Raw genomic sequence first — 56,012 nt, 5'->3', positions numbered from 1 at the left:
ACCAGCGAGGCGGTGTCGGAGGCGTCGCTGTGCCACGCGGTGCAGGCCTGGTCGATCAGCTGGCGTACCTGGCGGCAGGCGTCCGGCACCGGCCGCAGCCGGACCCTGATGCGGTGCGGCTCGGGCTCGGCACCCGCGTCGGCCAGCGCCTCCTCGCAGCTCGCCGCGGTGGTGACCGAGGCGCAGCCGGGCCACGCCGCGATGGTCTCGGTGGTCTCCGGGCCCGCGCCGCAGAGCACGATGGGCACGGCGGGCCACTCGGCCGTGCGGCACACGACGGAGGTGAGCACGGCCAGCGCGCCCGGTTCGGAGACCTCCAGCCCGGAGACGTCGATCAGCAGCGCCTCCGGCTGAGCGGACAGGCAGCGCCCGACCGCGTTCTCCAGCGCGTCGCCGGTCACCAGGTCCAGTACGCCGCTGGCGCGCAGGATCCCCACTGGAAGATCCTGCTCCGGCCGGCAGACCAGCTGGCTCGTCATCAGCGTCCCTTCACGGCTCGACGCCGGTTCGTGTGCCCACCGAACGGCCAGGCCAAACGTGCCGGAGGGTGGCGAGCGACACGGGTACCGGCGTGCGTGGCGCGGCTAGGCTCACCGCATGGCCGCGCGGAGGGTGGGTTTGCCGGCTCTGCTGCCGTATCTGCGCGAGCATCGCGGCACCCTGGTCGTGGTCGGCGGCCTGTCCCTGGTGGCCGCGGTCGCGGCGCTGGCGCAGCCGGTCCTGGTCCGCACGGTCCTCGACGGCATCACGGCGGGCAGCCCGATCGGCGGCCCGGTCGCGCTGCTGGTCGTCCTCCTGCTGACCGGCGCGGCGCTCGGCGGCGTGCGCGACTATCTGCTGCAGCGCACGGCGGAGGGGCTGGTACTCGCCACCCGCCGGCGCCTGGCCCGGCACCTGCTGCGCCTGCCGATCAGCGAGTACGACACCCGCCGCACCGGTGACCTGCTGTCGCGGGTCGGCGCCGACACCACGCTGTTGCGCGCCGTCGTCACCTCCGGGCTGTTCGAGGTCGTGACGGGCGCCGTGATGGTCATCGGCGCGACGATCGCCATGGCCGTGCTCGACCCGCTGCTGCTCGGGGTCACCGTGGCCGGCCTCGGCGTCGGCCTGACCGTCGCCATCACCGTCTCCCGGCGCGTGCGCGGCCTCTCCGAGCAGGCGCAGGCCCGGCTCGGCGAGATGACCTCGGCGGTCGAGCGTTCCATCTCGGCCGCCCGGACCATCCGGGCCGGCGGCGCCGAGGAGCGCGAGGCCGAGACGGTGGGGCTCAGCGCCGAGCAGGCGTACGAGGCGGGCATGCGGGTGGCCCGCCTGCGCGCGCTCATCGGCCCCGCCGCCTCGGCGGCCACCCAGGGCGCCTTCCTGCTGGTGCTCGGCGTCGGTGGGGCCCGGGTGGCGGCCGGCTCGATCAGCGTCGGCGACCTGGTCGCGTTCATCCTGTTCCTGTTCTTCCTGGTCATGCCGCTGGGCCAGGCGCTGAACGCGTACGCGCAGCTGCAGACCGGCCTGGGCGCGCTGCAGCGCATCGAGGAGGTGCTCGACCTGCCGTCGGAGACGGCGGCGGACCGCCCGGCCCAGGCGACCGCGGTGATCTCGGAGTCCGCTGTCGTCTTCGAGAACGTGACCTTCGGGTATCCCGGCGGCCAGGAGGTGCTGCGGGACGTGTCGTTCAGCGTGCCGGCCGGCAGCCGCGTCGCGCTGGTCGGTCCGTCCGGCGCCGGCAAGTCGACGGTGCTGGCGCTGATCGAGCGCTTCTACGAGGTCGGCTCGGGCGTGATCCGGGTCGGCGGCGCCGACGTGCGGGACCTGCCCCGCGACGCGCTGCGCCGCATGCTCGGCTACGTGGAGCAGGAGGCGCCGGTGCTGGCCGGCACGCTGCGGGACAACCTACTGCTCGCCGCGCCCGGCACGGACTCCGCGCGGCTGCTGGCCGCGCTCGACGAGGTCAACCTCGGCGCGCTCGCCACCCGCACGCCGGCGGGCCTGGACGTGCAGGTGGGTGAGGGTGGCGTGCTGCTCTCGGGCGGCGAACGGCAGCGGCTGGCGATCGCCCGGACCCTGCTGGCGGACTCGCCGATCCTGCTGCTGGACGAGCCGACGAGCAACCTCGACGCCCGCAACGAGGCGGCCCTGCGCGCGGCGATCGCGGCGGCGTCGTTCCAGCGCACGCTGATCGTCGTCGCGCACCGCCTGAGCACCGTCGTCGACAGCGACCGGATCGTGGTCGTCGAGGCCGGACGCGTCGTCGCCACCGGCACGCACCGGGAGTTGCTGGACACCAGCCCGCTCTACCGCGAGCTCGCGGCGCACCAACTTCTGGTCTCCTGAGCCGCAAGGATCGCGCTCTGGGCGAAACGACCGGGAGTCGGCACCATGCTTCAAGGTAAGTGAAGTACCGTAACCGCCCATGGGTGTGTCGCAGCGGTTCAAAAACCGGTTCCGTAAGTTTCTGCAGCGTCCGGGCACCACGGTCGATCTTGCGCCGCTGGAGAAGCGGCTGCCGGGCATCGAAGCCCGTGAGGAGGCGTTGCGCGAGCTCGACGACGCCGCGCTGACCGAGGCCGCCGGCGCCGCCGACAATTACACCGAGATCTGCGCCGTCGGCCGGGAGGCCGCCTGGCGTGCCCTCGAGCAGCGGCCGTACGACGTGCAGCTGGTCGGCGCGATGGCGCTGCTCGCCGGCCGGGTCGCCGAGATGGCCACCGGTGAGGGCAAGACGCTCACCGCGACGATCGCCGCGTACGGCCACGTCCGGATGGGCCACGGGCCGGTGCACGTGCTGACCGTCAACGACTATCTGGCCCGTCGCGACGCCACCTGGATGGAGCCCGTCTACACCCTGCTCGGGCTCACGGTCGGCTGGGTCACCGAGGCCTCGACCCCGCAGGAGCGGCGCGAGGCGTACGCCGCCGACGTCACCTACGTCTCCGTCAGCGAGGCCGGCTTCGACTACCTGCGCGACCAGCTCGTCACCGACGTCGAGGACCGGGTGCAGCGCAAGCTCGCCACCTGCATCGTCGACGAGGCCGACTCGATCCTGATCGACGAGGCCCGGGTACCGATGGTGCTGGCCGGCAGCATCGCCACCGAGAGCGACCCGGTGCACCACGCCGCCGAGCTGGTCCGCGACCTGCGCCCGGGCAAGGACTTCGAGGTCGCCGAGGACGGCCGCAGCGTCGCCTTCACCAACGACGGCCTGCACGCCCTCGAGGCGAAGATGGGCATCGACCTGTACGCGGACGACCAGGTCGAGCAGCTCTCCGCGGTGAACGTCGCGCTGCACGCCCGCGCCCTGCTGCGCCGCGACGTCGACTACATCGTGCGCGACGGCACGGTCGAGCTGATCGACGAGATGCGCGGCCGGGTCGCGCAGCGGCGGCGCTGGCCCGACGGGCTGCAGGCGGCCGTCGAGGCCAAGGAGGGCCTGAACGCGACCGCCGAGGGCGAGGTGCTCGACACGATCACCGTGCAGGCGTACATCGCGCTCTACGCGACCGTGTGCGGCATGACCGCCACCGCGGTGCACGTCGGCGAGCAGCTGCGCGAGTACTTCAAGCTCGAGGTCGCGGTCATCCCGTCGAACACCCCGAACATCCGTGAGGACGAGCCCGACCGGATCTACTCCGCGCACGACATGCGCGACGAGGCCCTGGTCGAGGAGATCAAGATCGCCCACGACAAGGGCCGGCCGGTGCTCATCGGCACCCTCGACGTGAAGGCGTCGGAGCTGCTCGCCAAGCAGCTCGCCGCCGCCGGGGTGCCCAGCGTCGTGCTGAACGCCAAGAACGACGACGAGGAGGCCGCGATCATCGCGGAGGCCGGCGCCCTGGGCGCGGTCACCGTCTCCACCCAGATGGCCGGCCGTGGCGTCGACATCCGCCTCGGCGGCAGCGACGGCAAGGACGCCGAGAAGGTGGCCGAGCTCGGCGGCCTGTTCGTCATCGGCAGCGGCCGGCACGACAGCCGCCGGGTCGACGACCAGCTGCGCGGCCGGGCCGGGCGCCAGGGCGACCCCGGCGGCTCGGTCTTCTTCGTCAGCCTCGAGGACGACCTGATCACCCGGCACGCCGGCGACATCCTGCCGTCGTCGCCGCGGATGGACATGGACGGCGTGGTGCACGACGAGCAGGTCGACTACGCCGTCGAGCACGCGCAGCGCGTCGCGGAGGGCGTCAACCACGAGATCCACCGCAACACCTGGCGCTACAGCGTGGTGATCGAGGGGCAGCGGCTGGCCCTGGCCGAGCGCCGGGAGCGGCTGCTCACCTCCGAGATCGCGGCGATCATGCTGATCGAGCGCTCGCCGGAGAAGGCCGGCGAGACCGACGAGGACGTGCTCTCCGACGCCGCCCGGTCGATCGCGCTCTACCACCTGGACCGGCTCTGGGCCGAGCACCTGGCCGAGCTCTCCGAGGTGCGCGAGGGCGTGCACCTGCGGGCGCTGGGCAAGCTCGACCCGCTGGACGAGTTCCACCGCTCCGCGGTGCCCGCGTTCCAGAAGGTCTTCACCGAGATCGAGGCGCGCACGATCGCGACCTTCGAGGAGGTCGACCTCACCGACGGCTACAGCCCGGACCGCGCCGACATCGTCCGGCCGAGCGCGACCTGGACGTACCTGGTGCACGACAACCCGTTCGGCTCCGAGCTGGACCGCCTCATCGCGGCGGTCGGCCGTCGCCTCACCTCGGGCGGCTAAGGCCCGTGTGGGAAGCCCGCGCGGTGGGCGGCGAGGATGTCGCCGCCGAACTCGCCGCGCGGGCGGCGCAGCACGCTGTGCGCGTGGTTGCCGTCCTCGGACGTGTTGTCGAACTCGATGAGCAGGTCGTCGGCCTGGATCCGGTAGTAGTGCCGGGTGCCGGGCCCGGGCGGGCCCTCCCAGGCGAAGTGCACGTCCGGCCCCGGGTCGAGGGCGGCGGCCAGATCGTCGGGGAGCCGGCCCAGGTGCACGGCGATCAGCTGGTCGAGCAGGGCGCGCTCGCCGGGCCGTAGGTCGGCCCTCGGCACGCCCTGCGGCGCCAGCGGGGCGCTGGCCGGGTTCGTGGCCGAGCGGATGTCGTAGGGCGCCTGGTCGGCGATCACGGCCCGGCCGCGCGACGCGGCCGGCATGCTCGCGAGCAGCTCGTGCGCGAGGTCCTCCTCGGCCGCGAGCGGCCGCAGCACGACCCGTCCGCCGGTGTCGACCCGCGCGGGATTGGCGCCGAGGAACACCGGCGCGGGGGAGACCCGGTCGCCGGCCACGGTCATGCTCACCGACAGGTGGTGGCCCTCGAAGCGCCAGCCCCACTCGTCGTCGGACGGCGCGCCGAAGACGATGACGTGGTAGTCCTCGCTGTGCCGGCCGCGGGCCCAGCCCTCCTGCCGGTCGAGCACCTCCTCGAGGGCGAGCACGGTCATGGCCTGCGCGTACGCGGGCGGGCTCAGCGCGGTGGCGAGCAGCCGGTGCGCGGCCTTGCGGGCGGTGCGGCCGAGCTCGGAGATGCTCAGGCCGGGTCGCGGCCGGGGCCGGTACTCGATCCAGCGGCGCGCCGCGTCGTCGGTGAAGTGTGCCGCGGCCCGCGCGCCGTCGGCGGTCGCCAGCAGCGCGGCGGCGGCCTCGCGCATGCCGCCCGCGAGTGTCACGGCGTCACTCGGTGCGGGAACGCGATCGTTTCCGCAGCCAATTCCTCGTGCATGCAGGCCAGCCTACGGTGCTAATGTCTGGCGCACATTCTCCGGGGGTGAGCGGTGACCGACGGGGTCTACGCCGGCCGTGCGGCTGTTGACGGTGCGGTGAACCAGGGCTGGCTGCTCGGCCATTTTATGCCGAAGGGCGGGCTCCTGCACAGCGACGATGTCGAGGTGAAGTGGGGCGTGCACGTTCCCGGCGAGCGTCGCGCGGCTTGGGCCACCGACGAGGTCCGGACGGCGTTGCTTGTGTTGATCAAGGGAGCGTTCGACATCGAGTTGCGCGACCGAACCGTGCTGCTGCGCGAGCCGGGCGATTACGTCGTCTGGGGACCCGGCGAGGACCACTCCTGGCAGGCAGGAGACGTGGAGACCGTGGTCCTCACGGTGCGCTGGCCGTCGCTGCCGGGCTGGCGCCTGCCGCCCCCACCGTCCTGATCGGATCGGGAAACAGCCGTTTATTTAAGCCTCGACAAGGGAGGGCCGGTGGTTAGCGCCGTGACAGTAATCGCATTAACAGTGCGCAGAAACACGATGCATCCAATGGTTATGGAACGACCTTCCCACGATGTGGATGCCGTCTTGACCCGGCGACCACATGGCCGGAAGCATCGACCGCGGTTTAAGCGTGCATTAAATGGCATCCGTTAGGATGTCACGGCGTTTCCATTCTTTGACGCAGGAGGATTCATGGCGGTCACCGCCCTGCCGGCACGCACGGGACGACATGCGAGGGGGTCCGGCCGGGTGGCCACGATCCGTCGCCTAGAGCCAACCGTTGCGCCCCCGCCGAACGCGCTGACCATCACGCTCAACATTCCGTTGACGGGTGAGACCCTGCCGCCGCAGGCGCACCGGCTGATCGACGCCGTCCGCGAACTGGTCGAGGCCGGCCAGGGCTCGGTCGCACTCGAGTCGCCGGCCGCGGTGCCGGTGCCCGGGCTCGCGGGCGAGCCTGCCCTGCGCGAGTGGGCGGACGACACGGTCGAGGTGCGCCTGCTGACGGCATCGCGCCAGGTACTGGTCGACGGTGAGCTGTTGCCGCTCACCCGGCTCGAGTTCGATCTGCTGCTCTACCTCGCCGATCACCCGCGCCGGGTGTTCAGCCGCACCCAGCTGCTCAACGCGGTCTGGGGCTACGAGCACACCGGCGAGCGCACGGTCGACGTGCACGTGCGGCGGCTGCGGGTCAAGCTGGGCGCGCAGGTCTCGCTGATCACGACGGTCTACGGCGTCGGCTACCGCCTGGCCGACGAGGCCCGGATCGTGGTGTTGCCGCACGAATGAGCCTTTTTCAACGTGGCCCGGGCTGCAGCTCCTGGCGGCGGTCGGCGGCCCGGATACCTCTGGCCCGAGGCCAGGTTGAAAACTGCTCATAGGCTCTTACGGGTGCGTGTGCGTCCGGTTTCCCTTGAAGTCCTCGTCGACGAGCTGGCCGATCGGCTGGCCGGGATCGGCGGGCGGGTGCGGGTGGCGATCGACGGCGCTGACGCCGCCGATCCCGACGCGCTCGCCGACGGGCTGGTCGGCCCGCTGCGGCTCCGGGGCCGCCCGGCCGTACGGATCTCTGCCGGAGACTTCCTGCGCCCCGCCTCGGTGCGGCTGGAGCTCGGCCGGACCAACCCGGACTCGTTCTACTTCGGTTGGCTGGACGAGGCCGGCCTGCGCCGTGAGGTCCTCGACCCGGCCGGCCCGGCCGGCAGCGGGCGGATCATCACCCGGCTCTGGGATGTCCGCACCGACCGCGCCGCCCGCGAGCCCTACCGCGACCTGCCGCCGGACGCCGTGGTGATCGTCAGCGGGCCGCTGCTGCTCGGCGGCGGGCTGCCGTTCGACCTCACCGTCCATCTGCAACTGTCGACGGCCGCGCTGGCCCGCCGGACCGGGCCCGACCGGCGCTGGACGCTGCCCGCGTTCGAGCGCTACCGGGCGGAGGTCGATCCGGCGGCGCTCGCCGACGTCGTGGTCCGCCTCGACGACCCGCGGCGGCCCGCCCTGGTCCTCTGATCGTGAGTGAATCCAGGTTCACACCCCTGTTGACCTGCGACGCGAAAGCGTATTTGCGCAGTCCGTGGCGGTAGCGAGCACTGACAGTTATGCTGCGGTTACTTTTTTGCGGGGTTCCCGTTTGGGATCTTCGGCGGTGGGTATCTGCGGGCACTCGGCGTAAGCCGGGGACCGGCGCGGGGGACGTCCCACCGGCAGGGGCACAGGGAGGGCAGGGGGAGCACATGCTCGTCAACAGCGCGGTCATCACGGGTAAAGGTGCCGACACCGCCAAGGGGCGCTCGGTCGAGGAGATCGAGCAGATCCGCGGGATTCTGCGGACCCGGTTCGACGACCTGACGGCCGAGTACGAGGAGGCCGTCGCCGAGAACCAGAAGCTGCGTCTCGTCGAGATAGGCGACGCCGCCGGCGACGACCAGGCCGACAGCGGTTCCAAGACCGCGGAACGCGACGCGGCGTCGTCGCTCATCCGGACTCTGCTCGACCGGCGTACCCAGGCGGAGCACGCCATGCAGCGCCTCGAGGACGGCACGTACGGCAACTGCGAGGGGTGCTCGAAGCCGATCCCGGTGGAGCGGCTCACCGTGTTCCCGTCGGCCACCACGTGCGTGACCTGCAAGGCCAACCGCGAGAGGCGCGCGGGCTGAGGCTCGATACCGCCGGTCCGCCGCCCCTGCTCGGGCGGCGGACCGGTCGTATCAGCGATAGCTTGACCCCATGGGCGAGATCCAGGTCGGCACGGCGTCGTGGACCGACAAGACCCTGCTCGAGTCGGGGTGGTACCCGCAGACGGCGGACAACCCCGAGAAGCGCCTGGCGTACTACGCGCGGCACTTCCCGGTCGTAGAGGTCGACGCGACCTACTACGGGCCGCCGGCCGAGCAGACCACCCGGCTGTGGGCCGAGCGCACGCCGGACGGCTTCACCTTCAACATCAAGGCCTTCAGCATGCTGACCGGCCATCCGACGAAGGTGTCGGCGATCTACAAGGACCTGCGCCCGGAGACCGACAAGAAGAACGTCTACCCGGGCGACCTGCCGCCGCAGGCGTACGAGGAGGTATGGACCCGGTTCCTGAGCGCCCTCGACCCGCTGGTCGAGGCGGGCAAGCTGGGCGCGCTGCTGTTCCAGTTCCCGCCGTGGTGGGGCATCCGCCGCTCCAACAAGGACTACCTGCTCGAGGTCGCCGCCCGGTGCAAGCCGCTGCGACCGGTCTTCGAGTTCCGCAACGCGTCCTGGTTCGACGGCGACAACGCCGCGGAGACCCTGGACTTCCTGCGCCGGCACGAGCTTCCCCTGGTCTGCGTCGACATGCCGCAGGGCCACCGCTCCTCGGTGCCGCCGGTGGTGGAGGCGACCGCGGACCTGGCCGTCGTCCGATTCCACGGCCACAGCGAAAAGTGGACGAGCCGGGACATCCACGAGAAGTTCGGCTACGACTACTCCAAGAAGGAACTCCGCGAGTGGGTGCCGAGGCTGCGCGAGCTCGCCGGCCAGGCACGAACCACCCAGGTCTTCATGAACAACTGCTACACCGACTACGCCCAGCGCAACGCCGGCACCCTGATCGAGTTGCTCGGCGACTAGAGATCGTCCCAGGGCACGGTCGACCAGGCCTCCCGCAGGGTCTCCGCCAGCAGGCCGTCGTCCTTGAGCGGCAGCTCGTCGATGCTGGCGATCGGGCGGGCCGGGCAGTGCGAGTTCACCGCCGCGGCGGCCGCGAAGCCGGTCAGCTCCTCCGCGCCGATCGGCCGCAGCGTCCACGGCGTGCCGTTCATGCTCATCGCGATCTGCAACAGCACCATCGTCACGCCCCGGAGCACCGGCGCGGCGGGCCACACCACCTGGCTGCCGTCCCAGAACGCCACGTTCCAGGTGGTGCCCTCGCGGACCAGGGCGTCGCGGCCGAGGAACAGCGCGTCGTCGAAGCCGGCCAGCCGCGCCTCGCGCAGGTGGTAGCCGAGGCCCATGGTCGCCCGGTGCTTGTGCTCCGGCAGCTCGCGTTCGTAGATCACGGACTGCACCCGCAGCGGCGGCCCGGGCTCGTCCGGCACCGGATCGGAGACCGACACCAGGACGTCCGGCGGGCCCTGCTCGTCGGGGCCCGGCACGAATGTCACCCGTACGGAGGCATCCCGGGCGTCGCCGAGGGCGTGCCGGATCAGGCCGAGCAGCCGGTGCTCCTCCGCGACGCCGATGCGGTGGCCGAACAGCTCCTCGGCGCCGTCGGCGAGCCGGGCGACGTGCAGGGCCAGGCCGCGGACCCGGTTGTCGCGCACCTGCAACGACGTGAAGTGCCCGTAGTTCAGGGTGGCGATCCGGTGCAGCCGCGCCAGGTCCGGCGCCCGCCCGTTCAGCTCGACGTTCAGCACACCACCAAACTACGGCGTGCCGATGACCTTCCGAGCGCGGCGGCGGCGCCCGGGCGCGCCGCGGCCGGTGCGGCGCCGGAGCCGCTCAGCCGGCGCCCGAGGCGGCGGCGCCGCGGGCCAGGGCCAGGACCACCCCGGCCGCGATCAGGCCGGCGATCAGCACCGTGGCCACCGCGGAGAAGTCCAGCTGGGTGGCGCGGCGGTCGGCGACCCGCTTCGCCGTGAAGACGGCCAGGACCGGGCCGAGCACCGCCACCACCAGGGCCACCACGGGCAGCCCGACGGCGAGGTCGCCGCCGGCCTCGCGCCCCGCCCAGCGCAGCAGCGACCACGCCGCGACGCCGACGGCGCCGCCCAGCGCGCCGAGCACCGCGTACAGCACCGTGGCGTTGCCCGAGGCGGGCCGCGGCGCGGGCTTCCAGGCGGCGGTGGCGGCGGCCTCCTGCAGGTAGTCCTCCGCGTCGCGGTCGCGCTGGCGGGGCACGGCCGGCTGCGGCGCCCGCGCGCCGAACCGGTCGGCCGCCCGCCCGACCTGGTGCGCGAACTCCGCCCACAGCACCGCGGCGCGGGCGTCCACCTCGTCGCGTTCGCGCTGCGCCTTCTGTACGGCCGCGCGCGCCTCGCGGATCCGCTGGTCGGCGGCCCGGACGGCGTTGTCGGCCTCGATCGCGCGGCTGTCGTGCCAGTTGCGGGCCTCGGCCCGGTGCGCGCCGGCCTCCTCGTCCAGGTTGGTCAGCTTCCGCAGCACGCTGCGGTAGTCGGGCGCGCGGCGCTCCAGCATCGCGTCGTTGGCAGGCTCTGTCATGACGGTCCGTAAGGGATGATCACCTCGGCGCCGCGATGCACCGAGCGGTCGAAGTGCAGCGCCCGCCACGGGCGCGGGTACCAGCTCGGCGAGCCGTGACCCGGGTAGTACGGCGACAGCTCGCTGCCGTGCACGTCCAGCGCCACCCAGGCGCCGATGGGGTCGGTCCGGGAGGCCTGCCCGCCGAGCGTGTCGCGCAGCAGGGCGGCGCCCCGCCACCAGCCGATGACGTGGATGCGCCGCTCCGGGCCCTGCCGCATGATCCGGCGCAGCGGCTCGTTGCTGCCGCTCGGCGCGGCGTCGACCGCGTACAGGAAGATGAAGTGCGGCTTGTCGGCGGCCGTGCCCAGCTCGGCGCGCTCGGCGGCGATCTCGAGCAGGGAGTCCACGTTGTCGCCGTCGAAGTAGCCCGTCTCCGGCGGCAGGTACCGCTTCAGCGCGTCGACGGCGGCGCCGGCGTCGGTGTCCAGGCAGGCGACCGAGAACTGGGCCGCGCCGGGGGTGAACTGCGCGGCGAGGGACCGGGCCGCGGTGCCCAGCACCGCGCACGCCTCGTCGACCCGGGTGCCCAGCACGGCGATCGTGCGGCCCGGCGCGCGGCGCAGCACGGTCTTGGCGGACCGCGACTCGACGTCGATGGTCTCGCCGAGCAGCACCACCGGGGCGGCGGGCGCGTCGGCCGGCGTGAAGCGGCGGAACTCCGGGCTGTCCTCGAGGCGGGGTATGGCGTCGCCGTCGAAGAGCCGGGGCGCGGCGAGCTCGGGCGGGCGGTGCCGCCACAGCCGGTGCTGCAGCTCGCTCCAGCGTTCCCGGTCGCCGGCGTCCGGCACCCGGACGATCCGGTTCGCCTCGGTGGCGCCCGAGTCGGCGTTGACCACCGCGTGGTAGCGCGGCAGCACGTCGGCGGCCTGGTTGGTCTCCGCCAGCACCCGCCGGGCCCGGGGCAGCGCGATCCGCAGCGAGAACTGCGCGACCAGCGCCGGCCGGCCCCACAGCGCCTCGATGCCGGAGACGTCCTGGCTGGCCAGGACCAGGTGGATGCCCTGCGAGCGGCCGCGCCGGGCCAGGTCCTCCAGCAGGTCGACCGCCTCCGCGGCGACCGCGTCGCGGCCGGAGAGCAACACCTGGAACTCGTCGACCACGGCGACGATCCGGGGCCAGGTGCCGTCCGGGTCGTCGGCCCGCAGCTCGGCCAGGTTGGTCACCTCGTGCCGCTTGGCCGCGTCGGCCCGGCTGCGCAGCTCCGCGCCGAGGAAGCGCAGCAGGGCCAGGCCGAACTCGCGGTCGGTGTTGACGTTGACGCCGACCAGCCGCACGTGCGGCAGCCAGCTGGGGTCGCGGCGCCCCGGTGCGAACCGGGCGAACGACACGCCCTCCTTGAAGTCGAGCAGGTAGAAGGCGAGCTCGGCGGGGGAGTAGCGGGCCGCGAGGGCGCCCATCCAGGCGTAGATCAGGTTGGTCTTGCCGGTGCCGGACGGCCCGGCGATCAGGGCGTGCGGCGGATAGTCGCTGAGCGTCACGTGCACCGGGTAGCCCTGCGGGCTGTCGCCGAGCGGCGCCGTCAGCGCCCGGGCCGAGCTCTGCTGCCACTCGTGCTCGGGCAGCAGGCTGTCGAGCGCGACGGGGGCGGGCCCGGCGGCGACCTCGTCGGCGATCCGCCGGCAGGTCCGGGTGACCACCTCCGCCGGGGGCGCCGCGTCGAGCCGCACCGGCAGGTCGCCGCAGCCGCCCACCCGGGCGGCGTCGCCCGGCGCCGCGTCGATGACCTCGATCCCGGCGCCGGCCGGCACCGGGAGACCCCGGATGATCAGGTGTACGCCGCAGGCGGCGCCCGTGCGCAGCAGCCGGTCGAGCTGTCCGCGCTCGTGCCGCGACAGCTCGTCGGGCCGCCCGGCGCCGAGCAGGATCGCCACCCGCCACGGCTCGGGGCGGCGCCCGGTCGCGGCGGCCAGCTCCCGCAGCGAGTTGTGCTCGCCGGCGAGCACGGTCTCGTTGATCCGGCGCACGTGGTCGACCAGCTCGTCCAGCAGCGCCGCGAGCCCGCCCGGGCCGACGAAGGTCAGCACCCCGGCCGGTGCGAGCGGCGCGAACCCGGCGAGGCCGCCGCCGAGCTGCTCGGGGTCGTAGCCGGTGAGCCGGACCCGGCCGGGCTCGGCGCCGCCGAGCGCGCGCAGCAGCAGCCCGGCCACCGTGTCGTCGCCGATGGACTCGTCGCCGCGGATCACCACGTGCCCGTGGTCGAGCAGCGGCACCAGCGCGGGCACCTCGCCCTCGTACGGCAGCAGGATCCGGCCGGCGCGCAGCTCCGGCGCGGGGGCCTGGGTGCCCGCGGGCGTCGGCCGCCACCGGGACCAGGGCAGGCCGGCGGCGCCCGGCGCGGCGGCCAGGGCCGTCTCGGCGGCGGCGCCGGCCAGCGCGGCCAGGTCGCGCTCGTGCTGCTCGTCGATCTCCTGCAGCCGCTTGTCCCGCTCCCGGACCAGCCGGATCCGGCGCTCGCGGGCCGCGGTCGCCACCCGGGCCCGCCGGGTGACCGCCGCCTCGAACTCGTCGCGGGCGGCGATGAAGGCGTTCTCGGCCGCGCCGAGTGCGTGTGACAGCGCGGTCCGGACCTCGACGACCTGCTGCGCCCTGCTGTCAGGCATCGACACCACGGGGCGGCAGCGGCTCGGGGGCCTTCGGGTCGAGCGTCGCCGGGTCCCGGCCGAGCCGGGCCAGCAGCACCCCGGTCAGCACGCTGGCGGTGACCGCGGAGTCGGCCGGGTGCGCGGGCGCCTGCTTACCGGCGGGCGTCCGGCAGATCCGGGCCAGCAGCGTGTCGAGCACGTCGGGCGGGGTGCCGGGCAGCAGCGACCTCACCCGGCCGCCGGCGGCGCTGCGCAGCCGCGGCAGGTCGTCGGGGCCGGGCTCGTGACCGAGCAGGTCACCGGCCAGGCGGTGCAGCACGGGCGGGGTCACCGCGGAGAGGCCGAGCCCGGTGGCCGCGTTGACGCCGTGCAGGTCGCGGCCGAGCCGGGCGCGGTCGCCGGAGCGCACCCCGGCGGCGACGCGGCGCAGCAGCTCGGCGGTGTCGGCCGGCCGTTCCTGCGGCGTGCCGTCGGCCCGCGGCGGTGGCGGCGCCTCGCCGGTGAGCTGCTGCACCCGCTCGCGCCACCAGGGGCCGAGCCGCTCCGGCGGCGGCTGGTGCTCCTCCTGCCGCGGCGGCGCGGGCCGGTCCTCCTCGCGCAGGCCGGCCTTCCAGTCGGAGCCCGGCGCCGCGCTCGCCTCGGCCGCGAGGCCGAGCTGGGCCAGGTACGCCGCGATGGCGTCCTGTGCCAGCCGCAGCGCGGCCGCGGCGTGCTCGGCGTGCTCGGTGGCGTTGCCGAGCTGCGGCACGCCGATCGGGTCGACCGAGGTCTGGCGCACCCAGTTGAGCAGCTCGGTCGCGCTGCGCAGGCGCTCCATCGCGACCGTGACGACGCCGATGGGCAGCTCGTCGGACGTGGCGCGGAGCTGGGCGCCGAGTTCCTGCAGCAGGGACATCGCGTTACAGCGTCGCCGTGTAGTTCTGCGCCTGCTCGACGGCGAGCAGGGTGGCGCCGAGGCACTCCTCGAGCTGCTGGTCGGCCTGCGACAGGGAGGCGTGCACGGCGCCGACCGCGTCGTTGGCGCTGCCGTCCAGCGCCGAGGCAAGGCTCTGCTGCGCCTCGCCGAGCTTCTCCCGGGCCGCCTGGATCGCCGCCTGGCTCTCCGTGACCTGTTGGAGGGCGGCGTCCACGGCCGCTCTGACCTCGGCGACGCTGGCCACTCGAGCAGCCTCCTGCGGTATAGGCGTGGCGTTACGCGCTCAGAATAGTCGTCCCGGATGGGGTGGTCGTGCCCGCACGCCCCTTTCGTGAATCCGCGCCCGAACGGTTATCTCGGTACGCTGCCGGGGCCGCGCACCTCGGCGCCCAGGGCGGTCACCCGTTCACGCAGGCCGCGGTCGGCGGTCACCACGATCAGCCGGCGGCCGGGGCCCTCGCGGGCCACCAGCTCCACGATCGCGTCGTCGCCGGATCCGGTCGCGCGCTCCAGGCGTACCCCCGGGACTGCCGGGATGTCCCGGGCCCGGCCCTCCACGACCAGGACGACCTCGACGGGCCCGGGCAGGTCCGGCAGGCCGGCGGCGCCGATCGGCAGGAGCGCGTCGCGCAGCCGGGCGTTGGCCCCGGCGCGGTCGCGCCACCAGCCGTCCGGCTTGGAGCCGACGACATTGGCGGCGTCGACGACCAGCAGCGGTACGGCCATGCGCCCGAGCGTCTCACACCCGGGCGGGCGCCGCTACGCCGCCGTGAGCTGGGTGGAGCCGAGCTGCGGGTAGTCCTCGAGCCACTCGATGTAGAGCGGGTTGCGGGCCACGACCTCGGCGTACGCCTCGCCGGCCATGCCCATCAGCCGCGGCGCGACCTTGGCCGCCGGGCTGTCGGGATGCCAGCCGAGCACCTGCCGCCAGCGCAGCGGCGCGCCCATCAGGGGCCGGTGGGTGAGCCCGGCCGGCGGCCGGAACGTCGGCTGGCACAGCGCGAGCGCGAGCCCGGACTCCACCATGTCGACGCAGCCGCGGATGTCGGTCTCCAGCATCCGCCGCGGCGTGAACCCGTTGCGCGCGCAGGCCGCCGCGAAGCAGTCGCCGAAGCAGCCGTCGCCGGTGCCGGCGACCCACATCTCCTCGGACATCTCGGAGAGGTCGACCTCGACGCCCTTGGCGGCCGGATGGTTGTCGGGCATCAGCACGCAGACGCCGTCGACGGCGATGGTCTGCCACACCAGGCCGTAGTCCGCCGAGGGTATGGCGTCGCCGCAGACCCCGACCTGCGCGTAGTCCAGCTTGCCGGCCAGCACCATGGTGGCCAGCTCTTCGACGTAGTAGGACGCGTGGGTGGAGATCTGTGCCTCGGGCTGTGCCTCGGAGAGCCGGTGCACCATGCCGCCGATGACCGGGCCGCCGATCGCGCCGATCCGGTAGCGGGTCATGACGTTCTCGTCCGCGCCGGACCCGGCGAGCCGGGCCGCCTCGTCCTGCAGGCCCTTCATCGCGGGCAGCAGCACCCGGGCGCGGGAGAGCACCAGCTCGCCGAGCGCCGTCGGCCGGGCGCCGCGACGGTCACGTTCGAAGAGCGGGCCGCCCAGAGTCCGCTCGATCCGTTGCAGCTGTGCGGTCAGCGCCGGTTGGGCGAGGCCCAGCAGCGATGCCGCCTTCGTCACGCTGCCCGTCTCTGCGATGGCACAGACCACCTTGAGATGCCGCAGCTCCAGGTTCATAGCGTGACGGTAGGACGTTCGCAGGATTACGGCTAGACCTTCGGCCATCCAAAGATCCTCCACTTGTGACAAATGGGTTAACCAAAAGGACAGATCCAGCTAAGCCGTACGCAGGTCCGGGCACATATCGTTGTTCTTCTATCACTATGAGTGAAAACACCGTCCACTTTGTGCTTTGTTCACAGATCCCGGCGGTAGGTGGTCCGCCCGGACACGACGTCGCGGATCTTGTCCGTCAGCGCGACTGCCGGGTCGACGATCTTGTTCCACGGCGGGGCCGCCGGGGTGCCGGGGTGCGGGCGGGTCGGCGCCGCCTCCTCCGCCAGCTCCACCCGGTTGCCCAGCCGGACCAGATCCTCGTCCGAGGCCATCCGCCGCAGCAGCGGCAGCAGCTCGCCGTCCGCCGCGTCCGCGTGCCGCGCCAGCCGTCGGCGGACGTCGTCGGCCCGGGCCGCCCGGTCGTCGCCGTCCTCCGCCGCCTCGAGCAGCCGCAGCGCCTCCAGCAGCGCCCGGTCCTCGTCGATCTCCCGGTCGATCAGCGCGTACCCGTCCGGCACCGCCGCGCGCACGGCGGGATAGAGGTACTGCTCCTCGGCGGAGAGATGCCGCGACAGCTCGGCGCTGACCACCTGGGCCAACGTGCGGCGCCGGGCGGCGTCCGTACCGTCGCCGGTCAGCTCGTCACAGAGGGCGATCAGCTCGCGGTGCTCCCGGGACACGACGTCGACGACGCTCGGCCCGGCCGGCTCGCCGGCGACCGGCGGCAGCGGGGGAAGGTTGAGGGACATCGCCTGCTCCTACCCGAACCTGATCTCCCCTCAAACGTCGCCCGGGGCAAGCTGGTAAGAAGAGCGGATGGAACCTGTCTCCGCCGCCGACGAGGTCGTCGAGCTCTGCCGCGACCTGTTGAGGATCGACACCACGAACACCGGAGACCCGCGTACGACCGTCGGCGAGCGCGTCGCCGCGGAGTACGTCGCCGGCAAGCTCACCGAGGTCGGCATCGAGGTCGAGCTGCATGAGTCCGCGCCGAGGCGGGCCAACCTGGTCGCCCGGATACCCGGCGCCGACCGCTCCCGCGGCGCGCTGCTGGTGCACGGGCACCTCGACGTGGTGCCCGCCGACGCGAGCGAGTGGTCGGTGCCGCCGTTCTCCGGGGAGGAGAAGGACGGCTACCTCTGGGGCCGCGGCGCCATCGACATGAAGGACTTCGACGCGATGGCGCTCGCCGTCGTCCGCGACTGGCAGCGCACCGGCTACGTGCCGCCCCGCGACATCGTCCTGGCGTACACCGCGGACGAGGAGGCGGGCATGGAGTACGGCTCGCAGTTCCTGGTCCGCGAGCACGCCGGGCTCTTCGAGGGCTGCACCGAGGCGATCGGCGAGGTCGGCGGCTTCTCCTACACGATCAACGACGACCTGCGGCTCTACCTGGTCGAGACGGCCGAGAAGGGCATCGACTGGCTGCGCCTGCACGCCAAGGGCCGGCCCGGGCACGGCTCGTTCGTGCACGACGACAACGCGGTCACCGCGCTCGCCGAGGCCGTCGCCGCGGTCGGCCGGCACCGGTTCCCGATGGTCGTCACGCCGACCGTGCGCTCGTTCCTCGAGCAGGTCTCCGAGGCGCTCGGCATCGACCTCGACCCCGACGATCCCGAGCTGGCGATCGCCAAGCTCGGCCCGATCGCCAACCTGATCGGCGCGACCGTGCGCAACACGGCCAACCCGACCCGGCTCGAGGCGGGATACAAGGACAACGTCATCCCGGGCAAGGCGTCGGCGACCGTCGACTGCCGCACCCTGCCCGGGCAGGCCGAGATCTTCCTCGAGCAGCTGCGCGGCGTCATCGGCCCCGACATCGAGATCGAGCACATCTCCCGGCAGGGCGCCCTGGAGACCTCCTTCGACGGCGCGCTCGTCGAGGCGATGGGCGCCGCCCTGCGCGCCGAGGACCCGGGCGCCCGGACCGTGCCGTACATGCTCTCCGGCGGCACCGACGCCAAGGCCTTCAGCACGCTGGGCATCCGCTGCTTCGGCTTCGCGCCGCTGAAGCTGCCCGCCGACCTGAACTTCTCGGCGTTGTTCCACGGCATAGACGAGCGGGTGCCGGTCGAAGGACTACAGTTCGGCGTGCGTGTGCTCGACCGACTGCTGCGCGCGAGCTGATGAGAGGACTTTTCACACCATGACCGACCAGTACGCGGAGCTCGACGCCGCCCTAGAGCGGGTAGTCGAGGCCGCGAAAGCCCACCTGGCGGCGGTCAAGGCCGCCCAGGGCCGGGTGGACGACGACGATGTGTGGCAGGCGTACGTCAACCTCAACAACACCTCCTTCGCGTACGACGAGCAGCTGCTCGAGGCGTTCGGCGAGGTCACGCCCTGGGACGTCGAGTCGATCGACCCGGACGAGGCCGACCAGCGCTTCGGCGGCCTCGTCGGCGGGCTGGAGGAGGGCGACGCCGACCCGCACCCGCGGGTGATCTCGGTGCGCCAGCGCCGCGACTACCGGGTGCCCAGCGTCGCGGCCCTGCTGCGGGTCGCGGACGCCGCCCGGCGCAACCTGGTGCCGGCCGACGACGACGAGGCCGAACCGGTCGACTCGGTCGGCGAGGCGGTGCTCGAGCTGCTGCAGGCCGGCGACGGCTCGCTCTCCTCGCTGGACGTGCCGGAGCTGGAGCCGCTCGACGGCCTGCTCACCGTCAGCGAGGTGGCCGCCCCGCTCGACCTCGAGTCGTTCGCGGACGAGGACGGCGCGGGCCCCTTCGCCCCGGGCCCCGACGACCTCCTCGTCGGCCGCCTCGACGAACACCCCTACCTGGCCGACGAGGAAGACGACCACGCCGGCCACCAGCATTAATCAGCGCGCCACATGCCCGGTGTACCAGCGTGTGCACCGGGCATGAAGGGGCGCCCGCCCTGGTTGGGGGCGGGCGCGGGGTTTTTACTTATATAGAGAGGCCGGGCTGCAGGGAGCCCTGGACCTTGCGGCGGAGCATCACCTGCCTGGTTCCGTCCCGGAAGAGCTGGACGCGGGCCAGCTCCCATCCCGAGAATTCCGCCTGGATCGCCAGCTGCGCCGCAGCGGTCAAGCGATCGACATTCGATGGCAACCGGAGCGGCGCGTACTCGTAGTCCATGCGTCCTAATATGCGCCAGCGCCCGGCATGTCACCAGTCCCCGGGCCGGTCAGGCCCTCCCTTTCGGGGTAGCCGACCGGCACCGCCGACACGTCGTTGAGGGCGCCGGCGATCTCCGCGGGCAGGGTCAGCTCGTCGCTCAGTAGCGCGCCCTGCAGCTGGCCCGCCGTGCGCGCGCCCAGGATCGGCGCGACCACGCCCGGGCGGTCCCGGATCCAGGCGAGGGCCACCTCGACCGGGGAGACGCCCAGGCCGCTCGCCGCGATCAGCACCGCCTCGACGATGCTCGAGCTGCGCGGCTCCAGGTAGGTCTGCACGAACGGCGCCAGGTGATCGGTCGCGGCCCGCGAGTCCAGGGGCCGGCCGTTGCGGTACTTGCCGGTCAGCACGCCGCGGCCCAGCGGTGACCACGGCAGCACGCCGATGCCCAGCGCGGCCGCGGCCGGCAGCACCTCGCGCTCGATGCCGCGCTCCAGCAGCGAATACTCCATCTGGGTCGCGACGATCGGCGCGCGGCCGGGGAACGCCTGCTGCCACGCGGCGGCCCGGGCGGTCTGCCAGCCGGCGAAGTTGGACACCCCGACGTAGCGGACCCGGCCGCTGTCGACCGCGTGGTCCAGCGCGGACAGGGTCTCCTCCAGCGGCGTCTGCGGGTCGTAGCCGTGCACCTGCCACAGGTCGACGTAGTCGGTGCCCAGCCGGCGCAGCGACGCGTCCAGGCTGCGCAGCAGGTGGCCCCGGGAGCTGTCGCGGCGGCGCGGGCCGTACCGGCCGAGGCCGGCCTTCGTGGCGATCAGCACCTCGTCGCGGGGCACCAGGTGGTCGATCAGCGAGCCGATGACCGCCTCCGCGTCGCCCTCGCCGTACACGTCGGCGGTGTCGAGCAGGGTGCCGCCGGCCTCGAGGTAGAGCTTGAGCTGTGCGGCCGCGTCGTCGGGATCGGTGTCCCGGCCCCAGGTCATGGTGCCGAGCGCGAGCCGGGAGACCGCCAGCCCGCTTCGGCCGAGCGGTCGCTGTTGCATGGGTGAACCCTATTCAGCCCGGGGCGAGCGCGAAATGCTCGCGACAGCTCAATAGGGCCGCGATGCGTCGGGTTGGCGACCCAAGTCCTCCGAAGATCACGCACCGTGTTCGCCTAGGCTTCTTAGCGCGGAGCATTCCCGCGTCCGCGCAGAACCGGGAGGACCCGTGCGGCTCGGACTCAACCTCGGATATCAGACCTCGTGGACCACACCCGCGGACCATCTCGCGATGGCGCAGGAGGCCGACCGGCTCGGCTACTCGGTGGTGTGGGCCGCGGAGGCGTACGGCTCGGACTCGCCGACCATGCTCGCCTGGATCGCCGGGCAGACCCGGTCGATCGACGTGGGCGCGGCCGTGATGCAGATCCCGGCGCGCAGCCCCGCGATGACCGCGATGACCGCGGCCACGATCGACACCCTCTCCGGCGGCCGGTTCCGGCTCGGCCTGGGCGTCTCCGGCCCGCAGGTCTCCGAGGGCTGGCACGGCGTGCGGTTCGCCAAGCCGCTGGCCCGCACCCGCGAGTACGTCGACATCGTCAAGCTGGCGATCGCCCGTAAGCCCGTCGCCTACGACGGCGAGCACTACACGCTGCCGCTGCCCGGCGGCGCCGGCAAGGCGCTGCGGCTGGGCTTCCACCCGCCCCGTGCGGCCGTACCCGTGTATCTCGCGGCGGTGGGGCCGAAGAACCTGGAGCTGGCCGGCGAGATCGCCGACGGCTGGCTGGCGATCTTCTTCGCGCCGGACGCGGCGGGTGACTCCCTGCGGCACATCGAGCACGGCCGGGCGAAGGTCGGCGCCGGCCTGGCCGGCTTCGACGTGGCACCCACGGTGCCGGTGGTGATCGGCGACGACGTCGCGGCCGCTTGCGACGCGGTCCGGCCGTACGCGGCCCTGTACGTCGGCGGGATGGGCAGCCGCGAGCAGAACTTCTACAACCAGCTCGCCGTCCGGATGGGCTACGCGGACGAGGCCCGGGAGATCCAGGATCTCTACCTGGACCGCAAGATCCGCGACGCGGCCGCGGCGGTGCCGCAGGACTTCATCACGCGTACGTCGATGATCGGCAACCGCGCGCAGATCACCGAGCGGATCCGCGAGTACGCCGCCGCCGGTGTCGGCACGCTCTCCATCAGCCCGTACGTGGGTGATCTCGAGAGCGGCATCGCCACCCTGCGTACCGTCGCGGAGGCGTTCGAGGCCGCGGGGGTGGCCGGGTAGCCGTGGCGACGGTTCTGCTGCTCCGCCACGGGCGGACCACCGCGAACGCCTCCGGCGCCCTGGCCGGGCGGCTGCCGGTCGAGCTCGACGACACCGGCCGGGGTCAGGCACTGAGGGTCGGCGAGCGGCTGCGCAAGCTGCCGCTGGCGGCGGTCGTGACCAGCCCGCTGATCCGTTGCCGGCAGACGCTGGAGCTGGCCCTGCCGGAGATCGTCCCGGAGGCCGACGAGGGCCTGACCGAGTGCGGCTACGGCGACTGGGAGGGCCGCCCACTCAAGGAGCTGGCCAAGGACCCGCTCTGGCCGGTCGTCCAGCAGCACCCCAGCGCCGCGGTCTTCCCGAACGGCGAGGCGATGGCGGCGATGTCGGCCCGCGCGGTGGCGACGGTCCGGCGCTGGGACGCGCGGGTGACCGCCCGGCACGGCCCGGACGCGCTCTGGCTGGCGTGCAGCCACGGCGACGTGATCAAGGCCGTGGTGGCGGACGCGCTCGGGCTGCACCTGGACGAGTTCCAGCGCCTCGTCGCCGATCCGGCCTCGGTCGCCGCCATCCGCTACACGCCGATGCGGCCGTTCGTCGTGCGCCTCAACGACACCGCCGACCTGTCGGCCTTGGTGCCGTCCAAGCCCGCCGAGGACGCCCTGCCGGCGTCCGACGCGGCCGTCGGCGGTGGCGCGGGCGGGTGCGCATGAATACGTCAGGTGACCGGCGTGTTACCACAGCGTGCGGGCGCTTTGCGCCCTCGGCGAACCGCGGCGGCAGGCTGCGCAACCGCGCGCGCGGGCGGATAGGGTCGAACTCATGACCGACTGCACCGAGCGACGCGTGGGCCGGGAGGGCTTGGCAGAGGTGGTCCAGCCATGACCCACCAGGTGCATGCCTTCGAGCCGCCCGAGCGGTTCGTCGCCGGGACGGTGGGCGAGCCGGGCGACCGGACGTTCTTCCTGCAGGCCCGCGGCGGCGGCCGGGTGGTCAGCGTGGCCCTGGAGAAGGTGCAGGTGTCGCTGCTCGCCGAGAAGCTCGAGGAGCTGCTCACCGAGGCCAGCCGGCGCTTCGGCGTCGAGCTGCCCGAGGTGCCGGTGCTCGCGATCAACGACAACGAGCCGCTGGACACCCCCGTCGACGAGGAGTTCCGGGTCGGCACGCTCGGCCTGGCCTTCGACGTCGACACGGCGACGGTGGTGATCGAGGCGATCGAGGCCGGTGAGAGCGACGCCGAGGTCGAGCTGGGCGAGGAGGACGATGACGACGCGCCGGTCGACGGCGACGAGGATGACGACGACGAGCCCGACGACGACCTCGACCGGCTCCGGGTGCGGCTGACCCCGGAGGCGACCAGGGCGTTCATCGACCGGGCCCGCCGGGTCGTCGCCGCCGGCCGGCCGCCCTGCCCGCTCTGCGGCCAGCCACTCGACCCGGCCGGCCACCTCTGTCCCCGGCACAACGGCTACCACCGGTGACGACGGAGCCCGCATCCGTGCTCGCGGACGAGGACGCGCTCGAACTGCTCAGCCGCGGCGAGATGGAGCTCGAGGGCCGCCTGGTCGGCGCCTCCAACACCACGCTGCGGGCCGAGATCACCCTGGACGGGCTGACCCGGCGCTGCGTGTACAAGCCGGTGCAGGGCGAGCGCCCGCTCTGGGACTTCCCGGACGGCACCCTGGCCGGGCGCGAGGTCTCCGCGTTCCTGGTGTCGCAGGCGACCGGCTGGGGGCTGGTGCCGCCGACGATCCTGCGCGACGGCCCGCTCGGGCCCGGCGCGTGCCAGCTCTGGATCGACGAGCCCGACGACGCGGAGGCGCTGATCGGCTTCATCCCGGCATACGACGTGCCGCCCGGGTGGTTCGCGATCGCCTCGGCCCGCGACTCCGACGGCGACGCGTTCGCGCTGGCACACGCCGACGACCCGCGGCTGTCCCGGCTGGCGGTGCTGGACGCGGTGATCAACAACGCGGACCGCAAGGGCGGGCACGTGCTGTACGCGCCCGGCGGCCGGATCCGCGCGGTCGACCACGGCGTCTGCTTCCACGTGGAGAACAAGCTCCGCACCGTGCTGTGGGGCTGGACCGGCAAGGTCATCCCGGCCGACTCGGTCGAGACCCTGGCGGTGCTGGCGGAGCGGCTGGACGGCGATCTCGGCGCGGCGCTCGAGGAGCACCTGACCGTCTCCGAGGTGCAGCACGCCCGGCTGCGGGTGCGGCGCCTGCTGCGCGCGGCCCGCTTCCCGAAGCCGTCGCAGGACTGGCCGGCCGTGCCCTGGCCGCCGGTCTGAGGCTTTACTCACGCGGCGCGCTTTCTGTCAGCGGGCATCGCTAGTCTTTTGACCATGGACGCATGGACGGGGCACGAGGTGCCGACCCTGCCGGGGACCGCGACGCCGCCGGCGCTGTACGACTCGGCCCGCCGGTCGGTGCTGCCCACCACGCCGGGCGCGACCGCGACGATGTACGTGTGCGGCATCACGCCCTACGACGCCACCCACCTCGGCCATGCCGCCACGATGATCACCTTCGACCTGGTGCAGCGGGCCTGGCGCGACGCCGGCCTCGACGTGACCTACGTGCAGAACGTCACCGACATCGACGACCCGCTGCTCGAGCGCGCGGCCCGCGACGGCGAGGACTGGGTGGTCCTGGCGATGCGCGAGACGGCCCTGTTCCGCGAGGACATGGAGGCGCTGCGGATGATCCCGCCGGCGCACTACGTCGGCGCCGTCGAGTCCATCCCGGCGATCGCCGAGCACGTGCGCGAGCTCCTCGACGACGGCGCGGCCTACCGGCTCACCGACGGCACCGGTGACATCTACTTCGCGATCTCGTCCGTGCCGTCGTTCGGCTACGAGTCCGGCCTGCCCCGCGAGGAGATGCTGGTCCTGTCCGCGGAGCGCGGCGGCGACCCCGAGCGGCCCGGCAAGCGCGACCCGCTCGACCCGCTGCTGTGGCGCGGCGCCCGCGACGGCGAGCCGGCCTGGGACGGCGGCGACCTCGGCCCGGGCCGCCCCGGCTGGCACATCGAGTGCGCGACCATCGCGATCGGCCTGCTCGGCGACACCATCGACGTGCAGGGCGGCGGCAACGACCTGATCTACCCGCACCACGAGTGCTCGGCGGCGCACGCCGAGCTGCTCACCGGCGCGGCGCCGTTCGCCCGCCACTACGTGCACGCCGGCATGATCGGCCTGGACGGCGCGAAGATGTCGAAGTCCAAGGGCAACCTGGTCTTCGTCTCCCGCCTGCGCGCCGACGGCATCGACCCGATGGCGGTCCGGCTGGGCCTGCTCGCCGACCACTACCGCGCCGACCGCGACTGGACCGACGACGTGCTCAAGGCCGGCCAGCAGCGCCTGGCCCGCTGGCGCGAGGCGGCGGCGGTGCCGGCCGGCCCGTCGGGCGCGGAGCTGCTCGCCGCGGTCCGCGGCGCCCTGCACGACGACCTCGACACCCCGGCCGCGCTGGCCCTGGTCGACGCCTGGTCGGAGGCGGCGCTGTCCGGACACGGCGACGACGCCGGCGCGCCGGCGCTGATGGCCAGGACCGTCGACGCGCTGCTGGGCATCCGCCTCTGAGCAACTGACGCTGACCTATCAGCCGATCTCCGGAACGGCTGACGGCTCGGTACGCTCAGGCGCCGAGTCGATCAAGAAGCGCCGATACGTGCGCCTCCTTCACAGGCCCGCCAGAAGGAGTCCCACGTTGTCTCACCTCGGTCTGACCCGCTCGATCTCCCTGCTCGCGGCGGCGGCGCTCGTGCTGAGCGCCTGCGGCTCGCCGTCGGCCGATCGGCCGGCGGCGCAGCGCCCGGTCGTCGTCGACGGCACCGTGGACCTGCCGGCGCTGCAGCAGCTGGTCGACAGTGCACGGTCGCGATCGGCGGAGCAGCAGGAGACCGAGCTGGCCCGGCTCAACAACGTCCTCGAGCGACAGCTGTGGACCGAGTCCGGCCTGGAGGCGGCGCTCGGCGGGGCCGCGGCCGCCGACGCCGCGTTCGCCGCGCACGGCCGGGCCATCACCGGCAGGGCGCGGGCGATCGGCGACAGGCCGATCGTGATGGTGCCGGCGGTCTACGCCGCCGAACCCTCGGGCCCGACCCTCGGCGAGGGCCTGTTCGGCGGCATGCTCCTGGTCTCCCTCGGCGCCGACGGTGTCGTGTCCTCCTCGAACGACCTCAAGGACGGCGAGCGCGTCTCCCCGGACCGGAGCAACAAGGAGATCAGCGCCTCGGGCAGCCGCGACCACGTCGACCTGGACATGAACCTCACCCACGAGTCGGACGGCGTGACCACCAAGCTGGTCGTGAAGGTCGGCGTCAGCCCGTGCCCCGACGCGAGCGGCCACTTCGAGGCGAAAGCCGAGATCGACGTCTCCGCGACGACGACGGGCGGCCGCACCGGTCAACGGGGCACCCTGGACGTCACGATCACCGGCGAGGTCGACGACGACGCCAAGCTGGCGTCCACCGACGCCGAGTACCGCATGCAGTACGCCGACTTCGCGAACAGCAAGGGCGGCTTCGTGGATGTCTCGGGCGCGCTGAGCGGCCCGAAGGCGGGGTCCGCGACCCTCAATCGCAGCGGCGGCACGCCGAACGCCGCCATGCAGGAGACGGCGGTCGCCGGCGGCATGCTCTACACGATGCTCATCGCGAGCACCGTCTCCAGGGCGGCGGAGAAGGGCTGGCAGTCGGGCCGTTGCGTGCTCCTCAAGCCGACCGCCTCGCCCGGGCCGCAGGGCATGAAGCCCGGCGCGACCTCGACGATCAACGCCGCGCCGCGCAGCCGGATCGACGGCGGGCCCGTCGGCGGGTCGGTCACGGCGAACCTCACCGCGGGCGGTGCCGCGGTCAAGCCCGCGGGCAGCAAGGTGAAGGCCGACGCGACCTTCGCCTACACCGCACCGGACGCCCCCGACAAGAGCGGGACGGTCTCGCTGGAGGCCAGGTCGCGCCGGGGTGTGGCCAAGGCGAGCGTCGACTTCGACACCAAGCAGGGTGCGTACGTCGCGAGCGGGGGCACCCAGGTGAAGGTGTCCGGCACCGTCCCCGACCTCGCCGCCCCGTTCGACCTGAAGGGAGCGGGCACCGGCTTCACCGTCGTCTACTCGTATTCCCCGACCTCCGACGGCGGCGGCACCTACAAGTACGCCGGCTCGGGAAGCGGCGTGACGATGAAGGGCTCGGGCACCTACCGGATCACCGGCGACGACCCGGTGCGCACCCTGACCCAGACCGGCAACGGCTGCGTGAACGTGGGTACCTGCGCCAATACCACCAACGTGATCACCCTTACGCGAGAGTGAGGCCCGGGTCCGGGTCGGGCTCGGGCACCGGCGCCGGGATCCGGTACTCCTCGGTCAGCGTGGTCATCGGCCCCGGCCAGGTCGCCTGCGCCACCTCGATCGGCTTGCGGGTCTCGTCGAAGGCCACGTGCAGCAGGTGCAGCACCGGGGTGTCCGGCCGGATCTGCAGGATCTCGGCCTCCTCGCGGCTCGGCTGCCGGGCGCTGATCGTGTCGGTCGCCGACGCGTAGCGCCGCCCGATGGCCTCCTCGGCCTCCTGGTACAGCGGCCGGCCGAACGCCTCGACGCGCTCCAGCGTGGTGCCGGTCGCGTCGGTCACCCGGAACCACGAGGCGCCGACCTCGACGGTGGCGTCGTCGGTGCGCACGATGTGCCGGCGTACCAGCATCTCGGTGCCGTCGCGTACCCCGAACGCGTCCGCGACCTCGGGCGGCGCGGCCTCGCGCCCGACGCCGGCCAGCTGCTGCCGGTAGCGGGCCGCCAGGTCCGCGTGGTAGCCGCGGTGCGCGCCGTAGCGGCCGCGGGAGAGCCGGTTGAGCCGGCGCCGGGTGCCGCGTACGTACGTGCCCGAGCCCGGCTTGGTGATCAGGATGCCCTCGACCCGGAGCTGGTCGACGGTGCGCTGCACCGTCTGCTTCGCGACGCCGAACATCTCGGCCATCGCGGGGATCGAGGGCAGCCGCTCGCCGGGGTTCCAGTCGCCGCGGCGGATCCGCTCGCGCAGCTGCGCGGCGATCTGACGGTGCGGGAACTCGGCGGCACCGGGGTTGATCGTCATGGACGTACCTCCAGACCCAGGTTCCTAGGATGACTGACGCCGGGTGCGCGACGTGACAGCGACACGCCGAAACTCGTTCGACCCGCGCGGGCGGCTCGCCGAGCATGGTGGCCATGCTGAGTCCCGAGATCCTCGAGTACTACGAGCACGGCGGCGAGCACGAGCGCCTGTCCGCCGGCACCGGCCGCCTGGAGTTCCTGCGCACGTGGGACCTGCTGACCCGGGCCCTGCCGCCGGCGCCGGCCCGGGTCCTCGACGTCGGGGGCGCCACCGGCGTCTACGCGGGCCCGCTCGCCCGGGCCGGCTACGCCGTGCACGTGATCGACCCGGTGCCCGAGCACGTGGCCGCGGCCGCCGTCCTCGACGGCGTGACCGCGACGCTCGGCGACGCCCGCGACCTGCCCGAGCCGGACGCTGGCGCCGACGCCGTGCTGCTGCTCGGCCCCCTCTACCACCTGCCGGACCGCGCCGACCGGGTAGCGGCCTGGCGCGAGGCCGCCCGCGCCGTGCGCCCGGGCGGCGTGGTCGCGGGCGCGGTGATCAGCCGGTTCGCCTCGCTGCTCGACGGCGTCGCGAAGGGCTACTTCGCCGAACCCGAGTTCGTGTCGATCGTGGAGCGCGCCCTGCGGGACGGCGTGCACCGCAACGACGGCGCGGTGCCGCGGTGGTTCACCAGCGCGTACTTCCACCACCCGGAGGAGCCGGCGGCCGAGGCCGCCGAGGCCGGGCTCACCGGGGTACGCACGGTCGCGGTCGAGGGCCCGGTCTGGATGACCGGCGCGCGGCTGACGGAGTTCCTCGCCGACCCGCGGCTGACCGGGATCATGCTCGACATGCTGCGCCGGATCGAGGACGAGCCGAGCCTGCTCGGCGCGAGCAGCCACCTGCTGACGATCGCCACCAGGGCCGCACCCTAGGCTGTCGGCACCTGATCGAGACGGAAGGAGCCCCCGGCGTGGAGGCACTGCGGTTGATCCTGAGATACGCGCACCTGATCGGCTTCGCGCTGCTGCTCGGCGGCGCGATCGTGCAGTTCGTCTCGGGCAAGTTGCGGATCAACCCGGCGATGCTGTGGGGCGCGATCATCCAGGTGGTCACCGGCCTGGCGCTGTCGGCGCCGCTGCGTGGCGGGGGCGACGACGAGCCGAGCCCGGTCAAGCTGGGCGTCAAGCTGCTGATCGCGATCATGATCTTCGTGATGGTGTTCGTGCCCCGCAAGCGCGAAGAGGTCAACCGCGGGCACTTCATCGGCATCATCGTGCTGACGCTGGTCAACGCGGCGGTCGCCACCTTCTGGCACTAGCTCATCAGGGCTCCAGCACCTCGGCGAGGCCGCTGAGCAGGCGCTGGAGCCCGAACTCGACGAGCGTGTCGAGGTCGAACTCGCGGTCGGAGGCGGCCAGGTAGCGGGCCATCATCGGCAGCCGCCCGGTCGCCAGGGCGGCCTCGAACCGCGCCTGCCGTGCCTCGATCCACTGGTCGCCGGTCATCCCGGTCTCCTGTTCGGCCTGGGCCTCGTCCTCCAGGTTCACCGCGGTGCCGCGCACGTGGTTGGCCACCATCACGGCCGAGCGGAACAGCGTGTTGGCGTCCAGCCCGTGCCCGTCCAGGGCGCGCATCGTCCACTCGGTGTGCGCCATGGCGTGCGGGGCGAGCAGCGGCCGGGTGAAGGACATCGCCTGCGCGAGCCAAGGGTGGCGCCGGTAGATGTCCCACTGCAGCCGGGCGATCGCCTCGACGCAGCGCCGCCAGCCGTCCTCCTCCGCGGTCAGCGGCGGCGGCGGGTTCACCGCGAAGATCGCGTCGGTCATGAGCAGCAGCAGCTCCTCCTTGTCGGTCACATACCGGTAGAGCGACATGGTCGGCAGGCCGATCTCGGCCGCGAGCCGGCGCATGCTCAGCGCGGCGAGGCCCTCGGCGTCCGCGATCGTCACGGCGGCGCGGACCACCCGGTCGCGGTTCGGCGCCGCGTCGGCCGGCCGGGCCGGCTCGGCCACGACCGTCCCGACGCCGGGCAGCGCCCGGACCAGACCCTGCTCGCGCAGGCTGGCGATGACCTTGGTGGCGGTCGCCATCGCGATTCCGTACCGCGCGGTGAGCTGCCGGGTCGACGCGATCCGGTCGCCGGGCGCGAGGTCGCCGGCGGCGATCCGGGCCGCGATCTCCCCGGCGATTCTCTGGTACGGCGGTACGGCCATGACTACCTCCGTGTACTAGTGCACTCGATCCTAGTGCACTAGTCGGCGCCTCTCGATAGGGGTGCTAGCACCACTCTCGCCAAACATAGTGCGCTCGTACAGTGTATTCATGACCGATGTGGTACGTCTCGAGACGCTCTACAAGACCTACGCCGACACCGGCACCGCCGTCACCGCCCTCGACGGCGTGACGGCCGCCTTCGCCGCCGGCACCTTCACCGCGGTGATGGGCCCGTCCGGCTCCGGCAAGAGCACCCTGCTGCAGTGCGCGGCGGGGCTGGACCGGCCCAGCGCCGGCCGGGTGTTCATCGACGGCGCCGAGCTGACGGCGACCGGGGACACCGCGATGACCAAGTTCCGGCGCGGCCGGGTCGGCTTCGTCTTCCAGGACTACAACCTGCTGCCGTCGCTGACCGTCGAGCAGAACGTGCTGCTGCCGCTGCGCCTCGCCGGCCGCCGCGCCGACCGGGGCCGCTGCGCCGAGGTGCTCACCCGGCTGGGCCTCGGCGACCGGCTGCACGACCTGCCCGAGCGGCTCTCCGGCGGCGAGCGGCAGCGGGTGGCCGTGGCCCGGGCCCTGGTCGCCGAGCCGGCCGTGATCTTCGCCGACGAGCCGACCGGCGCGCTCGACCTGCGCGGCGCCCGCGAGGTGCTGACCCTGCTGCGCGCGGTGGTGCACGAGCACGGCCGTACCGTCGTCATGGTCACCCACGACCCGGTCGCGGCCGCGCACGCGGACTCGGTGCTCTTCCTCGCCGACGGCCGGCTGGCCGGCGCGCTGAGCGCGCCCACCGCGGAGGCCGTCGCGGAGCGGCTGACCCACCTGGGTGACCTGGTCGCCGACCGGGCCGGGGCGACGAAATGATCGCCGTCGCCCTGCGCAACCTGCGGCACCGCCCCGGCGGCTTCGTCGCGACGTTCCTGTCCGCCTTCCTGGGCGCGACGCTGCTGATGGCGTTCGCGGCGATGCTCGACACCGCCGCGGGCGCCGACGCCGCCAGCGCGGAGTCGCTGGGCACCACGGCGAGCGTGGCCGGCGGCTGGTGCCTGGTGATCGTGGTCTTCGCGGTCACCTCGACCCTGAGCCTCGCGGTCACCCGCCGCGCGGAGCAGACGGCGCTGCTGCGCCGGGTCGGCGCGACCGGACCGCAGCTGCGCCGGATGATCGTGGGGGAGGCCGCGGCGATCGCGCTGCTCGCCGCGGCGGTGGCGGTGCCGGCCGGCCTGGTGCTGGGCCGGCTGCTGCTCGCGCTGCTGCAGGACACCGGCCAGGTCGCCGGCGAGGTCGGCTACGCGTTCGGGCCGGTCGCGCCGGCGGTGGGCTTCGGGGTGACCGTGCTGGGCGCGGTCCTCGCGGCGCTGGCCACCGCCCGGCGTACGGTGGGCTCGGCCGGGCCCAAGCGCGCCCGGCCGCGCGCCCGTCGGCTCGCGGGGGTGCTGTTCCTGCTGGTCGCGGCGAACTGCGCGACGCTGACCGTGACGCTGATGGACGGCAAGGGCATCGACGCGATGCAGACCGCGGGCCAGGCGTCGATCTGGGCGTCGATCGGCCTGGCGCTGTTCGCGCCGGAGCTGCTGCGGCTCGTCACGGTCGTGCTCGGCGCGCCGGTCCGGCTGCTCGGCGGCGTCGCGGGGGAGCTCGCCGTGCTCGGGGTGCGGCAGCGCACCCGGCAGCTGGCGGGCGCGGTCATGCCCGTCGTGCTGTTCGCCGGTATCGCCACCGGCACGGTCTACATGCAGGGCATCGAGGACGACGCCGCGGCGGGAACGATTGCGCCGGAGTACGCCCGCGACATCCAGACCCTGAACTACGTGGTGGTCGGAATGATCACGATCTTCGTGGCGATCATGCTGGTCAACACCCTGATCGCGGCGACGGCGCACCGGCGGCGGGAGTTCGCCCAACAGCGGCTGGCCGGCTCGACCCGCGGCCAGCTGACCGCGATGCTCGCGTGCGAGGCGCTCCTCGTGACGGCCACCGGGGTGCTGGCCGGCTCGGCCGCCTCGCTCTTCACGATCCTGTCGTTCGGCGCGGCCCGGGCGGACCGCGTCTGGCCCGACGCCACCCCGATCGCGTACGCGGTGATCGTCGCGGTGGCTGTCGCGCTGACGGTCCTCTCGGTGCTGGGCACGGCGCGCCGTACCGTCCGGGGCCCGGCCGTCGCGGGCCTGCGCTGACGATCCGATTCGGCCCCGCCGGTCCGCCGGCGGGGCCTTCCGCGCCTACCTCGCGCCGCCTACCAGGAGCCCGCGGTCGGTCCGGCGGAGCCGCCGCGGCGGCGCAGGTACTTCTCGAACTCGCTGGCGATCTCGTCGCCGGTCAGCGGCTTGATGCCCTCGTCGCCGACCCGTTCCTCCAGCTCGCGGACGTAGTCGCCGAGCTCGGAGTCCTGTTCGGCGGCGGCACGGACCCGCTTCTCCCACTCGTCGGCCTCCTCGGCGAGGTCGGCCAGGGGCACCGGCAGGTCGAGGACGTCCTCGAGCCGGCTCAGCAGCGCGAGCGTCGCCTTCGGACACGGCGGGTTGTTCGCGTAGTGCGGTACGTGCACCCAGAACGAGAGGGCGTCGACGTCGGCGCGCCCGGCGGCCTCCTGCAGCACGCCGACTATGCCGGTCGGGCCGTCGTAGCGGGTCGGTACGACCTTGTACCGCTCGGCGACCTCCTTCTCCGACGCGGTGCCGCTGATCGGCAGCGGCCGCGTGTACGGCACGTCGGCGAGCAGGGCTCCCAGCAGCACGATCCGGTTGACCTCGAGGCTGTGGCACACCTCGAGGATCTGCTCGCAGAACGTGCGCCAGCGCATGCTCGGCTCGATCCCGCGGATCAGCACCACGTCGCGCTCGGTGCCGGGCGGGCTCGCCACGCTGAACCGGGTGGTCGGCCACTCGATCTTGCGGGCCTCGCCCTCGGCCATGGTGATGGTCGGCCTGCTGACCTGGAAGTCGTAGAACTCCTCCGGGTCGACGGTGGTGATCTCGCGGGCCTGCCACACCTGCTCGAGGTGCTCCACCGCGGCCGTCGACGCGTCGGCCGCGTCGTTCCACCCTTCGAAGGCGGCGATCGCCACGGGAGAGCGCAGCAGGGGAAGACCGTCGAACTCTGTCACGGTGCCAACCTTTCGTACCTCACGTACGCAAAGCCTACGTGCATGGCTGACATCGCACCCGGGGGCCGCGCCGTCGCGGGGCTTTGCGTGGAGAGCCCGGTCACAGAGTGTCCACCTGACGGACGCCGTTCTTCGGTACGGACGGCGTCTGCCATTAGCCTTGTCGGGTGCCGAATTCCTTCCTCGCCGCGCTGGCCGATCGCATCCTCGTCGCTGACGGGGCGATGGGCACGATGCTGCAGGCCGCAGACCTTGAGGTGGACTCCGACTTCCAGGGCCTCGAGGGCTGCAACGAGATCCTGAACGTGACCCGGCCCGACGTGGTCCGCGGCGTGCACGAGGCGTACCTGGCCGCCGGCGCCGACTGCGTCGAGACGAACACCTTCGGGGCAAACCTCGGTAACCTGGGCGACTACGACATCCAGCACAGAATTCGCGAACTCTCCGAGGCCGGCGCCCGGGTCGCCCGCGCGGCGGCCGACGCCTTCTCGACCCCGGAGCAGCCCCGCTACGTCCTCGGCTCGGTCGGTCCCGGCACCAAGCTGCCGACGCTGGGCCACACGCACTACACGACGCTGCGCGACGCGTACCACGAGAACGCGGCCGGGCTGATCCTCGGCGGCGCCGACGCGCTGATCATCGAGACCTGCCAGGACCTGCTGCAGACCAAGTCCGCGGTGGTCGGCGCGCGCCGGGCGATGGCCGAGACCGGGCGCGAGCTGCCGATCATCTGCCACGTGACCGTGGAGACCACCGGCACGATGCTGCTGGGCAGCGAGATCGGCGCGGCGCTGACCGCGCTCGAGCCGCTCGGCATCGACCTCATCGGACTGAACTGTGCCACCGGACCCGCCGAGATGACCGAGCACCTGCGCTACCTGTCGCAGTCGGCGGGCATCCCGATCTCGGTCATGCCCAACGCGGGCCTGCCGGTCCTGGCCGCGGGCGGCGCCTACTACCCGCTCACCCCGGACGAGCTCGCCGAGGCACTGGAGCGCTTCGTCCGCGAGTACGGCGTCTCGCTGGTCGGCGGCTGCTGCGGCACCACGCCCGCGCACATCGAGGCGGTCGTCGAACGGGTCCGCGGCCTGCGCGCGGCGCCGCGTACCGTCGCGCACCCGCCGGCCGCCGCCTCGATCTACCACGAGGTGCCGTTCCGGCAGGACGCCGGCGTGCTGATGGTCGGCGAGCGGACCAACGCGAACGGCTCCAAGGCGTTCCGCGAGCCGATGCTGGCCGGCGACTGGCAGGCCTGCGTCGAGATCGCCCGCAGCCAGGCCCGCGACGGCTCCCACCTGCTGGACCTCTGCGTCGACTACGTGGGCCGCGACGGCACACAGGACATGCGGGAGCTGGCCGGCCGCTTCGCCACCGCGTCCACCCTGCCGATCATGCTCGACTCGACCGAGCCGCAGGTCGTCGAGGCCGGCCTGGAGATGCTCGGCGGCCGCTGCGTGGTCAACTCGGTCAACTACGAGGACGGCGACGGCCCCGGCTCCCGCTTCGCGCGGATGATGCCGATCGTCAAGGAGCACGGCGCCGCGGTGGTCGCGCTGACCATCGACGAGGAGGGCCAGGCCCGCGACGCGGACTGGAAGGTCCGGGTCGCCGCCCGGCTGATCGACGACCTCACCGGCACCTGGGGCATGAACCGCGCCGACATCCTGGTCGACTGCCTGACCTTCCCGATCGCCACCGGCCAGGAGGAGACCCGCCGCGACGGCCTGGAGACGATCGAGGCGATCCGGCGCATCACCGAGCTGTACCCGGGCGTCAACTTCACCCTCGGCGTCTCGAACATCTCCTTCGGCCTCAACCCGGCCGCCCGCCAGGTGCTCAACTCGGTCTTCCTGCACGAGTGCGTGCTGGCCGGCCTGACCAGCGCGATCGTGCACGCCAGCAAGATCCTGCCGATGTCCAAGATCCCGGACGAGCAGCGCCAGGTCGCCCTCGACATGGTGTACGACCGGCGCCGCGAGGGCTACGACCCGCTGCAGAAGTTCCTGGAGCTGTTCGAGGGCGTCGACGTGAAGTCGGCCCGCGAGTCCCGCGCGCAGGAGCTGGCGTCCCTGCCCCTGGACGAGCGCCTCAAGCGCCGCGTCATCGACGGCGAGCGCAACGGCCTCGAGGACGACCTCCTCGAGGCGCTGCAGACCTCCTCGGCGCTCGCGATCGTCAACGACGTGCTGCTGGACGGCATGAAGACCGTCGGCGAGCTGTTCGGCTCGGGCCAGATGCAGCTGCCGTTCGTGCTCCAGTCCGCCGAGGTGATGAAGGCGGCGGTGGCGTTCCTCGAGCCGCACATGGAGAAGAACGAGGACGAGGACGGCAAGGGCCGCATCGTGCTCGCCACGGTCAAGGGCGACGTGCACGACATCGGCAAGAACCTGGTCGACATCATCCTGAGCAACAACGGCTACGAGGTCGTCAACATCGGCATCAAACAGCCGATCAACGCCATCATCGACGCGGCCGAACAGCACCAGGCCGACGCGATCGGCATGTCCGGCCTGCTGGTCAAGAGCACGGTCGTGATGAAGGAGAACCTGCTCGAGATGGCGTCCCGCGGCGTGGCCGGCCGGTTCCCGGTCATGCTGGGCGGCGCCGCGCTCACCCGCGCGTACGTCGAGGACGACCTGCGCGCCCAGTACGACGGCGAGGTCCACTACGCCCGCGACGCCTTCGAGGGCCTGTCCCTGATGGACCGCGTGATGACCGCCAAGCGCGGCGGCGCCCCGGTCGTCGACCCCGAACGCGAGGCCGCACTCGCCGCCCGCCGCGCCCGCCGCGAGAAGCAACGCGCGATGGTCACGGAGAACCTGCCGCCACTGGACGACACCTCGGTCCGCTCGGACGTCTCCCCGTCCGCCGACGTGCCCACCCCACCGTTCTTCGGCACCCGCGTCATCAAGGGCATCCCGCTCGCCGACTACGCGTCGATGCTGGACGAGCGGGCGACGTTCCTCGGCCAGTGGGGCCTCAAGGCGGCCCGCGGCGGCAGCGGCCCCTCCTACGACGAACTCGTGGAGACGGAGGGCCGCCCCCGCCTGCGCTACTGGCTGGACCGCCTGGCCGCCGACCACACCCTCGAGGCGGCGGTGGTCTACGGCTACTTCCCGGCGTACTCGGAAGGCAACACCCTGGTGGTGCTGGACGAGAACGGCACGTCGGAGCGCGCCCGCTTCACGTTCCCCCGCCAGCGCCAGGAGCGCCGCCTGTGCCTGGCCGACTTCTTCAAGCCCCGCGAGGCCGGCAAGCTGGACGTGGTCGCCCTGCAGCTGGTGACGGTCGGCCAGCCGATCAGCGAGTACACGGCGAAGATGTTCGCCCGCAACGAGTACCGCGACTACCTGGAGGTACACGGCCTGTCGGTGCAGCTGACCGAGGCCCTGGCGGAGTACTGGCACCGCCGGATCCGCACCGAACTGACCTTGCCGGACGGCACGACGATCGGCACCGGCGACCCGGCCGACCTGGCGGGCATCCTGAGAAACGACTACCGCGGCTGCCGGTACGCGTTCGGCTACCCGGCCTGCCCGGACCTGGAGGACCGCGCCAAGGTCGTCGACCTACTGGACGCCGCCCGCATCGGCGTGACCCTGTCCGAGGAGTTCCAACTGGAACCGGAACAGTCCACCGACGCCATCATCGTCCACCACCCAGACGCCAACTACTTCAACGCCAAGTAGTCGACGCACCAGCCCTGACCTGCGGTTTAACACCCCTGAGGGGCCTCATATCCAAGATCATGCCGTCTCCATGCCGTCTAGCGTCGGCGTGGTCTGCAGCAGGTCATCGGCGAACGCCGTGTCGATGACCCGCCGGGTACGGTCCTCGCTGGATCTGGCTGCAGGGCGGCTGGACTCATCGCTTTGGTGGGTGGTGCTGTCGATTGGCCGGTGTGGTCGCGGGTGTCAGACCATGGTCGTTGGGGTCGACCGGGTCGGTGTCGGTCGTACAGTGCTCGCCGTTGTGGAGGGCTTTCGGCTGCTGGGCCCGGGGGAGGTGTGACTGGGTGCCGGAGATCGCAGGTGCGGGCAGGGAGGTGCCGGGTTGATGGGTAGCCCACGCTTGGCGGCCGACGGTGGCAAGCCTGGCGGGAGCCACTGGTTCGCGATGAGTCGGCGGTCTCGGTCGTCCGATGGGTGGAGGTGCATCGGCTGGCGGCCGTCGGCCGGGAGGCCGCGATCGCCCGTGATGTCGGGGGCCGAGTGGCGGAGGTGTGGCTGCCCAGGTCCCGGTTCGCGACGTGGCGGCTATAGCGACCGCGACCCTGACGCTCGGCCCGGATGCTGGCTCCTTGTACCACCTGGGCTGGGCCCAATCCTCCACCGGGCGGCCCGGGCAGGCTTTGGCCAACTACGAGCAGGCGCTGCACCGGTTCCGGGAGGCAGGCGACCGCGGGTACGAGGCCGCCACCGTCGCCAACATCGGCGCTGTGTACAACGGGCTCGGGAATCGGCAGCGGGCCCTGGACTACTTCCAGCAGGCCCTGCCTCTTCGGCGGGAGGTCGGCGACCGCGCCGGTGAGGCCGCCACCCTCCACAACCTCGGCGCCGTGTACGACAACCTCGGGGACCGGCAGCGGGCCCTGGACTACTACCAGCAGGCCCTGCCTCTTCGGCGGGAGGTCGGCGACCGCGCCGGTGAGGCCGCCACCCTCCACAACCTCGGCGCCGTGTACGACAACCTCGGGGACCGGCAGCGGGCCCTGGACTACTACCAGCAGGCCCTGCCCCTCCGGCGGGAGGTCGGCGACCGCGCCGGCGAAGCCACCACCCTCACCAACATGGGCCTCGTGTACGACAACCTCGGGGACCGGCAGCGGGCCCTGGACTACTACCAGCAGGCCCTGCCCATCACACGGGACGTCGGTGACCGCGCCGTCGAAGCCACCACCCTCAACAACATCGGCCTCGTGTACGACGGGCTCGGGGACCGGCAGCAGGCCCTGGACTACTACCAGCAGGCCCTGCCCCTCCTCCAGGAGGTCGGCTACCGCGCTGGCGAAGCCGTCACCCGGTACAACGTCGCGATGATCCACCGCGCGGAACGGAACCTCGACCAGGCAGTCGACGAGCTTGAAATAGTCGTCGACCTCGACCGCCAAGTCGGCCACCCAGACCTCGAATCCGACACCGCCATGCTCGAACAGGTACGCCAAGAACGAGCAAGAGGTCGGAGAGCGACCTGACCACTCGATCAATCGGCATGGGCGCTCCGAATCGCAAGATTGAACACAGTTCTGCCGCCGATAAGGCGCGTTTGGCCGTCGCACATCACGTGGCGGACGACTGTCGCACATCGGTCGACGGAGGACACGGATAGCAGGTCGAATCTTGTGATGAGTTTCTTTACGGGTTCAAGGCGGCCCTGACGGGCCGCTCGCGCCGCCCAAGCCGGGCCGGGCTAGAGACCCGCCGCTCGGGGCCCCGCGCCCGGGCGCTTCGCTGGGCGCACCCCGGCGGTTCCAGCCCGGCCGCAGGCGCGACACATACAGATAAGCCCGGAACTGCCGAGACACTCCTGGCAGTCCCGGGCTTACTCGTTGCGCTGACACAGCGCAAACAGCGTGCCTCCGGCGGGGCGCTCGGGCACTCTGGGATCGTGGATGCCATCCCACCGGCCTTCGTCCAGGCGAAGCCGAGCAGACAGGGCCTGCCTGGTCAAGGTCGGTCAGACGTAGGGTGCTCCACCTTGCCCAGGCAGGCCCTGTCCGCCCCACGGTGTGTGGACGAAGGCCGATGGGATGGCGGGCGGCGAACGGTCGGTAACGAGCTTTCGCTGAGGCACGGGGCGACGTGAGTCGAGAGACCTATCCCGGACAGCCCAAATCACGGCGAGGCATGTGGGGTTTTGCGACCGGCTTCCTACCCCATGCCGGGGTGGTGATCGCACTCATGTGGGTCTTTGCGAAAGAGGATGAGTGGTCCCAACCGGTCAGGGAATCCGTGTTCTTGGCCATGCTCCTGGGGATGTTCCTAGTGATGATGGAGGTGGTGATCGCTGCGATTCTTGCCGCAGTCCGCGACACCCGGCCGTTTGGCATCGGGATGTTGCTCGGTACGGTGATCGGCATTTTCCTCGACATCGCCATTTGGGGCCACCTAGGCAAGTAATTCATGTGGGCGGCAACCGGTGAGATTAAGCGCATGTCGCCGTGCCCGATCCGTGCCCGATGCGGAGGTCATCGCCGGTCAACAGAGGTCACCATCGGACACCGCGTTCAGGGGCCTGACCTGCATGGGTACGAGGTAGGGCCAACGTCGATCATGGACCACAGGCAATTCCTAAACCGTGTGCCGGCCGACCAGCCATTATCGGCGTTGAGGACCCCGAGTCGCGACTACAGCGCTGGTCCCAGCGGTGGCAGCCCGGCGGTGGACACTAAGATCAGTCAGCTGCGGGCCCGGCTACAGGCGCCTCAGCACTCGGCCAGATCCACCCTCTCGCTACGGCGCACGGTACGGCGCTCAACGTTCTCGGCGCCTGGCGGAAGACTCCCTGCGAACGCCTGTCCCGCGCCGACACCTGTTTCGCCCACTCCGTTAAGACTAAGCAGGAAGCGCGTCATTTCGTCAGAGACGTAGAATACTTCCAGAATGTACGATTGTCCTGTCGCGGAGTCTCCGCCGATGTTGGAAGTCATCGAGAACCCGTCACCCTTGGTTCGGATCGTGCGGTTGAAGTAATACCGATTTGCAGTGGAATGGTGCGCTTCCATGATCGACATGCCGTCCCGGTGGGGAGCAGAACCATGCAGAGTCAAGCAGTGCGGAACAATCTCGTTGTCTTGCAATTCGATTTCGATTTCATTATTTGGCCAGAAAAAGTGATATGCAGTCGCACCTGCTAATAGTAATCCAACCACCGAGGCTGTGAAGTTGATCCGCCGATCGATGCGGCCGATCCATTGTTTAAGTGCCAAGGCCGGAGCCCTTTCGGAGGTAGACGAGTGGCGATGCAAGCCATGCGAACACAACGAGTAGGGGGGCAGAAGGTGACGTTGCCTGAGAGGGCCGCTTGACCCCGGGCGCGTCCGAGTGTGATCGCGATTGGTCTGGAACCTGCCGACCGTTCAACCGCTCCGGCCGCTGAGCGTGATCGACCAGGACTGATCACATGCCTGCTACGTGCCCGCGACAAGGGTCATCCGGCCACAGAGGTAAACGGCGGATAGTACGGACGAGCCGCGACCACGAGCTGCGCGAACGCAAGGTCAGGTGTTCGCGGTTCCCACCTGCCCGCCAACTCCTGATCCGCGTTACGGGGGACTCGATGCCGAACCCCCAAGACCATGCCGTCTCCATGTCGTGCGAGGTAGACCGGGGGTGACCAACGTTGACCACCAACCACCGACGTAAGTGCAGCTCAGTGATGCCGATTCGGCCTGGCTAGAGTGACGACGTGCCGCTCTACGCCGGGTTCGACGGAACGCCACTGCACTACGCCGACAGCAGTCCCGATCACGGTGGTCATGCGCCTCCCGTGATCGCGCTGGCTGGTGGCGCTGCGAGGCACCCAAGCTACCTCGGCGACTTTGCCGGTCTTGGCAGCCGATTCCGACTGATCATTCCTCATCTGCGCGGCGTGGGTCATTCACCGGCACCCTCCCGGGCCGAGCTGGGATCGTTCTGGCGTCAGGCCGAGGATCTCGACCGTCTACGGGAGCACCTCGGCCTCGATCGTGCCGTGCTCGTCGGGCACTCGGCCGGCACGCGTCTGGCCATCGCCTATGCGGCGCGGTTCCCCGACAGGATCGCCGGGATCGTTCTGATCACGCCTCCGGCCGGCTACCTCGTCGACACTCCGTCCGACACGGATGAGCTGATCGCCCGCCATCGTGGGGAGCCGGCGTTCGCCGCAGCCGTTCAAGCCTCGGAGGCAGGGCCGGACTTGATCGATGACGACGCGTTCAACGCTTGGCAGCTACGGGTCACGCCGATGGGATACGCGGTCTGGGGCTCGGCAGAGCAGGCCCACTCGGTGATCGGCAGGTGGAACCTGGCGGCCGTCAAGGCGTACTTCAGCGTTGAACCCCCGGCCGACCTTGTCGCCCGGATCGGCCGGGTCGCAGCGCCCGTGCTGGTCATCGCAGGGGCAGAAGACTGCCTGACCGGCGTGGCGCCCGTGAAAGCTCTCGCAGCTCGATTTCCGGCCGGCCGGCTCGAACTGATCGAGCGGTGTGGGCACTACCCATGGGTGGAGCAGCCGAGCGCGTTCCGGCGGGCGATCGATGCGTTCCTCGACGAACGGGAACACGCGGGCAAACCTGTCGGGCCAACCTTTGAACCGCGCCACCTGCCGAAGGATCCCCAACTGCCGCGATCCGGACGTCTGCCAAGTCCACCGACTACATAGTGTGGGCTGTGTAGGCGGATCGCCGAGTCGGCGGCGTCGCGGGATCGAAGGGATCCGCGAAGGATCAAGTCGGGCTCCGGTTGCGTACCGCCTCGCCTACGTCGGGCCGGCCTGAGCGAGGAAGTCGCGGGCCCTCTGCACGACCGCGGCGCCGCTTTTGCGGTTGCGGGCCATGTAGTCGGTATCCCAGATCGCCCACGAGCTGATGTCATCGTCGTGGAGCGCGATCGTCGCTAGGAGTGGCCTGAGTGTCTGGACCTGGTCTTCGCGGACGCGTTCGCAGTGCCACCAGATGAGCTGGCCGCCGACAGCTGGGTTCAGCTCTCCGTCGGCGATGAGCTCCGCAAACCAGCGCACGAGCGTCCATTGCCGCGCCGCAGGCTCCTCTGGAAGATCGGGCGGACCGAGGCCGAGTTCCTCAACGACACGGCCGAACAGCCCGCGCGCTTCTGGCTCCTCGCGGCGGCTCAAGCCCGCCAGGAGGGAAAGGGAGGGCGAGTCCACGCCGGCCATCAGAGCGTCGAGGCCGACACGGATCAACTGGTCGGAGCCCACCTCGTAGCCGACGAGCTGGTCGATCAATCGCATCCGGATGTTCCGGACGGCCGTCTCGGCGTCCATCGGCTCTCCGATTCTCCTTATCAGCGTCCCGTAGCTGCATGTCGTTACGGCTGTTCCGCTGTCTTGCTCGGCTGCTCGCATTCTGACCGCCGAGCGCTGGCTGCGGGACCCATTTTCATTGCCTCCGGTGGGTAGGGCCTCCGGGCCCCACGACCCGGAAAGGCCTCCGGCGGCCAGCGCCCCTGGACCCCGGCTTGCGCGACGGGATGCCCCCGGCTTCGCGAAGCGGTTCTCGCGCTCGCGGCCCGGGGCTTCGTCCAGGTGCGTGACTTCCCTCGTGGCCACCCAACGCGGACCATGGCATCCCAATGGCCTGGGCAGGACTTGATGAAGCCCTGGCCGACCTAGACGATCTTAAAGCGTAACGGCCCGAGCCGGTGATGCCGTTAGCCTGCGGTGGTGGCGAGCGAGTTCGAGCGGGCGTTGCGGCTGATGCGCCGCCGGGATCCTCAGGTGGCTGAGGACGGTTTTGGCTTGCTGCAGCAGATCGCCGGGGAGCACGTTGACGAGCTGATCGTCGAGTTCGGGCGGGAGGCGGATCACGGGCTGCGGTGCTGGCTGCTGGAGCTCGTCGGGGATGCCCGCTCACCACGTGCGTTTGATCTGCTGGTCGCGCAGTTGCAGAGCGAGGACGAGTCACTGCGAGACTGGGCCGGCCGGGGTCTGCGGCTGCTGGGCACGAAGGAAGCCCGGCGGGTGCTGTGGCAACACGAGCAGAACCAGCCGCCCGGGGCGGCTCCGGCTCTCGGGCCTTGAACCGGGCGATGGGTCACGCGCTATCCAGGCTGGAAAGGGCGGCCCGAGCTCGCCCTCGGACATACTCGTCATCATCTTGTGCAAGCTGCCTCAAGGGTTCGATGGCTCGATCGCCCAAGGCCGCCGGAAGGATCATTGCGATCTGCCACCGCGCGTCCGGGTCGGGATACTCAAGAGCCAGCGGGAGCAGTTGCTCGACGACCCGAGGCGAAGCGCTCAGCATCTCGGCTATCTCCTCGTCTTCGTTGTCGCGGGCCAAGACGTACAGCAGCTCGCGGCGTTCGAGGTCGCTCAACTCCACCGAGGTTTCGATGTGCCGGCGCGCCGCGTCCCAGAGCTCATCCCAGTGGGGGTAGTTGCACTCCCACTCGCGTCCATGGCCGAGTCCGAGGACATCAGGTGCACCGCGGTCGATCCAAACGCGAAACCGACGCAGCTCGTCGACGAAGGAATCCACAACTAAGTCCTAACGGATGCACGGAGCATCCGAGGCGAATGCGCTAACCACCGGCCGTAGAGAGGGGGTCGGAGCTCTTCAGCGATGAGGGTTCATTGGATGAGCCGGCCGGCCGGTCGCGCGACTTGGCTCGAAGCCAGTCGCGAAGTTCGACGTGGCGAAACTGGTAGGCGTTTCCCGCCTCACGCAAGATGCCTGCCTGGTTACACCAAGTGAGGAACCGTCCGAACCGCCAGGGTTGAGCCCTGCCGTGACCCATGAGAGTCACAGCGATGATGTACCGCATCCACGCCTTGCCCGCGAGGCTCCCCAAGAGTCCTATCAACAGCCCGAAAGCGAGCCCGGCGACGAACCGGGAAGTCGACACGGACGCGAGCCCTAATGCGAGCCCTAACGCGAACCCTAATGCGAGCCATACGACGAGATCGTTTCGTAGTGGATCGCGTGGGTTGAGTTCCGACGCGCCGATCGGGTCGAGCCCGATATATAGACTGATCACGAGTCCAAATGCCACCGCCAACGCGACTGCTTCCGCGGGCGTCCCGCCCGAGACCCACGCTACGAACCATGCGAAGAAAACATTTGGAACGCCGATGGCGAAACCGAGTAACAGATTGCGCCGTCCATGGAACGTGCGTACCTGCTGCAAGTTGACCTCGGTGGGTTGCGCGTCCCCACTGCGACCGCTTCGCCACGCCAAGACGGGGGCTACGAACAAGCCACCAACAATTGATATCCCAGCCACTAGGTACTGAGTCGGCAAGGCGGGAAATTCGTTTAGGTAATACTGCACGTTCGCGGCTGTGGCAGTGACGCTGCCGCCATTGACGGCCACCCCAAGGAGCAAGGCGAGGGTGAAGGTCAGGGCGGCGTTGAGGTGCGCGTGCCAACGGCGTACCCGTTCCTGACCGGCGATGTACCACCACTGGTGCAGCACGATATCGGTGCCGGACATTCCGTTGTCCTGCTGCCAGGCCAAGTGAGCGGCTACGGCTTGCAGCCAGCCGGTCGCCTGGGCGGAGGTGTAGCGGCCACTACCGACGGATTGGGCGCGGCCCGGGATGAACTGTCCCAGTAGCAGATCGGCCACCCGGTCCGCGTAGACGTCCGACGTGCTACCGGCGCCCTCCTGCGGGGTGCGTAACAGCGCGGTCGGGTCGCCACCGCCGCGGCTGTAGCTGACAGCAAGAGTCAGTCGCCAAGGCGTGTCCAACGCCTGCAGCAGGCCCGCATAAGCCGGGCCGTCCAATCGGTCCAGCAGTTGCTCCCAATGATCCCACTCGGCAAGGGTGGCGCCGGGGCCGATCTCGCGGCGCGCGTAGTCGCGGATCTGATCCGCGTTCAGTGGTTGGATGACCACCTCCGTGGCGGGTCGCAGCGGATGTCCCAGCGCGACGTATTCGTCGTGGCGGCAGGTGAGGACGAGCGGTGCGCCGTTCTCGCCGGCAACGTACTCATTCAAGGCGGCGACCGCGGCCTTCGCTCGATGCGGTGGCTGGCCCGGCGGGTCCATTTCGTCCAATCCGTCCAGCACGGGCAGCACCCGGCGGTTACTCGCCAGCGCCGCTGCATCCTGGTCGCGCATCCCGTAGTCGGCCACGAGCCGCCGGCCAAGCCAGTCTGCGAACGGCACGTCGGTGTTCCATGTCGGCAGGCTTGCCCTTACCGGCACCGGCTGGACCGCACGCCCGTTCGCATCCGCGACGTTCTGGCGCGCCTCTGCCTGCTGCACCAGCAACTGCAGTGCCAACACCGTCTTACCCGACCCCGGCTCACCCAGGATCACCAACCGGCCCCCATCCGCGTGCTGGCGGTAGAACGGGCCCACCCCATCCAACAGACCCGACCGGCCGGTGCCGGGCTGGGCGAAGACCAACAACCGCTCAGCGAACCCGATATTGGCCGCCACCGATCCAGCCCGGCCCGTGTCTAAAAGGCGCTTCAACGCCAGACTCTCCCGGCCCAGAACCTGACTGTTCAACTCATCGGCTGCCCGGGCCAGCCAATCACCTGAAACGTCACCAGCCTGTCGGCGTCTATCGATGAACGTCAGTAGCAGGCCAATGGCACCCAAACTCAGAGCGAGAATGTTCGCCCAACCCACCCACCGGTTGAACTCCTCCCCGGTCTCTCCCCAGGCGCGAAGGGGTAGCCCAACGGCCAGCACCAGTAGTCCGGCTACCACCAGGAGGCCGCCGAGCCGTCGCAACCACGACCAACCACGCCACCGCATTGACATCTCCGTCCTGTCCCTACCGCAGCTCACTACCGGACACCCAGCCTGCAACATCCCTCAAGCAGATGAAACAGGCGGCTCTACACGGGACGTCCGTTCCTCCCAACGTGTTGGAGCTCGTGAATTTCCTACAGCCGCGACTCGCAACAGGTGGCTGACGACGATGTCGCACGATCTTGCCTCCGGCGGCCAGTGCTCCGCCCTTTGGCCCAGGCGACTCCGGGTTGCCCAGTTCGGCTCCGCGACCCATCGCGCACCGGAGGCAACCAGACCGCGCGAGACGATCCTGCGTGTGCCGTCGGCTTTGCGGCGCTCCTGACGGCATGCGGCATTCACCGTGAGTGGCAGGTTTGAGCACCTTGACGGTCGGCTGCGCCCCGAGATTCCTGCGCCAAGATCAAGCCGTATCCAGGCCGTCAGACGTAGACGAATAGCCGCCAGCGACCATCATCGATGAATGGTGTCTGTGCGGCTCAGCGCCGTTGTCGATCACATATATCCCTGGCAGAGATCTGCGGGGATACGCTTCGTGATTTGCATGGTCGTCGGGTTGAAGGCTATCGAGATGGGGCCTTCGTCGGTAATGATGCGTACCGAGCCGGCCTCGACCGACTCGATCGAGTGGTAATCCCCGGATTCCTCCGAAAAGAGACAACCGGCGTTTGCTTCAACGAAGCGGAGGCCGTCTCGGCGCTGAATGGCGACGTCCCAGCCGTCCTCGCCCAGCACGGATTGCCAGTGCAGGACCCGGACCTCGTACCGGCCGTCGGCGGAAGACGCATGATCGACCAACTCGCCACTCGGCGACGAGTCGTGGAAGATCCCGAAGATCAGGGCGACGACGCCGCCGCACAACACGGCGAAGCCGGCAGCCCCGAAGGCCAGAGCGGCGGCCGCGAGGTTACGGCGGCTGGACGGGATCAGCAGTGTCACGGCCGAGCCGAGCAGCACCCACACCGCGGGCCAGAAAATCAATGACGGCAGCGGATGGTCCTGCAGGACAACGAGATGCGCGGTGTTCCAGCGCACCGACAAGAGCACGACCATCGACAAGAGGGCGGCAGCGCCTGTCGCCCATGGTCGGGTCAGCCACCGTGTGATGCGCCGCAGCAATCTTCGAACCGTCCTTTCGGCCATCAGGTGCGCCTGCAGTGCCGCGAAGCAGCGGAGAGCGATTGGCAGCCGAGGCCGAGGGGCCAAGCTCCGCGCGAATATTACGGGTAGTAGTCGTGACCCGAGTACCTGCGTTCGGCCGATCCGAGCTGCCCCAGTCGCCCGTTGAGCCGTCTCATGGTCAGGTCAGTCGGTTGCCGACCATGGGCGTGAGCGCGCATGTCGCGAAGCGAATCGATTACTAACCGTAGCTGCTCGCAGCCGGGGAGCCGGGCCGACCACCTACCCCCGGGCCAGGCGGTCCGCGGGGTAGGGCCCATACCGGCGGGCGGCGGGCGGATGCCCGACGACGGACCGGTCACCGCCGGGGCCGAACGCGACGTCGGGGATCACGGCGTGGCGGTGGACGGTGAGCTCGATCGGATCACGGTCGCGGATCCGGACCGTGACGCGGTCGCCCACCGCGAGAGCCGGGGCGCTCACCACTGCACGCTGCCTCGCCGGATGTGCCGACTTCGCATCGCTTTGCGCCTCCTCCGGTCGGGGAGGCGACGGGCTGCGGATCTCTCATCTCACGGCCGGCAACCCGCCGCCTCCGCACTCGATCGTGGGCGAGCAGGGCGTGTCGGTAGGAGCGGCGCGTCCACCGACGCTTGCTTGCGGTCACGGCAGCGGCCGGCCGCAATCCGGCGCCTGCGTCGACGGTGCCGTTGCCGCCCACGGCGAAGCCCGGAGCGGGTGATTGGGCACGGGTATCGGGTACGGCACACTGATCACCAGCGGCGACGGCCGACTCGGATCGATGTCTGACGAGGAGCTGGCGTTGGGAGCCATCAAGCACGTTGATCAGTTGCAGGATCACTGGTGGTGGCGGCCCGGGTGGCGGAACGGCAGGCACTTCTATGCCTGCCACTTCACCTTCACCGATCAGCCGGCCATCCATGATCTGGTGGCTACGTATCAGCGGTCCCTGTCCGACATGGATGGTCTCGACCTGATCCCGCAGCGCTGGTTGCACCTGACCACGCAGGAGATCGGATCCATGGATTCCATCGACGAGTCGAGCGCCGAACGACTCCGGAAGGCAGCCGGTGAACTGCTGGCCGACGTCGACGCGCCGACGGTCACCTTCCACCGGCCGGTCGTCAGGTCGGAGGCCATCTATCTGCCCGCGGAGCCGGCGAAGGGGATCGACCAGGTTCGGCGCGCGATAGGCAAGGCCGTCGCGTCGGTGCTGGGCCGCGAACGCCTGAACCAGTCAGCGAGTTTCCGGCCGCATGTCAGCATCGCGTACTCGAACCGCGCGCAGCCCGCGGAGCCGATCGTCGACCGTCTCCGCCAGACCGGAGCGGAGCCCGTGACGCTGTCGCTGCGGCGCATAGACCTACTTGAGTATCACCGCGACCGGCGAATGTATGAATGGACCAGGTCGAGCCCGATCGCCATCGGCGGCTGAAGCCATTTGCCTGCGGCGGAGGCCGGCCGCCTGCGTTGACGCTGTCGGACAGCGCACCCTGAAACAAACCGATCCGCGCCCGCGTGCGGTCGCCTACGGGCGAGTGCTCGCCGTCGTGGTCGGCTCGATCATGTTCACTCGATGTCGACTGGCGTGGGTGAGCGGCCGTATCAAGTGCGGATCGGCCGCCGGGATCAGGTCGGGGTGCCCGCGATGACGGCCTCGATGTCCGCGCCGCTGCGGACCACGACGGCATCCGCGCGGAGCTCCTCGGGCAGGTGCTCGCGCTGTCCCTCGTCGGCCAGCATCGTGGGGCGGTCGGGCGGTACCACGACCGCGCCAGCCAGGTTCATGAACGTGGCGAGCAGGTCGAGCACCGCCCCGGTCGAGAAGCGGGTGATCAGGATGCTGTCGACCAGGTCGTCGGAGAGCCCCGCGTAGAGGCCCGCGTCGCCGCCGTCCGGCGCCGTCACGTGCCAGTAGTTGAACTCCGGCTCCGTTCGGTCGATGCGGGCCTCGAAGGCCGCCCGGAACGCGCTGCCCGGCATCGAGGACCGCTCGCCGTCCGCGAACCGCATGACCAGCAGGTCGTAGCTCACGTGCCGGCGGCCGGCGCCGGCCGGAACGGGTCGAGGAGCTCCGATCGGAGGCGGTCGTGTTCGGCGGCGGTCCCGATCGCCGGGCGATCGCCGGGATTTGCGACGTAGTAGCGGATGGCGGCCGTGATGAGCCACGGCTCGATGTCGGTGGTGCGCAACTTCTTCCGGAACACGTGCAGGCCGCTGCGCCGCACCAGTTCGGGCCGGGCACAGGTCAGCGGCACCGTGGTGGCGTTCGGGGCGGGTGGCAGCGACGGCACGGCGGGCGACGCGTCCCAGGGGATGACGAGCCAGCCGGTGATGCCGCGCTGCCACACGCCGTCGGGCCGGAGCTGCACGCTGCTGTCGCCCCAGGCGACGGCGACGAACAGCAGGGTGACGGCCGTCGAGAGCAGCTCGGGCAGCTGCTCGGACAGGAACGGGTCCGATCCCCAGTCCCGGATGACGTTCGCGGTTCTTCCGGTGGCCATCACGAGACAGGCGAGCGCCAGGAAGGTGTACGTCGGCCGCGGCGGGGTGCTGAACGCCGGCACGTCCGGCCGCACCACGAAGGCGTTCGGGCGTCTGCCGGCAAACGAGGCCACGCCCGGCAGCAGTAGCACCAAGACAACGATCATCAGGATCGGGAACGCGCGTTGCCCGAGCTCCGGGACCTGGGCCTGGAGCAGCAGGAAACCGGCGGAGAGGGCCAGGCCGGTCGCCAGGATGATCCGGCCGTGCCGCCCGGCCGCCGCGAGAAACCATGTGATCACCCCGGCAGGGTACGGCTAAGGGTCGAGCGGATCGATGACCTGTTTGCGGGCGTGCTGGTAGATGACCGAGCTGCGGAACCCGACGATCTCGCGGCGGCCGCTGAACTTGTCCATGAGGAAGGCGTGCAGGCTGTCCACGCTGGGCACGGCGACGTGGACCAGGAAGTCGTCGCCGCCGGCCACCACGTACACGGAGAGCACCTCGGGCAGGCCCATCGCGTACCGCTTGAAGCCGTCGATGACGGTGCGGCTCAGCGGCCGGACCTGCACATGCAGCAGCGCCTGCACGCCGCGGTTGAGGGCGGCCAGGCTGATCTCGGCGTGGTAGCCGGTGATCACGCCGCGGTCGCGCAGCGCGCGCACGCGTTCCAGGCAGGTCGACGGTGCGATGCCGACCGCGCGGGCCAGTTCGCGGTTGGTCTGCCGCGCATGTGTCTGCAGGTGCCGGACAATCGCCGAATCAAGTTCGTCCATGGCCGGAATTTTGCCAATCATTCCGAACGATGTTCGCTGCGAGCCGGTCGGCGGCGGCCGTCTGCCTACCGTCGGCACCATGGCCGAACTGCAGCACGGACAAGGCCCGATGGCCGAATTGCAGCACGAACAACTCGTCGTCCGGCGCGGCGCGCGGTCCGGCCTACCGGTCGTCGTCGCGGTGCATTCGACGGTGCTCGGGCAGGCGATCGGCGGCTGCCGGCTCGCGCCGTACCGGGACTGGCGCGACGGGCTCGCCGACGCGCTGCGGCTGTCGGCGGCGATGTCGGACAAGTGCGCGCTGGCCGGGCTGCCCAACGGCGGAGGCAAGACCGTCGTCGCGCTGCCGCCGGGTGGGGCGCTCGGCGCGGCGCGGCGCCGGGCGGTGCTGCGCGACGTCGGCGAGGTCATCGCCGGCCTGGGCGGGGCCTACGCCACGGGGCCGGACGTCGGCACCGGGCCGGACGACATGGCGGTGATCGCGGAGCGGACCCCGCACGTGTTCTGCCGGCCGGACGGCGCCGGCGGCAGCGGCGATTCCTCCGGGCACACGGCCGCGGGCGTGCTCGCCGCGCTGCGGGTCCTGTGCGCGGAGCGGTTCGGCTCGGCGGAGCTGTCCGCCCGCAGCTTCGCGGTGCTCGGCCTCGGCCGCGTCGGCGGGCACGTTCTGCGCCTGCTCGCCGATGCCGGTGCGACCCTGGTGGCCGCCGACATCGACGACGGCCGGCGCGCGCTCGCCGTCGCCGCCGGTGCCGACTGGGTGAGCCCGCCGGACTGCCTGACCGCCGACGTGGACGTGCTCGTCCCGGCCGCCCTCGGCGGCCTGCTCACCGCGCGGACGGTGCCGGCGCTGCGCTGCGCCGCGATCGCCGGGCCGGCCAACAACCAGCTCGACGAACCGGCCACCGCCGGCCTGCTGCACCGGCGCGGCATCCTGTGGGCGCCGGACGTCATCGTCAGCGCCGGCGGCATCATCCACGCCGTCGCGGTCGAGCTGCGCGGGGAGAGCTCAGCCCGGGCCGCGGCCCGGGTGGACGGGATCGCCGGCACGCTCGCCGGGGTGCTGCGCGCGGCCCGCGCCGCCGGCTCGACCCCGGCGGCCGCGGCCCGCGCCCGCATTCAGGAGATTCTTCACCGTACGGCGTGAGGCGCCAGGACGGCCGCGCAGCGCAGGTTGCGGTAGCGCCCGTGGTAGTCCAGGCCGTACCCGACGATCTGGCCGGCGGGCACGTCGAAACCGTTGTAGGCCGGCACCGCGAGCCGCGGCGCGTCCGGCTTGCGCAGCAGCGTGCAGACCGCGATCGACGCCGGGCGGCGCTGGTTGAGGTTGGAGATCAGCCAGGACATCGTCAGGCCCGTCTGGATCACGGTCTCCGCGATGATCACGTCCCGGCCTGCGATGTCGATATCAAGATCTTTCAGCAGGCGTACGGAGCCGGAGGCGCGGTTGCCCGCGGTGGTGTACGACCGGATCGCCATCCAGCCGATCTCGACCGGGGTCTCCAGGGCCCTCGCAAGGTCTACCGTGAAGGTGGCGGCACCGCCCAGCACGCCGATCAGGATGATCTCGCGTCCGGTCATGTCCTTGCCGATCTCGGCCGCGAGCTCGCCGACCCGGGCCAGAATCTGCTCCTCGGTGAGCAGCACGGACTCGAGATCGTCCGCGACGTGGTCAGCGTCCACCGTCATCCCCTTGATAGTCGGCGGGCCCCGCCCGAGGTCACGCCGAAAGCCTGTCATGTGTGACGGCGGCGGCCAACCTGGGCGGTACCTCCCGAGGAGGAGGTCCGTGTGCCATTTATCGCACGCACGGGTAGCGGGACTACGAAGCCGTGGCACTCGTCGTGTTTGCTGGTATCTGTACCCGTCACTCAACGTATTCGTGTCCGTCACGCGGTCCGGCCGCTCAGTCGAGATTCCCGGCTCGTTTGTCCAGATTCTCGGCCTGGCCGCTCCGTTGTGAGACGCCCTCCTGTAATGTCCGCGCGTCCCGGTATTCATGTATTCATCACGACGGTGGAGTTGTGGCATGGCACAACGGTTCACGCTCGACGAGATCCGGACCCGCACCTACAAGGATCGCGACGCCTGGTGGACCGTCTGGCTCGTCGACCCCCTCGCCTCGCGGCTGGTGTGGCTCGTGGCGCCGGTCCGGTGGATCACGCCGAACGTGCTGACGATGGGCGCCTTCCTGCTCGGCCTCGTCACCGCCTACTGCTTCGCGCAGGGTGACTACCCGTGGCTGGTCGCCGGCGCGGTCGTCTTCCACCTCAGCTTCGTGCTGGACTGCATGGACGGCAAGATCGCTCGGCTCAAGGGTACGGGCTCGGTCTTCGGCGCGTGGCTCGACTACGTCTTCGACCGGCTGCGGGTGCTGATCTGCGCGTGCGCCCTGTTCGGCGGCCAGTACGCGAAGACCGACGACATCCGCTACCTGTACCTCGCCGCCGTCGTGATCTTCCTGGACATGTTCCGGTACCTGAACGCCCTGCAGATGGGCAAGGTCAAGAACGACATGCGGCGCCGGCTGGAGGCCGCCCGCGGCGACAACTCCGGTCGCCCGATGTTCGTCGAGGAGACCGGCCTCGAGCACCCGGTCGGCCCCGGCGCCGGCGTGGCGACCGCCACCGACGGTACGGGCGAGGTGCGGCCCGTCGTCGACGTCTTCGACGACTTCCGCACCCGGTTCAGCGGCTTCGTCAAGATCCGCAACATCCTGATCCGCCAGCGCATCCGGGCGCACGTGTTCAGCGGCATCGAGTTCCAGATGTTCATCTTCATCCTGGGCCCGCTGACCAACCAGATCGCGTTCTTCACGATCCTCTCGGCCGTGCTGCTGGCGGGCTTCGAGCTGCTGCTCATCTACAAGCTCTGGACCGCGACGCGCAGCTACGCCCGGCAGCTCGCCAAGATCGGTACGTCGGAGGCGGAGGCCGCGGCGGTCGCCGTCGCGACCGGGGCCGAGCCGGTCGAGGACGCCGAGGACCCCGAGGCGTTCAGCACCCAGCGCATCTCCGCGTAGGCCGCGTCCCACCGTGCGGCCGGCCGGCGTGGCAAGCTGACCGGCCATGGACGGACTGACGGTGGCCGGCGCCCCGCTCACTCGGGGCCGCCGGCCCGGACGGCCGGCGGCCCGGTGAGCGCCCGCTTCGAGGAGCTCGCCTGGCGGCAGACCCCGATCGGCGAGATCAGCCTGCGACGCCGGCTCGATCCCCGGCTCGGGGTCCAGGTGTACGAGGTGAAGATCAACGACGAGTTCCTGATGTCCAGCCTCTTCACCGTCGCGGAGATCGAACTCGCCCGCCTGGGCCTGGCCGCGCTGACCGCCGGCGCCAAGCCCGACGTCGTCGTCGGCGGCCTGGGGCTGGGCTGCACCGCCCGGGCCGTGCTCGAGGATCCGCGGGTGGGGTCGCTGCTGGTCGTCGACGCGGTGGCCGAGGTCATCTCCTGGCACGAGCGCGGGCTGCTCCCGGACGCCGCCGCGCTGACCACCGATCCGCGCAGCCGCCTGGTCGAGGGTGACTTCTTCGCGATGGCCGCGGGCGAGGCGGGTTTCGACCCGGACGCGCCCGGACGCCGCTTCGACGCGATCCTGCTCGACGTCGACCACAGCCCGCGGCACGTGCTCGCCCCGGCCAACGCGGCCCTCTACACGGTCGCCGGGATGCGCCGGCTCGCCGCGCACCTGCGCCCGGGCGGCGTCTTCGCGCTCTGGTCGGACGATCCGCCGGACGCCGAGTTCGAGGGCGTGCTGGCCGAAGTGTTCGACGAGGCGGTCGCGCACGTGGTGGCGTTCCCGAACCCGCTGACCGGCGGTCAGTCCGCTAATACGGTATATGTAGCTACATAGCCGGGCATACTGGCGGTTGTGGAGGATCACCCGCTCGAGCCCGGCGAGGACGCCACGACGTTCTTCCAGCCACGTGCCCTGGTCTTCGTGACCATGCTCTGGGTGATCGCGCTGGTCTGGCTGCTCGTCACCGTCCTGTACGGGGCGGTCGTGTTCGTGACCGGGATCGAGCTGAAGTCCGGCGACATCCTCATCATGGTCGAGAGCGTCCTGATCGTGCCGACCGTGACCGCCGGTCTGATCATGCTCATCACCTGGCAGCGGCTGGGCTGGTTGAAGAGCTCCGTCTACGGCCTGGAGTTCGCGGCGACCGGCCGGCGGGGCGTGCACCTGCAGTGGTCCTCGATCGCCTCGGTCGGCCTGCGGCGCTGGGGCCCGTTCACCGAGCTCGTGGTGACGCCCACCGACATGGCGGCGGTCACCGAGCTGCACGAGCGGGGGCGGGCGCCCCGGGTGCTGCGCCGCGAGGCCGGCTCGGCGTTCCTGATCGACGTCGGCCTGATGTCGCCCGGCCCGCGGACCCTGATCGCCGAGCTGCACCGGCGCATCCCGTCCCGGGTCTGACCGGCGGCGCACATGGGTGCTTCGGTGATGCGGGAACGCGTGGCGGCGCTGCGCAGCGGGTGGGGTGCCGCGCTGCTCACCACCGCGGTGCTGCTCGTCGTCGCGGTGGTCGTCGCGGACTTCGTCACCCCCCCCGACAAGGTGTTCTTCTGGCTGATCCTGCTGGCGCCGGTGCTCGCGGCGATCCTGCTGCGCCCGTGGGCGGTGGCGGTGGTCGGGCTCGTCGCCCTGATCCTGGTCTGGGTCATGTCGTCGCGCGGCGGCATGTCGGGAACCGTCGACCAGGCGATGCGCCTGGGCGCGATCGTCGGGATCACCCTGCTCAGCGCCGGGTTCGCCCACCGCCTCGGCGTCCTCGAGCGCCGGGCGCACCGGGGCGCCGAGCAGGAGTCGACCCTCGCCGCGATCGTGCGCTCGTCCGAGGACGCGGTCATCACGACCGACCTCGCCGGCACCATCACCACCTGGAACGGCGGCGCGACGCGCCAGTACGGCTGGCGGGCCGAGGAGGCGATCGGGCGCTGCATCGCCCTGGTGTACACGCCTGATCAGATCTTCGTGATGCCCGACACCCTGGCGGGGCTGAGCGCGGGTAAGCGCCGGGGCCCGATCGAAGCGCGCCGGGTCCGCAAGGACGGGTCGCACGTCGAGGTGCTGGTCAGCATGTGGCCGGTAAGCGACCGTTTCGGCCAGGTGGTCTCCGTCGCCCGCATCGAGCGGGACCTCACCGCCGTCAAGCAGGCCGAGGAGCAGCGCCGGTTGGTCATCGAACGCTCGGCCCTCGCCGAACGGCTGGAATGCCTCGGTCAACTCGCCGGCGGCGTCGCACACGACTTCAACAACCTGCTCGCGATCAACCTCAACTACCTCGACTTCGTGCTCGAGCGGACCGCCGACGCCGAGACCCGCGAGGACCTCACCCGCGCCCGGACCAGCGCCGAACGCGCCCGCGAGCTCACCCGGCAGCTGCTGCTCTTCGCCCGCCAGGAGCCGGGCGACGCCGAGGTCATCGACGTCGACTCGGTGATCGAGGACGCCCGCGCCCTGCTCGGCCGGACCATCGGCGGCCATGTCGAGCTGATCGCCCGCAGGTCGCCGGAGCCGCTCGCCGTCCGCTGCGACTGGGGCCGGATGGAGCAGGTGCTGCTCAACCTGGTGATCAACGCGCGCGACGCGATGCCCGACGGCGGCACGGTCGTGATCGAGGCCGGCCCGGTCCGGCTCGAGCACGATCCCGACCGGCTGCCGCCGCTGCCCGCCGGCCCGTACGCGCAGCTGAAGGTCAGCGACACGGGCACGGGGATGCCACCGGAGGTCGCCGCCCGCATCTTCGAGCCGTTCTTCACGACCAAGGCCGAGCAGCACGGCACCGGGCTGGGCCTGGCGACGGTGTACTCGATCGTGACCGAGGCGGGCGGCGACATCACGGTGTCGTCCGAGCCGGGCGTCGGCACCACCTTCCGGATCCTGCTGCCGGCCGTCTCCGCCCCCGTGGCGCCCGCGGGCGGCGCCGCCGGGAAGGCGCGCAGGAGCGAGACGGCGTCGGGCGGCGGCCGGCCGCGCGTTCTCGTCGTGGAGGACGACGCCGAGGTCCGCAGGATCGCCGTGCGGATCCTGGCGGGCGCCGGCTACCGGGTGGCCGAGGCCGCGAACGGCCGGGCGGCCCTGGACCGGATCAACCGGGGGCCGTTCGACCTGCTGCTGACCGACATCGTCATGCCGGAGATGTCCGGGTCGCGGCTGGCCGAGACGGTGCTCCTGCACCACCCCGGCACCCGGATCCTGCTGATCTCCGGCTACAGCGAGGAGTGCACCCGGGTGCGGCACCTGACGGTCGAGGGCATCGAGATGATCCACAAGCCGTTCACCGCGGACGAGCTGCTCGGCGCG

The 56,012-nt window shown here is 71.4% G+C and carries 55 protein-coding genes (2 of these 55 cut by a window edge); 30 read left to right on the top strand and 25 right to left on the bottom strand.

The window, feature by feature from the left end; genetic code table 11:
* Positions 1-479 carry the 5' portion of an ATP-binding protein gene (locus ACIBSW_RS08715; protein WP_354725220.1) on the bottom strand. It extends 274 nt beyond the left edge of the window, so the window shows 479 of its 753 coding nt (coding positions 1-479); it begins with the start codon at positions 477-479; its stop codon lies beyond the left edge, outside the window.
* 118 nt (positions 480-597) lie between these two features.
* Between ACIBSW_RS08715 and ACIBSW_RS08710 the strand changes: the two genes are divergently transcribed.
* Positions 598-2,328: an ABC transporter ATP-binding protein gene (locus ACIBSW_RS08710; protein WP_354725222.1), complete on the top strand. Its 1,731-nt coding sequence runs from the start codon at positions 598-600 to the stop codon at positions 2,326-2,328.
* 79 nt (positions 2,329-2,407) lie between these two features.
* Positions 2,408-4,696: an accessory Sec system translocase SecA2 gene (gene secA2 / locus ACIBSW_RS08705; protein ID WP_354725224.1), complete on the top strand. Its 2,289-nt coding sequence runs from the start codon at positions 2,408-2,410 to the stop codon at positions 4,694-4,696.
* Here secA2 and ACIBSW_RS08700 read toward each other — a convergent pair.
* Positions 4,693-5,601, bottom strand: a complete 909-nt coding sequence (locus tag ACIBSW_RS08700) for a DUF3500 domain-containing protein (protein ID WP_354725285.1) — start codon at positions 5,599-5,601, stop codon at positions 4,693-4,695. The two genes, secA2 and ACIBSW_RS08700, sit on opposite strands and share 4 nt — an antisense overlap.
* A gap of 123 nt (positions 5,602-5,724) precedes the next feature.
* On the opposite strand from ACIBSW_RS08700, the gene ACIBSW_RS08695 reads away from it, so the two are divergent.
* The 5 genes from ACIBSW_RS08695 (at position 5,725) to ACIBSW_RS08675 (ending at position 9,258) form a co-directional block, all read left to right on the top strand.
* On the top strand, positions 5,725-6,102 hold the full coding sequence (locus tag ACIBSW_RS08695) for a signal peptidase I (RefSeq protein WP_354725226.1): 378 nt from the start codon (positions 5,725-5,727) through the stop codon (positions 6,100-6,102).
* A 252-nt stretch (positions 6,103-6,354) separates the two neighbouring features.
* Positions 6,355-6,951 (top strand): winged helix-turn-helix domain-containing protein, encoded by a 597-nt coding sequence (locus ACIBSW_RS08690; protein WP_354725228.1) that lies wholly within the window; start codon positions 6,355-6,357, stop codon positions 6,949-6,951.
* A 102-nt stretch (positions 6,952-7,053) separates the two neighbouring features.
* Positions 7,054-7,671 carry a uridine kinase gene (locus tag ACIBSW_RS08685; protein ID WP_354725230.1) on the top strand — a complete coding sequence of 206 codons (618 nt, stop codon included), beginning with the start codon at positions 7,054-7,056 and terminating at the stop codon, positions 7,669-7,671.
* A 224-nt stretch (positions 7,672-7,895) separates the two neighbouring features.
* A complete protein-coding gene (locus tag ACIBSW_RS08680) occupies positions 7,896-8,318 on the top strand; it encodes a TraR/DksA C4-type zinc finger protein (protein ID WP_354725232.1) in 423 nt (140 codons plus the stop codon).
* 70 nt (positions 8,319-8,388) lie between these two features.
* Positions 8,389-9,258 carry a DUF72 domain-containing protein gene (locus ACIBSW_RS08675; RefSeq protein WP_354725234.1) on the top strand — a complete coding sequence of 290 codons (870 nt, stop codon included), beginning with the start codon at positions 8,389-8,391 and terminating at the stop codon, positions 9,256-9,258.
* Here the strand turns inward: ACIBSW_RS08675 and ACIBSW_RS08670 are convergent.
* The 8 genes from ACIBSW_RS08670 to ACIBSW_RS08635 form a co-directional block, all read right to left on the bottom strand.
* Positions 9,255-10,043 carry an aminotransferase class IV gene (locus ACIBSW_RS08670; protein WP_354725236.1) on the bottom strand — a complete coding sequence of 263 codons (789 nt, stop codon included), beginning with the start codon at positions 10,041-10,043 and terminating at the stop codon, positions 9,255-9,257. The genes ACIBSW_RS08675 and ACIBSW_RS08670 overlap by 4 nt on opposite strands.
* A gap of 85 nt (positions 10,044-10,128) precedes the next feature.
* A complete protein-coding gene (locus ACIBSW_RS08665; RefSeq protein ID WP_354725238.1) occupies positions 10,129-10,848 on the bottom strand; it encodes a hypothetical protein in 720 nt (239 codons plus the stop codon).
* Complete coding sequence (locus ACIBSW_RS08660; RefSeq protein ID WP_354725240.1) at positions 10,845-13,490, bottom strand: FtsK/SpoIIIE domain-containing protein; 2,646 nt, start codon at positions 13,488-13,490, stop codon at positions 10,845-10,847. The genes ACIBSW_RS08665 and ACIBSW_RS08660 overlap by 4 nt, the downstream gene beginning before the upstream one ends.
* Positions 13,483-14,367 (bottom strand): hypothetical protein, encoded by an 885-nt coding sequence (locus ACIBSW_RS08655; protein WP_354725242.1) that lies wholly within the window; start codon positions 14,365-14,367, stop codon positions 13,483-13,485. The genes ACIBSW_RS08660 and ACIBSW_RS08655 overlap by 8 nt, the downstream gene beginning before the upstream one ends.
* Before the next feature lie 4 nt (positions 14,368-14,371).
* On the bottom strand, positions 14,372-14,632 hold the full coding sequence (locus ACIBSW_RS08650; RefSeq protein WP_184993254.1) for a hypothetical protein: 261 nt from the start codon (positions 14,630-14,632) through the stop codon (positions 14,372-14,374).
* 107 nt (positions 14,633-14,739) lie between these two features.
* Complete coding sequence (locus ACIBSW_RS08645; protein WP_354725244.1) at positions 14,740-15,114, bottom strand: hypothetical protein; 375 nt, start codon at positions 15,112-15,114, stop codon at positions 14,740-14,742.
* 33 nt (positions 15,115-15,147) lie between these two features.
* A complete protein-coding gene (locus ACIBSW_RS08640; protein ID WP_354725246.1) occupies positions 15,148-16,128 on the bottom strand; it encodes a LysR family transcriptional regulator in 981 nt (326 codons plus the stop codon).
* A 179-nt stretch (positions 16,129-16,307) separates the two neighbouring features.
* A complete protein-coding gene (locus ACIBSW_RS08635) occupies positions 16,308-16,916 on the bottom strand; it encodes a hemerythrin domain-containing protein (RefSeq protein WP_354725248.1) in 609 nt (202 codons plus the stop codon).
* 67 nt (positions 16,917-16,983) lie between these two features.
* Here ACIBSW_RS08635 and ACIBSW_RS08630 point away from each other — a divergent pair, with 67 nt between their 5' ends.
* Both ACIBSW_RS08630 and ACIBSW_RS08625 read left to right on the top strand, forming a co-directional pair.
* The gene (locus tag ACIBSW_RS08630) at positions 16,984-18,294 is read left to right on the top strand and encodes a M20/M25/M40 family metallo-hydrolase (protein ID WP_354725250.1); all 1,311 of its coding nucleotides are present in this window, start codon (positions 16,984-16,986) and stop codon (positions 18,292-18,294) included.
* Between the two features lie 19 nt (positions 18,295-18,313).
* Positions 18,314-18,985 carry a hypothetical protein gene (locus tag ACIBSW_RS08625; protein ID WP_354725252.1) on the top strand — a complete coding sequence of 224 codons (672 nt, stop codon included), beginning with the start codon at positions 18,314-18,316 and terminating at the stop codon, positions 18,983-18,985.
* 88 nt (positions 18,986-19,073) lie between these two features.
* Here the strand turns inward: ACIBSW_RS08625 and ACIBSW_RS08620 are convergent, their stop codons facing one another.
* Both ACIBSW_RS08620 and ACIBSW_RS08615 read right to left on the bottom strand, forming a co-directional pair.
* Positions 19,074-19,265, bottom strand: a complete 192-nt coding sequence (locus ACIBSW_RS08620; RefSeq protein WP_354725254.1) for a DUF5703 family protein — start codon at positions 19,263-19,265, stop codon at positions 19,074-19,076.
* Between the two features lie 5 nt (positions 19,266-19,270).
* Positions 19,271-20,287, bottom strand: coding sequence for an aldo/keto reductase (locus ACIBSW_RS08615; protein ID WP_354725256.1), 1,017 nt, complete (start codon positions 20,285-20,287; stop codon positions 19,271-19,273).
* A gap of 166 nt (positions 20,288-20,453) precedes the next feature.
* On the opposite strand from ACIBSW_RS08615, the gene ACIBSW_RS08610 reads away from it, so the two are divergent.
* The 6 genes from ACIBSW_RS08610 (at position 20,454) to ACIBSW_RS08585 (ending at position 26,800) form a co-directional block, all read left to right on the top strand.
* Positions 20,454-21,506 carry an LLM class F420-dependent oxidoreductase gene (locus ACIBSW_RS08610; protein ID WP_354725258.1) on the top strand — a complete coding sequence of 351 codons (1,053 nt, stop codon included), beginning with the start codon at positions 20,454-20,456 and terminating at the stop codon, positions 21,504-21,506.
* Between the two features lie 2 nt (positions 21,507-21,508).
* Positions 21,509-22,198, top strand: coding sequence for a histidine phosphatase family protein (locus ACIBSW_RS08605; protein WP_354725260.1), 690 nt, complete (start codon positions 21,509-21,511; stop codon positions 22,196-22,198).
* A 168-nt stretch (positions 22,199-22,366) separates the two neighbouring features.
* Positions 22,367-22,966: a DUF3090 domain-containing protein gene (locus ACIBSW_RS08600; protein WP_354725262.1), complete on the top strand. Its 600-nt coding sequence runs from the start codon at positions 22,367-22,369 to the stop codon at positions 22,964-22,966.
* The gene (locus ACIBSW_RS08595; RefSeq protein WP_404799278.1) at positions 22,963-23,778 is read left to right on the top strand and encodes an SCO1664 family protein; all 816 of its coding nucleotides are present in this window, start codon (positions 22,963-22,965) and stop codon (positions 23,776-23,778) included. The genes ACIBSW_RS08600 and ACIBSW_RS08595 overlap by 4 nt, the downstream gene beginning before the upstream one ends.
* 54 nt (positions 23,779-23,832) lie before the next feature.
* Positions 23,833-25,071 carry a cysteine--1-D-myo-inosityl 2-amino-2-deoxy-alpha-D-glucopyranoside ligase gene (gene mshC / locus ACIBSW_RS08590; RefSeq protein WP_354725264.1) on the top strand — a complete coding sequence of 413 codons (1,239 nt, stop codon included), beginning with the start codon at positions 23,833-23,835 and terminating at the stop codon, positions 25,069-25,071.
* 127 nt (positions 25,072-25,198) lie between these two features.
* Positions 25,199-26,800: a hypothetical protein gene (locus tag ACIBSW_RS08585; protein WP_354725266.1), complete on the top strand. Its 1,602-nt coding sequence runs from the start codon at positions 25,199-25,201 to the stop codon at positions 26,798-26,800.
* Here the strand turns inward: ACIBSW_RS08585 and ACIBSW_RS08580 are convergent.
* Entirely contained in the window at positions 26,787-27,578 is a 792-nt protein-coding gene (locus ACIBSW_RS08580; RefSeq protein ID WP_354725268.1) for a GntR family transcriptional regulator, read from the bottom strand. The two genes, ACIBSW_RS08585 and ACIBSW_RS08580, sit on opposite strands and share 14 nt — an antisense overlap.
* A gap of 113 nt (positions 27,579-27,691) precedes the next feature.
* On the opposite strand from ACIBSW_RS08580, the gene ACIBSW_RS08575 reads away from it, so the two are divergent.
* Positions 27,692-28,495 (top strand): class I SAM-dependent methyltransferase, encoded by an 804-nt coding sequence (locus ACIBSW_RS08575; RefSeq protein ID WP_354725270.1) that lies wholly within the window; start codon positions 27,692-27,694, stop codon positions 28,493-28,495.
* A gap of 38 nt (positions 28,496-28,533) precedes the next feature.
* Positions 28,534-28,881, top strand: a complete 348-nt coding sequence (locus ACIBSW_RS08570) for a hypothetical protein (protein WP_354725272.1) — start codon at positions 28,534-28,536, stop codon at positions 28,879-28,881.
* A 4-nt stretch (positions 28,882-28,885) separates the two neighbouring features.
* On the opposite strand, the gene ACIBSW_RS08565 is transcribed toward ACIBSW_RS08570, so the two are convergent.
* A complete protein-coding gene (locus ACIBSW_RS08565; RefSeq protein WP_354725274.1) occupies positions 28,886-29,776 on the bottom strand; it encodes a TetR/AcrR family transcriptional regulator C-terminal domain-containing protein in 891 nt (296 codons plus the stop codon).
* A 109-nt stretch (positions 29,777-29,885) separates the two neighbouring features.
* On the opposite strand from ACIBSW_RS08565, the gene ACIBSW_RS08560 reads away from it, so the two are divergent.
* Both ACIBSW_RS08560 and ACIBSW_RS08555 read left to right on the top strand, forming a co-directional pair.
* Complete coding sequence (locus ACIBSW_RS08560) at positions 29,886-30,641, top strand: ABC transporter ATP-binding protein (RefSeq protein ID WP_354725276.1); 756 nt, start codon at positions 29,886-29,888, stop codon at positions 30,639-30,641.
* Positions 30,638-31,954, top strand: a complete 1,317-nt coding sequence (locus tag ACIBSW_RS08555) for an ABC transporter permease (protein WP_354725278.1) — start codon at positions 30,638-30,640, stop codon at positions 31,952-31,954. Before ACIBSW_RS08560 ends, ACIBSW_RS08555 begins: the two co-directional genes overlap by 4 nt.
* 59 nt (positions 31,955-32,013) lie before the next feature.
* Here ACIBSW_RS08555 and ACIBSW_RS08550 read toward each other — a convergent pair whose 3' ends face one another.
* Positions 32,014-32,883 carry a PAC2 family protein gene (locus ACIBSW_RS08550; protein WP_184993294.1) on the bottom strand — a complete coding sequence of 290 codons (870 nt, stop codon included), beginning with the start codon at positions 32,881-32,883 and terminating at the stop codon, positions 32,014-32,016.
* 167 nt (positions 32,884-33,050) lie between these two features.
* Between ACIBSW_RS08550 and metH the strand changes: the two genes are divergently transcribed.
* The 3 genes from metH to ACIBSW_RS08535 all read left to right on the top strand — a co-directional run bounded on the left by metH (position 33,051) and on the right by ACIBSW_RS08535 (position 39,002).
* Positions 33,051-36,572, top strand: coding sequence for a methionine synthase (metH, locus tag ACIBSW_RS08545; RefSeq protein ID WP_354725281.1), 3,522 nt, complete (start codon positions 33,051-33,053; stop codon positions 36,570-36,572).
* Positions 36,573-37,105: 533 nt separating this feature from the next.
* Positions 37,106-38,077 carry a tetratricopeptide repeat protein gene (locus ACIBSW_RS08540; protein WP_404799277.1) on the top strand — a complete coding sequence of 324 codons (972 nt, stop codon included), beginning with the start codon at positions 37,106-37,108 and terminating at the stop codon, positions 38,075-38,077.
* A gap of 691 nt (positions 38,078-38,768) precedes the next feature.
* Positions 38,769-39,002 (top strand): hypothetical protein, encoded by a 234-nt coding sequence (locus ACIBSW_RS08535; RefSeq protein ID WP_354722445.1) that lies wholly within the window; start codon positions 38,769-38,771, stop codon positions 39,000-39,002.
* A gap of 305 nt (positions 39,003-39,307) precedes the next feature.
* Here ACIBSW_RS08535 and ACIBSW_RS08530 read toward each other — a convergent pair whose 3' ends face one another.
* The gene (locus ACIBSW_RS08530) at positions 39,308-39,811 is read right to left on the bottom strand and encodes a hypothetical protein (protein WP_354722444.1); all 504 of its coding nucleotides are present in this window, start codon (positions 39,809-39,811) and stop codon (positions 39,308-39,310) included.
* A 479-nt stretch (positions 39,812-40,290) separates the two neighbouring features.
* Between ACIBSW_RS08530 and ACIBSW_RS08525 the strand changes: the two genes are divergently transcribed.
* Positions 40,291-41,244, top strand: coding sequence for an alpha/beta hydrolase (locus ACIBSW_RS08525; protein ID WP_354722443.1), 954 nt, complete (start codon positions 40,291-40,293; stop codon positions 41,242-41,244).
* Positions 41,245-41,340: 96 nt separating this feature from the next.
* Here the strand turns inward: ACIBSW_RS08525 and ACIBSW_RS08520 are convergent, their stop codons facing one another.
* Positions 41,341-41,865, bottom strand: coding sequence for a hypothetical protein (locus tag ACIBSW_RS08520; protein WP_354722442.1), 525 nt, complete (start codon positions 41,863-41,865; stop codon positions 41,341-41,343).
* Positions 41,866-42,261: 396 nt separating this feature from the next.
* On the opposite strand from ACIBSW_RS08520, the gene ACIBSW_RS08515 reads away from it, so the two are divergent.
* Positions 42,262-42,621 (top strand): HEAT repeat domain-containing protein, encoded by a 360-nt coding sequence (locus tag ACIBSW_RS08515; protein WP_354722441.1) that lies wholly within the window; start codon positions 42,262-42,264, stop codon positions 42,619-42,621.
* 13 nt (positions 42,622-42,634) lie between these two features.
* Here the strand turns inward: ACIBSW_RS08515 and ACIBSW_RS08510 are convergent, their stop codons facing one another.
* The 4 genes from ACIBSW_RS08510 to ACIBSW_RS08495 all read right to left on the bottom strand — a co-directional run bounded on the left by ACIBSW_RS08510 (position 42,635) and on the right by ACIBSW_RS08495 (position 46,910).
* Positions 42,635-43,078 carry a HEAT repeat domain-containing protein gene (locus ACIBSW_RS08510; protein ID WP_354722440.1) on the bottom strand — a complete coding sequence of 148 codons (444 nt, stop codon included), beginning with the start codon at positions 43,076-43,078 and terminating at the stop codon, positions 42,635-42,637.
* A gap of 43 nt (positions 43,079-43,121) precedes the next feature.
* Complete coding sequence (locus ACIBSW_RS08505) at positions 43,122-45,182, bottom strand: NACHT domain-containing protein (protein ID WP_404799276.1); 2,061 nt, start codon at positions 45,180-45,182, stop codon at positions 43,122-43,124.
* 621 nt (positions 45,183-45,803) lie between these two features.
* A complete protein-coding gene (locus tag ACIBSW_RS08500) occupies positions 45,804-46,361 on the bottom strand; it encodes a hypothetical protein (protein ID WP_354722438.1) in 558 nt (185 codons plus the stop codon).
* Positions 46,362-46,709: 348 nt separating this feature from the next.
* A complete protein-coding gene (locus tag ACIBSW_RS08495; RefSeq protein WP_354722437.1) occupies positions 46,710-46,910 on the bottom strand; it encodes a hypothetical protein in 201 nt (66 codons plus the stop codon).
* A 319-nt stretch (positions 46,911-47,229) separates the two neighbouring features.
* Here ACIBSW_RS08495 and ACIBSW_RS08490 point away from each other — a divergent pair, with 319 nt between their 5' ends.
* Positions 47,230-47,883: a 2'-5' RNA ligase family protein gene (locus ACIBSW_RS08490; protein WP_354722436.1), complete on the top strand. Its 654-nt coding sequence runs from the start codon at positions 47,230-47,232 to the stop codon at positions 47,881-47,883.
* Between the two features lie 194 nt (positions 47,884-48,077).
* Here the strand turns inward: ACIBSW_RS08490 and ACIBSW_RS08485 are convergent, their stop codons facing one another.
* Genes ACIBSW_RS08485 through ACIBSW_RS08475 form a run of 3 tightly spaced genes read right to left on the bottom strand, consistent with a single transcriptional unit; the run spans position 48,078 to position 49,708 of the window.
* A complete protein-coding gene (locus tag ACIBSW_RS08485) occupies positions 48,078-48,482 on the bottom strand; it encodes a hypothetical protein (RefSeq protein WP_354722435.1) in 405 nt (134 codons plus the stop codon).
* Complete coding sequence (locus ACIBSW_RS08480) at positions 48,479-49,234, bottom strand: hypothetical protein (protein WP_354722434.1); 756 nt, start codon at positions 49,232-49,234, stop codon at positions 48,479-48,481. The genes ACIBSW_RS08485 and ACIBSW_RS08480 overlap by 4 nt, the downstream gene beginning before the upstream one ends.
* Positions 49,235-49,249: 15 nt before the next feature.
* Entirely contained in the window at positions 49,250-49,708 is a 459-nt protein-coding gene (locus ACIBSW_RS08475) for an Lrp/AsnC family transcriptional regulator (protein ID WP_354722433.1), read from the bottom strand.
* A gap of 79 nt (positions 49,709-49,787) precedes the next feature.
* Here ACIBSW_RS08475 and ACIBSW_RS08470 point away from each other — a divergent pair, with 79 nt between their 5' ends.
* Positions 49,788-50,855 (top strand): Glu/Leu/Phe/Val dehydrogenase dimerization domain-containing protein, encoded by a 1,068-nt coding sequence (locus tag ACIBSW_RS08470; protein WP_354722432.1) that lies wholly within the window; start codon positions 49,788-49,790, stop codon positions 50,853-50,855.
* Here ACIBSW_RS08470 and hpt read toward each other — a convergent pair.
* Positions 50,840-51,397, bottom strand: coding sequence for a hypoxanthine phosphoribosyltransferase (hpt, locus tag ACIBSW_RS08465; RefSeq protein WP_354722431.1), 558 nt, complete (start codon positions 51,395-51,397; stop codon positions 50,840-50,842). The two genes, ACIBSW_RS08470 and hpt, sit on opposite strands and share 16 nt — an antisense overlap.
* 340 nt (positions 51,398-51,737) lie before the next feature.
* Between hpt and ACIBSW_RS08460 the strand changes: the two genes are divergently transcribed.
* The 4 genes from ACIBSW_RS08460 to ACIBSW_RS08445 all read left to right on the top strand — a co-directional run.
* The gene (locus ACIBSW_RS08460; RefSeq protein ID WP_354722430.1) at positions 51,738-52,730 is read left to right on the top strand and encodes a CDP-alcohol phosphatidyltransferase family protein; all 993 of its coding nucleotides are present in this window, start codon (positions 51,738-51,740) and stop codon (positions 52,728-52,730) included.
* Between the two features lie 114 nt (positions 52,731-52,844).
* A complete protein-coding gene (locus tag ACIBSW_RS08455; protein ID WP_354722429.1) occupies positions 52,845-53,558 on the top strand; it encodes a spermidine synthase in 714 nt (237 codons plus the stop codon).
* Between the two features lie 18 nt (positions 53,559-53,576).
* Complete coding sequence (locus ACIBSW_RS08450; protein WP_354722428.1) at positions 53,577-54,122, top strand: hypothetical protein; 546 nt, start codon at positions 53,577-53,579, stop codon at positions 54,120-54,122.
* Positions 54,123-54,149: 27 nt separating this feature from the next.
* On the top strand, positions 54,150-56,012 hold the 5' portion of the coding sequence (locus tag ACIBSW_RS08445; RefSeq protein WP_354722427.1) for an ATP-binding protein. It continues 84 nt past the right edge of the window; the window shows 1,863 of its 1,947 coding nt (coding positions 1-1,863); its start codon is at positions 54,150-54,152; the stop codon falls past the right edge of the window.

Source organism: Actinoplanes sp. NPDC049668 (assembly GCF_044465445.1).
Classification (GTDB): domain Bacteria; phylum Actinomycetota; class Actinomycetes; order Mycobacteriales; family Micromonosporaceae; genus Actinoplanes.
Note: the sequence above shows the minus strand (reverse complement) of the source record. Positions and strands in the feature narration are given on the sequence as shown.

What these genes read in the sequence shown, in the direction of transcription:
- ACIBSW_RS08710 (WP_354725222.1), top strand. Translation starts at nt 598, where the DNA reads ATGGCCGCGCGGAGGGTGGGTTTGCCGGCTCTGCTGCCGTATCTGCGC.
- secA2 (WP_354725224.1), top strand. Translation starts at nt 2,408, where the DNA reads ATGGGTGTGTCGCAGCGGTTCAAAAACCGGTTCCGTAAGTTTCTGCAG.
- ACIBSW_RS08700 (WP_354725285.1), bottom strand. Translation starts at nt 5,601, where the DNA reads ATGCGCGAGGCCGCCGCCGCGCTGCTGGCGACCGCCGACGGCGCGCGG.
- ACIBSW_RS08690 (WP_354725228.1), top strand. Translation starts at nt 6,355, where the DNA reads ATGGCGGTCACCGCCCTGCCGGCACGCACGGGACGACATGCGAGGGGG.
- ACIBSW_RS08680 (WP_354725232.1), top strand. Translation starts at nt 7,896, where the DNA reads ATGCTCGTCAACAGCGCGGTCATCACGGGTAAAGGTGCCGACACCGCC.
- ACIBSW_RS08675 (WP_354725234.1), top strand. Translation starts at nt 8,389, where the DNA reads ATGGGCGAGATCCAGGTCGGCACGGCGTCGTGGACCGACAAGACCCTG.
- ACIBSW_RS08665 (WP_354725238.1), bottom strand. Translation starts at nt 10,848, where the DNA reads ATGACAGAGCCTGCCAACGACGCGATGCTGGAGCGCCGCGCGCCCGAC.
- ACIBSW_RS08660 (WP_354725240.1), bottom strand. Translation starts at nt 13,490, where the DNA reads ATGCCTGACAGCAGGGCGCAGCAGGTCGTCGAGGTCCGGACCGCGCTG.
- ACIBSW_RS08655 (WP_354725242.1), bottom strand. Translation starts at nt 14,367, where the DNA reads ATGTCCCTGCTGCAGGAACTCGGCGCCCAGCTCCGCGCCACGTCCGAC.
- ACIBSW_RS08645 (WP_354725244.1), bottom strand. Translation starts at nt 15,114, where the DNA reads ATGGCCGTACCGCTGCTGGTCGTCGACGCCGCCAATGTCGTCGGCTCC.
- ACIBSW_RS08640 (WP_354725246.1), bottom strand. Translation starts at nt 16,128, where the DNA reads ATGAACCTGGAGCTGCGGCATCTCAAGGTGGTCTGTGCCATCGCAGAG.
- ACIBSW_RS08635 (WP_354725248.1), bottom strand. Translation starts at nt 16,916, where the DNA reads ATGTCCCTCAACCTTCCCCCGCTGCCGCCGGTCGCCGGCGAGCCGGCC.
- ACIBSW_RS08630 (WP_354725250.1), top strand. Translation starts at nt 16,984, where the DNA reads ATGGAACCTGTCTCCGCCGCCGACGAGGTCGTCGAGCTCTGCCGCGAC.
- ACIBSW_RS08625 (WP_354725252.1), top strand. Translation starts at nt 18,314, where the DNA reads ATGACCGACCAGTACGCGGAGCTCGACGCCGCCCTAGAGCGGGTAGTC.
- ACIBSW_RS08620 (WP_354725254.1), bottom strand. Translation starts at nt 19,265, where the DNA reads ATGGACTACGAGTACGCGCCGCTCCGGTTGCCATCGAATGTCGATCGC.
- ACIBSW_RS08615 (WP_354725256.1), bottom strand. Translation starts at nt 20,287, where the DNA reads ATGCAACAGCGACCGCTCGGCCGAAGCGGGCTGGCGGTCTCCCGGCTC.
- ACIBSW_RS08600 (WP_354725262.1), top strand. Translation starts at nt 22,367, where the DNA reads ATGACCCACCAGGTGCATGCCTTCGAGCCGCCCGAGCGGTTCGTCGCC.
- mshC (WP_354725264.1), top strand. Translation starts at nt 23,833, where the DNA reads ATGGACGCATGGACGGGGCACGAGGTGCCGACCCTGCCGGGGACCGCG.
- ACIBSW_RS08580 (WP_354725268.1), bottom strand. Translation starts at nt 27,578, where the DNA reads ATGACGATCAACCCCGGTGCCGCCGAGTTCCCGCACCGTCAGATCGCC.
- ACIBSW_RS08575 (WP_354725270.1), top strand. Translation starts at nt 27,692, where the DNA reads ATGCTGAGTCCCGAGATCCTCGAGTACTACGAGCACGGCGGCGAGCAC.
- ACIBSW_RS08565 (WP_354725274.1), bottom strand. Translation starts at nt 29,776, where the DNA reads ATGGCCGTACCGCCGTACCAGAGAATCGCCGGGGAGATCGCGGCCCGG.
- ACIBSW_RS08560 (WP_354725276.1), top strand. Translation starts at nt 29,886, where the DNA reads ATGACCGATGTGGTACGTCTCGAGACGCTCTACAAGACCTACGCCGAC.
- ACIBSW_RS08555 (WP_354725278.1), top strand. Translation starts at nt 30,638, where the DNA reads ATGATCGCCGTCGCCCTGCGCAACCTGCGGCACCGCCCCGGCGGCTTC.
- ACIBSW_RS08520 (WP_354722442.1), bottom strand. Translation starts at nt 41,865, where the DNA reads ATGGACGCCGAGACGGCCGTCCGGAACATCCGGATGCGATTGATCGAC.
- ACIBSW_RS08500 (WP_354722438.1), bottom strand. Translation starts at nt 46,361, where the DNA reads ATGGTCGTGCTCTTGTCGGTGCGCTGGAACACCGCGCATCTCGTTGTC.
- ACIBSW_RS08490 (WP_354722436.1), top strand. Translation starts at nt 47,230, where the DNA reads ATGTCTGACGAGGAGCTGGCGTTGGGAGCCATCAAGCACGTTGATCAG.
- ACIBSW_RS08475 (WP_354722433.1), bottom strand. Translation starts at nt 49,708, where the DNA reads ATGGACGAACTTGATTCGGCGATTGTCCGGCACCTGCAGACACATGCG.
- ACIBSW_RS08470 (WP_354722432.1), top strand. Translation starts at nt 49,788, where the DNA reads ATGGCCGAACTGCAGCACGGACAAGGCCCGATGGCCGAATTGCAGCAC.
- hpt (WP_354722431.1), bottom strand. Translation starts at nt 51,397, where the DNA reads ATGACGGTGGACGCTGACCACGTCGCGGACGATCTCGAGTCCGTGCTG.
- ACIBSW_RS08460 (WP_354722430.1), top strand. Translation starts at nt 51,738, where the DNA reads ATGGCACAACGGTTCACGCTCGACGAGATCCGGACCCGCACCTACAAG.